This window comes from Streptomyces sp. CNH189 (assembly GCF_000527195.1).
The window spans coordinates 1-57,671 of sequence record NZ_AZUS01000025.1 but is presented as its reverse complement, the minus strand read 5'-3'; the positions used below and the strand labels follow the sequence as shown (position 1 = coordinate 57,671).

The window sequence follows — 57,671 nt, the reverse complement described above, 5'->3', positions numbered from 1 at the left end:
GATGAGCGAGCTCGAGACGCACACGTTCGCACGCACGGGGCAACTCGATCTGACCGGGTTTCAAGGCTCCGGGGCAGACTGGGTGGACCGCTTCAAGCCCTACATTGAAGACGGCAAAACAGTGGTTGCTAGCCCGCACAAGGTATTCGGACCCGAAACCAACGATCTGGTGCTGCAATTGCGCAAGCGGGGGATACAGAGGATCATTCTCGGCGGGATGCTCGCGAACATGTGCGTCGAGTCCCACATGCGGCACCTCATCGAAGAGGGGTTTGAGGTCGCCGTGGTGAGGGATGCCACTGCGGGACCCCGGCATCCGGTGTGGGGTGACGGATATGAGGCCGCGATTATCAACTACCGCTTCTTCGCGCACGAGTTGCTGTCGACCGACGAAGTGCTCGATCGAATGAACTGAGGGACTCTCAGCCGGAAGTGGTCCTCGCGGCCCTCCGCATTCCTGCTTCGCCAGGGTCATTCGACGGTTGGTTCACTGAGCGGGGACGCAGTGGACGGAGACGCGCCTAGTCCGCTGTAGCCGGCGCTCGGGACGATGGCAAGGCGTGAGAGGGGACGCTGTGGAGTTCCAACACACCGTGGAGCTGGTCAGTCGAGCCGTTGACGCTGCGGGCGTGGTCATCATAGTCGTGGGGACGCTGTGGGCGACCGTTCTCGCGGCTGTCCGGCTCAGGCGTCGGCAGGCAGGTGTGTACCGTGGCTATCGCCGTCGCGTCGGGCGGTCGATCCTGCTGGGGCTGGAGTTCCTCGTGGCCGGCGACATCATTCGTACGGTGGCTGTCTCACCGACATTCACGAGTGTCGGAGTGCTGGCCGTGATCGTAGCCATCCGCACCTTCCTCAGCATTTCTCTCGAGCTCGAGATCACCGGGCGGTGGCCGTGGCAGAAGCCAGTCGCCGAGACAGACGACTGAGCCCGCACAACGCCTGCCGGTCCGGCACCCGCGGCCTGCCCGGCCCCGGCTCGGGCAGCAACGGCTCGACGAGCGACCACAGTTCGTCCGAACACGATCCATGGCCCCGACTGACGCTTCCCCCACGCCCCGACCAACGAGCAGACGAGCCGATGGTTACCTGATCAACAACGCCTGGTCGGTTCGGACACCGCTGGCTGCGGTCCCAGCCCGGTCGACCGTGCATGACCGGACAGCAAGCACCACGTCCTCACCGACGGGCAGGGCATCCCGCCCGCCGTGTCGCTGACCGGCGGAAACCGCAACGACGTCACCCAGCTGATCCCGCTGCTGGACAAGGGTCCGCCGGTCGCCGGCAGGCGACGGCGACCGGCGGACATGCTCCTGGGTGGTGAGGGCGAGCATGGCGGCGTGATGTGCCGGCATCAGTCGGCGTAGCGGTCGGCCCTCGCACGCGTCCAGGCGGCGCTGTCATGTGTGGGGCGTCGAGTGCGGTTCCTGCTGAGGGGCCACGTTCCGGCCTGCATTGGCGAGCAGACGGGCGGCTTCGACCAGTCCGGACGCTCCGGCCTCACCACGTTCCAGGACTGCGTCAGGACGTGCGCCACGCTCGCGTACGGCGTGCGCGAAATGCTGCATGTCCTTGCGCATCAACGGGTGGAGGTGTTCAGCGAGGTCCGGGGTGATGACGGTGCCCAGAGCGTGCAGGGCCGCACTGCCGCCGCTGCTGGCACTGATGGCCTCGATCAGTGCGGGCAGGTCGAGACCGACGTGGGCCGCCAGAGCGAGGACGTCCTCGGCGTTCTTCATATTGGTAATGGTCAGTGCGTTGTTGAACAGTTTGGTGAGCTGTCCCTCTCCGACCGGTCCCATGAGCCGCACCGTGTCGCTGAAGGTTTCGAACACGGGACGTGCAGCGCTGAAGGTCTGCGCCGGGCCGCCGACGAATGTGGTGAGGGCGCGGGCGCGGGCACCTGGACCGCCGCCGCTGACCGGTGCGTCCAGAAACACCGCGCCTACGTCGGCGACGTGGGCGCCGATCCGCTCGGCCTCGGTAGGGTCGCCTGTGCCGTGGTTGACAATGATCGTGCCTGGGGCGGTGTTCGCCAAGAGGCCCTGGTCGTCGAGCAGATTCCAGATGTCCGCGTCGTCGCGCAGGCACAGCGCGATTAGCTCCACGGAGGCCGTCAGGTCGGCCACTGTGTCGTGTACGAAGTGGGGCACTGCTGCCACGGCGGTGAGTGAGGCTGGCCGCCGCGCCCAGACATGTAGGTCGAAACCCTGTTCGCCTATCGCTTCGGCCATGGGCCCGCCCTGGTCGCCGAGCCCGATGAAACCGACTTTGCTGATCTTCCTCATGTGTTTGCCTTCTTCAGGTCCCCGCACTTTTCCTGGACCGGGTCAGGACAAGATGCCAGCGCTGAGGTTCCACAGGCGCTCGGCGTTCGCGGCGTCGAGCGCGTAGGCGGCGACTCCCGGCACACCCAGTTCCGTGGGCCGTGCGGTCACCTGGGGGGCCTCGTTGACGTCTTCGAAGTAGCGACCGCCGATGCCCTCTACCAGCGGGGAGGCGGCGAGGAAGACGGAGGTGGCGGCGCCCTGTTCGATGGTCTTGCGGTAGGGCTCGGGCGTCTTCAGCCCGCCGGTGTGCCGCTGGAGATTGGTGGCGATCGCTCCGGGATGCAGCGCGTTTGCCCGGATGCCCTCATCCGACCAGCGTCGGTCTGCTTCGACGGCCAGAAGCACCTCCGCGGTCTTCGACTGGCCGTAGGCGCTGAGCGCGTCGTAGGGGCGGAAGCGGTAGTCGAGGTCGTCGAAGACGACCGGGGAGAAGAGGTGGCCGCTGGAGGACACGGTCACCATGCGTGCGCCCTCTGCCGCGGCCAGTGCCCGGTGCAGGCCCAGTGCCAGGGCGAAGTGACCCAGGTAGTTGGTGGCGAACTGCTGCTCGTGGCCGCCCGTGCCCCGCTCCAACTCGGGCAGCATCATGATCCCGGCATTGTTGACCAGGATGTGCAGGGGGCCGTTCCAGCCGGTGGTGAAGGTGTTCACGGAGTCCAGGTCCGCTACATCAAGGCGGGCGACGTGAACGGCGTCGTTGCCGGACCTGACCCGCAGGTCGGCCGCGACCGCCTCGCCGGCATCGGGCCGCCGGACCGCGAGTGTGACATCGGCGCCTGCGGACGCCAGCGCATGGGCGGTTTCCACACCGATGCCGGAGGTGGCGCCGGTGACCACGGCACGCTTGCCGGACAGATCAACCCCGTCGATCACCTGAGCAGCGGTGGAGTTGCGGTCGAATGGGCTGCGAAAGAGTGCAGACACGGGTGCTCCTCGGTCAGGAAGGGGGCTACAGGAGCACGGCTGAACCTGCCCCGTCGCATCTGGCAGGGACGGTGTTATTGACTGATTCTGCCGGTTTCGGCCGTGCTCTGCCATTGTGAGGAACTCATGGCCTGCCGCCCAGGACCAGCTGAGACTGGGAGTGACAGGGCCACCCGGACCTGACACCACCTGCCTACCCTGGAGCCATGACAGCCACCGGTGACCCGGGCCCTCTGGCCACCTACCTACGCGCCCGTCGGGAACTCGTCCAGCCCGGCGTGGTGGGCATCCCCGATACCGGTAACCGGCGCGTGGCGGGCCTGCGCCGGGAAGAAGTCGCCTTCCTCGCCGGCGTCAGCTCCGACTACTACGTGCGTTTGGAACAAGGCCGCGACCGGCACCCTTCCGAACAGGTCCTGGTCAGCATCGCGGGCGCACTGCAACTGGACGAAGAGGCCACCGCCTACCTCATCCAGCTCGCCGCTTCCCCCCGCATCCGCCGCCGACGCCCCCGCCCTGAGAAGGCCGGCGACGGCATCCGTACTCTCATCAACACCTGGCCGCTGACCCCGGCGTACGTCCACGGCACCTACATGGACGTGCTTGCTGCCAACCCTCTGGCGATCGCACTCTCCCCCTTCAACGCACCCGGCCAGAACAGCATCCTCGCCGCCTTTCTGGAACCTGAACTGCGCGCCCTGCACTCCGACTGGGACGAGATGACCGCCCGCATCGTGCCCTACCTCCGGTCCGTCGCCGGTCCCGACGTAACTGATCCACGCCTCGTCGAGATCGTGGGCGAGCTGTCCGTCCGCAGCGACCGCTTCCGCAGGCTCTGGGCACGCCAGGACGTCAAACACAAGACCACCGGCACCAGTCAGCTGCAACACCCTCAGGTCGGCGCCTTGGAACTGCACTATGAGAAGTTGCTGATCCCCGGCAGCCCAGGGCAGACCCTCGTCACCTACCATGTCCGCCCCGGCAGCGACTCCGAAGACCGTCTACGCCTGCTCGCCTCTCTGAACGACTCCACCCACACGCCCGCAGAAGCCGTACGCATTGCCACGGGCAGCTGAATCATCCAGCGGCAGTCACACCGTCTGACATTGATCAGAGAGCGGGGATGCCGACCTTCGAAGTCCGGCTCGAGGCAGTGGCACAAGCTGACGTGTACGTCGCCCGCGGTGCCGCCGACCGGTGACGCCCGTCCCGTACGCCTCTACGGCGTCAGGTCCGACCTGTCTCTTCCCGCTGTCGCGCTGTTCGGAGCCTGAGAGGCAGAGCCTTTTCCGCGTGAACCACGTGAGGGTGCAGTCCTGACTGAGGCCGCGATGCTCCCCGGTCAGTTGTCCGGACGCAGAATGCCCTCGGGGTCGTAGCGTTTCCGCAATTCGGCAACGCGGGCACCGGTAGTCCCTGGATAGGTCTGGTCAAACGTGGCCTCGTCCGGGTTGCTCTTGAAGTTCACGTACGCCCCCTCCGTATGTTCCGCCACCGGCTCCCACGCCTTGCCCAGGGCTTCGCGGCCGTAAGGAGGAAAGGTGGAGGCGATGACGAGGGACCGCTGATGCCGGTGAGGGAACGCGGTGGCCGCGGGATCGATGTCGGAGACCGCGCCGCCGAGCGACCGCATCTGGACGTGCGCGGGGGCGGGCCCGCTCGCCATGGCGACGATGGCACGGGCAGCGGCCGGCGTGATGTCAGTGATCAGACCGTTCGTCGTGGAGGAGCGCATCTGCCCCACATTGGAGTGCATGTGCTCACGTGGCACCAGGTTCGTGTAGGGGGTGATCACGGCCTGCTGGAGTGCCACCTCACCGATACCGAGAAGGGGTTCGATTGAACGTCGGACGACGTGCTCATCGTCCGTGGCCACGACCGCAGTGATGAAGCCACTTGTCACGGAGCCCTGCGAGGACAGCATGAGGGCGGTCGTGAGCTCTCGCGGGGCGTCCCTCAGAGCAGCGTCCAGGCGCTGGAGCACCTGGCCCGCAGGATCGACACGTGCGACGATCTGCGCGACTCCCACGTTGCGCAGCTCGACGGCCTCGAACTCGAAGGCCAGGGCGATACCCGCGCCTGCTCCCGCGCCGCGCATCATCCACAGGAGGTCAGGCTCGTTGGAGGCGTCGGTGCGCACGGCGGAACCGTCGGCGAGCACCACCTCGACGGCGCGTATGCGGTCCACCGTCAGTCCGAAGCTCCGGACGAGCCACCCGACACCACCGCCCGTGGCCAGCCCGCCGACACCGACATTGCCGTGGTCGCCGGAGCTGATGGCCAGGCCGTGCGGGCTCAGGGCCGCTGCTACCTGCGCCCAGCGGGCCCCGGCCTCGACCCGCACCCGGCGCTTCCTGCGGTCGAGTACCGTGATCTTGTTCATCCGCCGGAGATCAATGACCATGCCCCCGTTGTTGGTGCCGCTGCCGGACAGGCCGTGCCCGCCACTGCGCACCGCGAGAGGAAGCCCGCGCTCCCGGGCCAAGAGCAGGGCGGCGGCGACATCACCGGCCGATTCCGGGACGGCGACGACGGCGGGGCTGCCCACTGTGGTGTACGTGGAGCGGTACTCCCTGTACCTACTGTCGTCAGGGGTGATCAGCTTGCCGGACAGTGCGGCCGACGCAGTGGCGAGTTCCCGATTCATCGTTGCCCCCTGACGGCCGCGACGCGTGCGCGCACGGCGGGTACGACTTGTGAGGTGAAGAGTTCGAGCTGGGCCTCCGCGTCCCCCACGGGCCAGAAGATGAAGGTGTCGAAGCCCAGTCGCAGAGCCCAGTCGCTGAGGGTGTCCGACCACATCTGGACGTCCCCGACGAGTCCCTGGCCGGCGCCGTGCGCCCCGATGGTCCCGATGACGTTGTAGACGCGCCGGATGGACCGCGGATCGCGCCCGGCGGCCGTGGCCGCCTCGTCGATGATCAGCTGGCGCGCGGGTACCTCCTCGGGAGGTACGTAGATGTTCAGTGGGGAGATCCATCCGTCGGCCGCCCGGCCCGTCACGGCGAGCATCTTCGGCTTCTGGGCGCCCAGCCACAGCTGCACCGGCGTGGACGCCACGGGGCCCGCGCGGTATCCCGTCACGGCGTGGTGGGGGGTCTGCATCCGTACCACGCCACCGGCCAGAGCCTGGTGCATAAGGTGGAGGGACTCCTCGGTGAAGGCGACCATCTGTGCGCCGCGCCGGGGCTGGCCGCCCATCGACGCGATCGCGTCGGCGAAGGCGCCGCCGCCGACTCCGAGCTGTACGCGGCCATCCGTGAGGATGCCCAGGGAGGCGGCCGCCTTGGCGAGCATGGTCGGGGGCCGCAACTGGAGGTCGGCCACGTCGGTGACGAACGAGATGCGGTCAGTCACCGCTGACAGGTGACTGATCAGCGTCCAGGTTTCCAGATATCCGGGTTGGTACGGGTGGTCCTGGACGGCAAGGTAGTCCAGGCCGCCGTCGTCGGCCCGGCGCGCGAGTCGGCGGGTCTCTTCGAGATCATCTGCGGCCGGGTTGAGGCTCAAGCCAAACGACAGCTGGTGTCCGTAGTCGGTCATGTCATCACAGTGCGGCAGTCATCCACCTGCGGCAAACAAGCCATAAGGTGCTAATATTTAGTAAGTGACTAAGGAGTGATCACGTGCCTCGACAGCTTGAGCGCAGTTCCATTCATGACGAGACCTGCCCGAGGTTCCAGGAGGCCCTCGAAGTCGTCGGCCGCCGCTGGACGGGCTCGATCCTGGGCGCAGCCGCCCAGGGGGCCAGGCGATTCGGGGAGTACCGGGCGATGATCGACGGCATATCCGACCGCCTGCTCTCCCAGCGGCTCAAGGAACTCGAACGTCAGGAACTCATCAGAAGGACCGTGGTCCCGACCACGCCCGTGCAGATCACCTACAGTCTCACGCCCCTGGGTGACGCTCTGATCGACGCGTTGCAGCCCTTGGTGAAGTGGAACATGCGAAGAGCCGCTGAGGCCACCCATGCCCTGATCCATGCGGGCACGGACGGCAGACCTGCCTGAAGCCTTTCGCTGAGTGCCTCGCGCACGCGGGTGTCCCGGTGGCGTGATGACGCCCGCGCCTGTGTCCGAGGCGGTGTGCTGGGCAAGTGAGGACTTGAGCGGCAATGGCCACCCTTGTACCGCTCCTTCGGCGTGCCGGGGCTCGTGCGAGCCCGGCACGGCTGGTGATGACGGTGAGTGTCCTTGACGGTGGACGTTTCGCCTGCTGTGCGCCAGGAAAGGCATCGGACAGCCCGTGATGTGGGCGTCGGCGGTGAGGTGCGGCACAGGGGCGCCGGAAGACCACGGTAGATCACCGCGCCGTTCGGTCAGGTCTCGCGGATATCCTCTCCGACGGCCCGGGAAGCGGAGACGGGGGAGACGGACGAGTCAATGCGGAATCCGTCTGATCGGCGCCTTGACAGGGGTGCGCCGCCTACCCACCGGGACTGCATGATCACGATGTCGCCGGCCCCTGTCGCTACCTCGGCGTTACCGGCTACCTCCTGCCACCTCGGGACGGAAAGGGGGCCTGCAAGCCCCGCCTGGGTCATGTTGAGGCGATTGCATAGAGACGCGCTCCCGGGTGCGGATCAGGCCTCACCCATCCGAAGCGGGGAAGAAGGATCCGCTCGGAGGGTGATCAGATGTTCGGGCGTGAGCGCCTGCGCCGGACGGCGCGCGCGGGCTTACCGGGACGCGTCGGCTCCACGACACCCTCGCTGGCCTCGGTCTGCTCGTTCGCCGTGACTCCGCGCGCGATCGCGTACATCATCTCCTGGAACGCGGTCTGTGACTCTTCGGGCAGAACGGAGAGAAGCAGCCCGTCGACCTCGTTGACCTTTGCGTGCAGCGCTTCATACAACTTTGTGCCGTTCGGGGTGGCCACGATCCGTCGGCTCCTGCGGTCCGCCGGGTCCGGCTGGCGTTCGACCAGGCCGGCCTCCTCCAGGTCGTCCAGCAGGTAGGTCATCATGGTGCGGTCAACGCCTAGTCGGTCAGCGAGGAACCGTTGGCTGCACGCCTCTCCTCGAACTGCGGCGGCGAGAATGAAGTAACCGCGAGGGCCGCCGGTGAGGTTGGCGACAGTCGTCTCAACGGACCTTGCGTAGGCGCGGAAAACCACGCCGATTGCGAAACCGAAGTCGTCCTCCAGCAGAGGCGTCACCATTGGTGAGTCCGCTCGGTCAGCCTTGCTTCTTGACGTCACTGTGAACCTCCCATCCTCGGTGCGGCATCGGGACACCCATTCCATCCCAGACTAACCTTTTTGGCAGAAGGTATGCAACGCCTACGGTCTGCAAGGGATATCGAAGGCCGCTGGTCACGTTTGCATTCGGCCGAGAACCAGATTGGTCCGGGCGTGGCAGGGGTCTTCGTGCCCTGCCCCGCCGTTCGGCCCGGTTGTTCCTGGGCGGGCGGTGGCACTACCGAGTCCGTCGGGGATAAGCCCCACCGCGACGACCGCGACGAGCGTGCTGATCGGCGCGGATTCGTGTGTGATCACGCGGTGACGGCTCGGGGCTCAAGGCAGGACTCGAGCCCGTACGTGTGATGGTGCCGCCCGATGCAGACGGCTTTATTCGTCTCCGACCGTTGCGCCGCGACCTGTGACGACGTTGACCACACCAGAGGGAAGGACCGCGGCATCGAACGCTTCCATGATGATCTGTGTCTGCATTGCGCTGAGTTCGCTGGGGCTTCACTACGACCGTGCATCCGGCAGCGAGGGCAGTGGCGACCTTCTGCGCCACGAACACAGCGCTGAGGTTCCACGGCGTGATCGCCACCGCGGCGCCGAGCGGGTCCATCGAGACTGTGGTGCTGCCACGGGTTTGCTGGAATGTGCCGACGCCGAACCGCATCCCTACCGCCGTGCCTGAGAAGGACCGCGCTTCCCGCTGCCCCGAGAAGCCGTCAGTGGCCGCTCGGCTCTGGCTTCGGCGCGGGGATGAAGGCAGCGACAAGGAGGGCGGCGACGCCGGCAAGTGCCAGGACCGCAAAGCCGTAGGTGTAGCCGTTCTCGGTCGGCAGGCCGCTGGCGGATGTGTGGGCTCCGAGGATGCCGCTCATAACGGCCACACCGACGGACCCGCCGATGGTGCGAACGTTGGCAGTGACGCCGTTGGCAACCCCGGTCTGGTCAGGGCGGACGGCGGCGACGATGACGTTCGACATGGTTGAGAAGGCGATGCCAAGGGACACCCCCATCAGCGCCAGGGCAGCTGCGATATGCCAGCTGCGGTCATGTTCGACGGCGAGTGCGACCACCGCCACGACGTTGAGCGCCGAAGCCGCCACGAGGACGTGACGCGGCCCGAACGCTCTCACCAGTTGTGCGGAGAGCAGTCCGGCGAAAAACATGGTCACGGTCATCGGCAGGAGCAGCAGTCCGGCCTGGGTGACGCTGGCGCCGAAGCCGTAGCCGGCTCCTGGCGGTGTCTGCACGAAGATGGGCAGGAAGGCCAGTACGGCGAACAAGCTGACGCCGAAAAGCATGGAGACGAGATTTGTCGTCCACACGGCGGTGCTGCGCATCATGCGCATGTCGATCAAGGGGCGGTCCGACCGCTTTTCCGTAATCACCCACCATGACGCGAGTACGACGGAGGCAAGGATGGGCAGAGACACCGCGGGCGACGTCCAGCCCCATTGGGACGCCTGAGCCAACGGCACCAGCAGTGCCACGAGCCAGCCGGCCAGCAGCGTTGTGGCGAGCCAGCTGACGGGAGTGGAGTTCCGGGCGGACGAGGACGGTATGGCAACCCGGGAGGCGGCAGCGGCTATGAGGATCAGGGCTGCCGGGAGCCAGAACAGCGACCGGATACCGAAGGTGTCGGCCAGCGGCCCTGCCACTACGACGCCCACGCCACCGCCTACAGCGGCCAGCGCTGCGGCGATCCCGATCGCACCTGGCCTCTTCTCCCGCGGTAGCTCGTCGCGGATGATGCCGAAGGCCAGCGGAAGTACTCCACCGCCCACCCCTTGCACCACCCGGCCGCAGAGCATGAGGGAGATGTCGGGCGCCGCCGCCGAAATGGCCGAGCCTGCTGCCAGGATGACCAGTGAGACGACGAGGACACGGTCCTTGCCGTAGCGATCGCCGAGACGACCGACTACCGGTGTGCAGACCGAGGCGGAGAGGAGGAAGGCGGTCATGACCCAGGGGATCAGACTCGGCGTTGTGCCGAGGTCCTCCTGGAGCAGGGGCAGCACGGGACTGATCAGTGACTGCAGGAGAGCGAATGCGAAGACAGCGAGGAGAAGAACAAGCAGGGTGACTTGCGGGGGATGGGAACGGGATGCCGAAAGTGAAGGCATGAGTCACCTACGTCTGAGCGAGATGCCACCGGCCGGTATGTACGCCGTGAGGTCTCCGGTCGGCCGGTGAGCGCGTGGTGGTTCCAAGAAGGAGGCACCGACAGGCCTGGCTGCCTGGGGGCACCGCTGCCGTGCGGTGTTGAGCGCCGCGTCACGGTCCTTAACCGACCGGGACGGCGATGCGCAGCACCGGCTTGATGACGTCACCCCGAGCAGCGTCAGCGAACGCCGTGTTGATGTCGTCGAAGTCGTAAAAACGCACAAGACGGTCGATCGGGAAGTCGCCGGACTGGAAGAGCTCGATGAGATAGGGAATGAACTCCTGTGGCTGGGCATCGCCTTGGACGATGCCCGCAACGCTCTTGCCGAGAGCGAGTTCGGCCGCCGGCACTGCAGCCTCGGGTGAGCCGCCCGCCACGAGTCCGACCTGGCCCATCGAGGCCAGAGACGCGACAGCGTGGCCAAGCATCTCCGGACGGCCAGTGGTGTCGAGCACGAAGTCGCTTCCCCTGGGCACAATCTCCTTGATCGCTGCGGCCACGTCCTTGTGACGCGCATCGATGACATGGGTCGCGCCCAACTCTTCCGCCAGACCAAGGCGTTCGGCGTGCACATCCACGGCTATGATCTTGGCCGCGCCGGCCACACGGGCTGCCATCAGGGCACCGAACCCAACGGCTCCGACACCCAGTACGGCGATCGTCGCTCCGGCAGGCAGCGCGAATGAGTTCATCACGGCCCCGGCACCCGTCTGCAGCCCGCACCCGAGCGGAGCCAGCACCTCCAGCGGAGCGTCATGAGTCACCTTGACGGTGTTCGAGACACTCGTCAGGGCATGCGTGGCGAACGACGACTGGCCGAAGAAGTGTCCGTTGACATCTCCGTCCGAGGCCTCGGTGCGGTGCAGGCCTCGAGTGCCGTCGAGCCGTGCGCCGGAGAAGTTTGCGGCGAAGGCCTGATCACAGTAGGCCGGGTGGCCACTGAGACAGGCTTCGCACCGACCGCAGGACTGAAACGACAGAACGACATGATCGCCAGGCTTCAGGCTGTCTACCGACGCCCCCACCTTCTCAACGATGCCGGCCCCCTCGTGTCCGAGCACCAGCGGGAGCCCGACTGCAATGCGCTGGTGCCAGGCGTGGGCGTCTGTCTGGCAGATGCCTGTGGCTACGAGTCTGACCAGTACTTCGCCGTCCCGGGGTTCGTCGAGCTCTAGTTGCTTGATCACCAGCGGCTGACTTTGGCCCTCCGCTACTGCTGCCCGGATGCGCATGGCGTGTCCTCGTTCTCTGGTGAGCGCCGCTACGGACGCCTAATCATTGACCCTGTAAACCATGTTTTAAAGAGACGGTCTTGTCAACAGATAGTGGCCCTCGTCACGCATTAATAGCAACGACGTGTAATATTTTAAATACTTACAGTCATTAGAGCAGGTGGTGACGCCCGGATCAAAGTTGATCAGTGGGTGTGCGATGCGGAAGGATTCATCTTCTTGACAAACGGTCTGCCTAGCAGCACGCTTGCGACATACGTTCCGCGGAGTCCCAGGTGCTCTCGACGCAGCCTCGGCTCAGTGCCGGGAAGACTGTCGTCTCTGCCGAGGTCGACACCGGTAAGTCATCTGCCGCACCCGAGGGCCCCGCCCGGTCACAGACAAGGACGACCATGGCTAGCAAGTACGGCGACTTCTACTCGACCAAGTGGGGCTTCCCGAAGGCTCTGGCTTCCGAGCACGTGCCGTCTCCGAAGCAGTTCATGCCGGAGTACCTCAACGACCCCGCCTTCTACGAGAAGGGCTACCACGTCGAGAACGTGGGCGACGGCGGCAACTTCTACTGGGTCACGAGTCCGTCCGGGTACGACGGAGGCTTCGTCGTCACGGGCAGCGGCGTCATCGTCATCGACGCTCCCCCCGGACTAGGCGAGAACCTCCAGGCAGCGGTGCGCTCCGTCACCCGGGAGCCCGTCACCCACCTGATCTACAGCCACTGGCACTCGGACCACATCGGAGCGGCATCCCAGTTCGGCCCCGAAGTCAAGATCGTCGCGCATGACATCACGCGGGAGCTGCTGACCCGCTTCCCCGACAAGTACCGTCCTCTGCCCACCGAGACGTTCCACACGGACGCGGAGCTCGAGGTCGGGGGAGTCAAGCTGGAGCTGTCGTACAAGGGTGCCGACCACACGCCGGGCAACATCTACATTTACGGCCCGGAACAGAAGGTCCTCACCAAGATCGACATCGTGAGCCCCGGTTCCGTGACCTTCATGCACTGCGACGTCTCGGAAAACATTAGCGGCTTCTACCAGGCCCACGACGACATCCTTTCCTACGACTTCAAGGCGCTCATCGGTGGCCACATCTCCCGCTGGGGCACCCGCGAGGACGTGGAAATCGTGCGCGAGTACTGGCACGACGTTCTGAACTTCTCCCAGGAGGCCCTGCGGGAGATGAGCAACATCGAGGCGCTGCAGGGCTTCATCGAAGGGCTGGGCCGCGAGCACCAGCTCGTTGGCGGTGAGAACTGGATCAACTCGATCGCGAACTACGTCACTGAAAAGACCCTGACCAAGACCACCTCCAACGGTCAGACCTGGCCTGAGCGGCTCGCCGGCGCAACCGTCAACACCAAGTACCACGCCTGGACCGTCGCGGAGACCTCTCGCACGGAGCGGACCCACTTGGGCTACCAGAAGGAGGGGACGGGCGGCCCCTTCTACATCGCCTGATCTGCACAGTGCGCCACGGATTGCGCGACCGCCCCTCGCCGGCGGTCGCGATCCAGCCTCAAGGCTTCCCGGCCTGGGCCAGTTGCCGCGGCAGAACTGGGCACTCCGCCAGGTCGCGACACCGAGCCGCTACTGCATGCGCCGGGACGCCCCACCCGGTCTCGACCACGACGACAGGGACAGAGCGACCTCCTGAGACCACGCCCCGGGGACCTCCGGCCTCTCGGCTAACACCGTTGCCGTAATCGGCACGTTCGCTTTCGACACCGCACCTATTGAGCCCGTGCCGCAGCGTCACAGGGCTCGTGTCAGGCATTGGATGAGACATGGAACTGGGAATCACCTTCGATCCGGCCAAGCTGAGTGCCGCTGACGGCGACTGGATCGAGCTGGCCAGACTGGCCGAGGAACGCGGTCTCACATTGGTCGTCATCGACTCCCACGCCCTGGCCGATCATGCCCCCAACCAGCCAGGCGCGTCAGTCGGCATGGATCCGTGGACTGCTGTCTCCTGGCTGGCAGGAAGTACGCAGCACATCACCCTCGGCGTGGTGCCCCCCAACGCGTCCAGGCTCTCCCAAAAGGATGCATCGGCTCCCTACCGGTCGGTGGTGACGAAGGCCGCGCAGAGTTTGCAGGCCCTGGTTCCGGGCCGACTCGTGACCGACGCCGCAGCGTGGGTGACCGCATCGCGGAGCGCGTCGGCTGATGAGCTGGCGACCGCGGCCGAAGGCGGCCTACCAGTGGTCGTGCCCGTCGAGTCACCCCAGGATGTCGAGCGGCTCGCGGACTTGATGAAAACCGCACCCAAGACCGCCCGTCCAAGTCGCCCTCTGGCTGTACGAGCCCGCCGCCGCCCCGGTATCGACTACGACGCGATACCGGAGACCTTGGCCCGCCACGCCGTCGAGCCCGGAGACCCCACCTATCACGGTGTCGCATCCAACTACTTGCGAGGCGGCAAACCCGGCCTTGTACTGCGCCCCGGAACCCCGGACGAGGTCGCAGATGCTCTGGGCTTCGCACGCGAACACACCCACCTGCCCCTCGGCATACGCAGCGCTGGTCACGGCGTGAGCGGCCGCTCCACCAACGTCGGCGGCCTCGTTGTCGACCTGGGCCGCATGAACAGCGTCGAAGTGCTGAATCACGACCAACGCCTGGTACGCATCGGACCAGGAGCGACGTGGAAGCAAGTCTCCTCCGCCCTGCACCCTCACGGTTGGGCAATCGGCTCCGGCGACTACGGTGGCGTCGGCGTCGGCGGACTGGCCACAGCGGGCGGCATCGGACTACTGGGCCGCGCCCACGGGCTCACCATCGACCACCTGCGCGCCGTCGAGATGACAATCGCCGACGGCAGTCATGTCCGGGCCGGCGCCACAGAACATCCCGAATTGTTCTGGGCGGTGCGCGGGGCTGGCGCGAACTTCGGCGTGGCTACGGCATTCGAATTCCAGGCGGACAGAATCGGGCCAGTGGGCCATGCCCAACTCGGATTGGTCACCACAGATATCACGCAGGCGCTGACCGACTTCGGCAGGATCGCCTCCGAAGCACCCCGAGACACCACGGTATTCTTCATCACCGGGCGCCCCCAGCAGGGCCACTGGAACATCCAACTTCTCGGTCTCGTCGACAACCCGGAACCCGATGTGATCGTGGAGCGGCTGACGCCCTTCGCGCAGATCGGGAGGCTCACCCAGCAGCAGGTCGTCGTCACTCCGTATGCCGGCGTCATGGCATCCGCAGCCGACGTCGGCCCGGACGGTCACCGCGGCTTCGGAGAGCCGGTTTCCCGATCGGGCTTCCTGCCTACGCTCACCTCCCAATTCGCCAGTGACGCTGCCGACCTCCTGCGCTCCGGGCAGGTGCACTTCTTCGAACTCCGTGCCATGGGCGGGGCTATCGCCGACGTCTCCGCCGACGAGATGGCCTTTCCACACCGGGCGTCAGCTTTTCAGGTGACAGCCATGGGAGCCCGCCACGACAGCTTCAACCAGGTCTGGGACCCGCTTCGCCGCCACTTCGACGGCCTCTACCTCAGCTTCGAGACCGATCCCAGACCCGAGCGACTCCACGATGCTTTCCCGCCCGCCGTCCTGCAGCGGCTGCGGGAGGTCAAGCGCCAGTACGATCCGGACAACCTCTTCCGCGACAACTTCAACATCGACCCCTACCCGGGCCTGCGGGCCATCTCGGCCGACGCACGCGAAATGTGAGGAGCTCCCCGTGAGTGACTACGGACACGATCTGCTCTTCGGCTCGTTCATCACCCCAGCCGCCGGCGCAGCCCAGCAAGTCGTTGACCTGGCTGTCACCGCGGACCGGGCAGGCCTGGACCTGGTCACCTTCCAGGACCACCCTTACCAGGCCTCGTTTTTGGACACCTCCACCCTTCTCGCCTACGTGGCAGCCCGCACCCAGAGGGTCCATGTCAGCGCGAACGTGACAAGTCTCCCCCTGCGTCCGCCGGCTGTCCTGGCACGGGCGGCGGCCTCGTTGGACAATCTTTCCGGCGGCCGTTTCGAACTGGGCATCGGCGCCGGCGCCTTCTGGGACGGCATCGAAGCCATGGGCGGGCGCCGCCTGACGGCCGGACAGGGCGTCGAGGCCTTGCGTGAGGGCATTGCCATCATCCGTGACCTATGGGACACCGACACCCGCGGCGGGGTTCACCACCACGGCCAGTACTACGAAGTTGACGGTGCCAAGCGAGGGCCACGGCCAGCACACGACATCGCCGTATGGGTCGGTGCCTACAAGAGCAAAATGCTCGCCCTGACCGGCGAGGTCGGCGATGGCTGGCTGCCGTCCATCGAGTACTTGCCGCGAGGAGTTGACTCGCTACCCGAAATGAACGCCCGCATCGACGAAGCCGCAGAGTCGGCGGCGCGCACTCCGTCATCCGTGCGCCGGCTGATGAACTTCATGCAACCCCAATTCGCACCCACATCACGCGGTCCCCTCAATGCACCTGGCGAGGCGTGGCCGGAGCAGATTGCTGAACTCGCCCTGGACCACGGAATCAGCGCGTTCATCATCGGCGGGGACGACCCAGCGATGATCGAACGCTTCGGCGCCGAGATCGCTCCTGCCGCCCGCGAACTGGTTGCCAGGGAGAGAGACCGTTGAGATTGACAGGCACGCACCCAGACGTCTGCACCTCCAGATCAACGACGCGGCCTGCCGGCGTACCCGCGTAGAACTTCCCTCAAGAACTACTCGCCGCACTTCAAGCGCGACACAAACGTGACCCTCTTGGGCCTGTCACCCAGGTAGACATCCGGCCGGCACTCGGCACCGTTTTGCGCCGGCGGGCGACGTCTTCCAGCTCAGTCCGCCACCGGTGCTGCACGTAGGGGCCGAGGTACTGTTTCGGCCCAGTCGCGGCAGTACCGGGTGAGGATGTCCCGCTCCCCGATCGAGGGCTCGCGACGCATGCCACGATGCCTACCGGACGTAAAGGCCACTGGCACGTGTGGCGTCAGGCATTGAGGCCCGCGCGCTGCCGCCCTGGGCAACGGTTGCCTGACACGACGTCTATGGCCTCTTGCAGAGGGGCTCCCTGCGGGGTGATCGAGAGGCCGGCATCTGACGATGTCGACTGGCCGAAGCGGCGGGGGCATGACCGTCCGAAGCCAAGTAGTGGGGGCCCGGGGCTGAAGCGCTGGCGCTCCGGGCCCCCACACGTGATCACGCCCCTGAGGGGATGGAGAGGTCGCGTGATCACCCGTCCAACGACGTTGCCCCCACTCGGTCACGCGCGTGTTGCATATGCGTCCGTCACGGTCAGGGCCCGCGCATGCCGAGCCTGTCCGGCGCAGCGGGCGCGGACACTCGCAAGGTGCCATGCGCAGTCGTCAGCAGCGCGCCTGTCGGCGGTTCTGGCCGGTGGGCGGGTCGGCATGAGAAAACGCATAGCGCTGCTGCCGATCTGTGCCTCACCCCCGGCCCTTTCTCCTGCGGCTCCCGCGATGCCGGGCAGGCATCACGCAGCGTCAATGCCGAAGAAGCGGCCGGAACGGTTCACCGTAGTGGACCGCCGGGTCGAGGAGGCGCTGCGTGCCGCCGCGCGACCGCAGCCGGGATCGCCCGCCGCCCAAGGGTCCCGCCCGGGTGACAGTGTGTCCGACCTGGTGTGACGCGCGGGTGAAGGCGTCACACCAGGTCGGCTGCCAGGCCCGGTCGGGGTGCGAGGAGTGGCCGGGTAGGCCAGGTGTGCCGGCCGTCCGTCGTGTCGCCGCACGGTGAGCTGCCGGTTCATCGGGGTCGCCAGGGGACAGCGGGCGAAGAGATGTCTCAGGCGAACACGATGCCGTCCAGGAGTTCCTGAAGGCGCAGTCCGTACTGGGCGTCGAGTTCGGCGGACGTCCCTGTGCGCACGGTGGTCGCGAACTCGCGGCGCAGGACGGGCCAGCACTCCTCGTGGTCGATCTCCGCCGTGTCGTAGACCAAGGGCCTGCCGGGCCCGAACAGTTCGACCCGGGTGATCACTCGCTCCACGTTGACGGACCCGGACAACGACGCCTGGCTCACGGCGCCGTTGGCGTGTTCGCAGGTCAGTTCGATCCACTGGCGGGGGTCGCCGGTGGCTCGGATGCCGGTGATGGGGCCGACGGCCGTGTCGAGGAGGTCGATCAGGTGAGGGCCGAGGTCGAGCAGGGCACCGTGTTCGAGACGCCAGCCGGTGGCCATCTCACCGGCGAGGAAGGCTCCGTGGAGGTAGCAGGAGCGGGCGCCGCGGACGTCGAGGGTGCGAGCGGCGTCGACGAACGCGCGGGTCGTGGGGTGGTAGCGCTTGGTGAGGACGAACTGGGAGACCACGCCTGCCTCGGCGACGGCGTCCGCCACCCGCCGGGCGGCGATCAGGTCGGGACCGAGGGGCTTCTCCAGGAGAACGGCCTTGCCCGCCTTCGCCGCCAGCGGGGCCAACTCGGCCTGGACGGCGGGCGGGACCGCGAAGGCGACGGCCTCGCAGTGATCCAGCAGCTCGTCGAAATCGGCGGCGACATGTGCCGCGTGCGGCGCCGCGGCCTCGCGCGCCGCGTCGGTGCGGCGGGCCCAGACGGCGGCCAGTCGCGTCTCGGGCCCGGCGGCGAGGACGCGCGCATGCATGGCACGGGCCCACGGGCCGGCGCCGACGAGCCCGACCTCGACGGGTCGGTGGGGCCAGGGCGGAGAATCGGTCATCACGGCTGCTTCCTTCTTGCTCTCGGTGGCGCGACGGTCACGGGGACAGCCGGCTGAGGCGGTCGTCGGCGTGCTCGGGGGAGTAGAGCAACCTGACGACCATGGCGGCGGCGCCCACGAGGCCCGCACGGTCACCGAGTTGCGAGGAGACGATGTTGAGATTGGCGGTGGTGCGCGGCATGGCCCGCTGGTAGAGGACCTCGCGCACCCCGGTGGTGAACGGAATGCCCGCGAGGTCTCCGGCGATCATGAGGACGCCAGGGTTGAGGAGGGTGACGACGGTCGCCAGCACGGTGCCCACGAGGCGTCCGGCCTGCTGGGCCAGTCGAATCGCCTCGGGGTTGCCGTCGGCCAGCAGGCGCCTCACGTCGGAGCCCGAGGTGGTCGGCAGGCCCTGTTCGGCCAGGGCCCGCGCCAGCGCCCTGCCGCTGGCCACGGCGGCCAGGCAGCCGTACGAGCCGCACATGCACAGGGCGTCGGGATGATCGTGCAGGCGGATGTGCCCGATGTCGCCGGCGCCTCCGTCGATGCCCCGGTAGACGTCGTCGCCGATCACCACGCCCGCGCCGATACCGGTGGAGACCTTGACGAGGACGAAGGAGGCGCAGTCACGGTAGTGGGCCTGCTGCTCGGCCAGCGCCATCAGGTTGGCGTCGTTGTCGACGAAGACCGGGACCGGCCCGGCCTCCCCGCTCTCGCCCACCTGCGCGGCGTAGACCTCCTGGAGCCGCTCACGGATGGGGTACTGGTCCCAGCCGGGCATGATCGGCGGCTGGACGACGCGGGCCACTTCCCAGTGGACGGGTCCGGGCACGGACAGGCCGATGCCGCAGACGGCGGCCGGGGTGATGCCGGCCGCCGCGATCAGGTCGGGCAGCCGGCCGGCCACCCGGTCGAGGACCTGATCGGGTCCTTGGGCGATGTCCAGGTCCCCGGTGTGCTCGGCCAGGACGGTCCCCGCCAGGTCCACAACCGCGGCGCGGGCGTGGCGGGTCTCCAGGTCCACCGCGATGACGGAGGCGTGGCGGGGATCGAACTCGATCTGGTCGCACGGCCGGCCGCCGGTGGAGGTGCCGGTGGTGTGGCGCAGCCAGCCGGCCCTGTTCAGCAGGTCGAGGCGTTGCCCGACGGTGGAGCGGGAGAGTCCGGTCACACGCTGGAGGTCGGCGCGGGTGTTGGCGCGGCCGCCACGGATGAGCTGGAGCAGCTCCCCCGCGCTGACCTGGTTCGATGTCATCGGCTCTTCCTCACGGCTCAGCTCTTGTCGGCGCCGCTGGTCAGACCCTCGGTCAGGAGGCGTTCGGCGGCGAAGAACAGGAGTACCACGGGGATCGTCAGCACCACGGATCCGGCCATGAGGACGGTCTTGGGCACCTCGATGCCGTTGGACAGCTGGGCCAGGCCCAGGGAGACGGTCCACTTGTCCGGATCGGCGGCGAGGAAGAGCAGCGCGAAGAGGAACTCGTTCCAGGCAATCATGAAGACGTACAGGCCGGTCGCCATCAGTGACGGCAGGGCCAGCGGCAGGATCACCTTGCGCATGGTCTGGATCCGGGAGGCTCCGTCGAGTGCCGCGGCCTCCTCGATGGAGGCGGGGATGGTGACGAGGTAGTTCTTCAGCATGTAGATCGTCACGGGCACGGTCTGGGCGACGTAGACGATCGCCAGACCGACGAGGCTGGAGGACAGCCCGACCTTGGCGAAGATGACGAACAGGGGGACGGCCAGCAGGGTCGTCGGGAAGAGGTACACCGCCAGGAAGAGCGCGCTGATCTGACGGTGGCCGAAGAACTTCAGCCGGCTGACGGCGTAGGCGCCGGGCACGGCGGCCACGAGGGTGAGGATCACCGTACCCAGCGACACCAGAGCTGAGTTGAGCAGGAACTTCAGGAAGCCCTGTCCGCCGTCCTCGGTGGAGCGCAGGACGTCCTCGTAGGTGGAGAAGGTGAAGTCCTTCGCCGAGATCCACAGGGAGCCGGGGTCGAGCAGGAGCGCGTCGATGGGCTTCAGCGACAGAAGCACCATGTAGTAGAAGGGGATCACGGTGATCACCACGAGGAACGCGATGACGAACCAGCGCAGGACGCCGAAGAACCGATCCTCGAACTGGGCCCGGGTCAGGGCCGTCTTGCGGGTCACGCTTCCTCCTGGACCTTGTTGCCGAAGAACTTGAAGTAGAGGCCCAGCAGGATCACCAGGCAGGCGGCCAGGACGAGCGCCTGGGCGGCCGCGGCTCCCACGTCGTAGCGGGCGGTGAGGAAGTCGTACACGCGCACGGCGGCGACGTCGGTGCCCGCGCCGCCTCCGGTGAGCAGGTAGACGTCGTCGAACTTGTTGAACGTCAGAATGAACCGCAGCACGCACAGCAGGGCGATCACGGGCATCAGTTGCGGCAGCAGGATGTGCCGGAAGCGCTGGGTGGGGGTGGCCCCGTCGACCAGCGCGGCCTCCTCCAGGCCGTCGGGCACCGCCTGCAGCCGGGCCAGGATGAACAGGAAGGCGAACGGGAAGTAGCGCCAGGTCTCGAAGGCGATGACGGTCAGCAGGGCCAGCGGGATGTCGAAGTGCAGCCCGAGCAGGTGTACTTCGTACTCGCGGGTGGACAGGAAGGCGATCGGGTCGTCCCAGCCGAACAGGCGCCGCCCCCAGTCGTTGACGATGCCGTACTGCGGGCTGAGCGCGACCTCCCAGACGAAGGCGACGGCGACGACGGGCGCGCAGTAGGGCAGCAGCATCGCCGCGCGCAGCAGTCCGCGCCCCCGGAAGGGCTTGCGCAGCGCCAGCGCGGCGATCAGGCCCAGGCCGATGGAGCCGAAGGTGGCGCCGGCCGTGTACACCAAGGTGGTGGAGAGGCTGGACCAGAAGCCGGCCGAGTCGAAGACCTGCGTGAAGTTGTCCAGGGACCAGTTGCCGAACAGGCCCATGCCCTGGATGTCGACGAGCTTGGCCTTCTGGAAGGCGAGCAGCACGGTCCAGGCGATGGGCAGGACGACCACCACGAGGACCACGAGGAAGGTGGGGGAGACGAACGCGAGGCCCGCCCGGTTCTCGCGCCGGCTGGCGGTCATCGGACGCCGGGCCGGGGACGCGGAGCGTGCAGACGACCGGGGGGTGGTGTCCCGGCGCTGCGGCGCGCCGGCTGGGGCTGTAGTCATGAGAGACCTTCGTGAAGTGCAGGTGGGCGGCTACTGCAGAGACTTCTTCAGGGCGGCGACCTCCTCGTCGGCCTCCCGTGCGGCCTCCGTGGGACTGGTCTGGCCGCCGGACATGGCGCCGATGGCCTTGGGCACCGGCAGTTCACCGTTGGTGGCGCCCACCAGTGCGCCCTCGCCCTGGGTGATGCCCCAGCGGCGCATGTTGCTGACGCCGTCGGCGAGCTGGTCGAGCAGGCTGTCGGGGAAGACCTCGTCGAGCGGCTTGCGGGTGTCGACGCCGATGTCGCTGTGGCGCCAGGCCTTCAGGTAGCGCTCGGGGTCGGACGCGGTGCCCTTGCGGACCGGGATCTTGCCTTCGGGCGCGAGGCCGAACCAGGACTCGTAGCCGGTGCCCATCATGTACTCGATGAACTCCTGCGAGGCCGCGGTCTCGGCGGTCTTGGTGGTCACCCAGGAGGTGATCTCGCCGAACTGCGCGGCTTCCTTCGCGTCGGGACCCTTCATCGCGGTGACGATGCCGCTGTGGTCGGAGAGGTACTGGGGGTCCTTCTTGCACTCGGGGCAGCTGGGCAGGGCGTCCTTGCGCAGCCCGGCCAGCTCGTCCAGCAGGAACGAGGACCAGATGATCATGGAGGACCGGCCGGCGAAGTAGGTGGCCCGGGTGGAGTCCACGGTCTGGGTGCCGGGGGCGCCGTAGGCGCGGGTGAGCTGGTCGTAGGTCTTGAAGGCCGTCTCGCACTGCGGGGAGTCGAGGGCCACCTCGTGCCGGTCGTCGACCAGCTGGCAGTCGTTGGCGAGGGCGATGCTCTCGAAGCTCTGCGAGGTGAAGGCGTCGCTGGGGTCGGTGGCGGCCGAGATGCCGTCGCGGCCCTTGATGGTGAGCGCCTTGGCGGCGGCCAGTGTCCTGGCGTAGGTGTCGGGGGCCGCCAGGCCCTTCTTCTCCAGCTGGTCCTTGCGGTAGACCAGCAGCTGGAGCCAGGCGTCGGAGGGCACACCGAGGCTGGTGGCGCCGTCGGAGGTCAGCTCCAGCGCGTTGGCGTTGAAGGTGTCCCGTCCCAGCCCGTCGACGATCCGCTTCGGGATGTCCGTGTTCAGCAACCCGTTGCTGTACATCTGCCAGACCTGTCCCATCGGGGCCGCGCCGATGACGTCGGGCAGCTTCCCGGAGGCCGCCGCGGACATGATCAGCTGCGGCATCTGTGCCTCGTCGACCCCGACGAGGTTCACCTTGATCCCGGTCTTCTTCTCGAACCCGCCGATGACCTTCTGCGTCGCCGCGACGCGGTCAGGGAGGTTCTCCTGGGACCAGACGGTGATCTCACGGTCCGGTGTGCCGGGCCCGGTGCTTCCGGCACAGCCCGAGAGCAGGCCGATTCCCACGGCTGCTGTGATGCCGACCGCGGTCGTCCTCGACCTCAGGGTCCTGATGCGCATCGCGTGTCCTCGCTCCGACTTATGTAAACCTGGAAGGCATCTCAGCATCAGTTTTGCGTGTTGACAAGACATAAGTTCGAGATATTGTCGCCACAACCTGTTTCGCAACCATCCGGAGCCACCCGTGGAACGCGTTGTCCAATTCACAGCCCCCCGTCAGGTGGAGGTGGCCGAGCACGTCAGTGCCGAGCTGCCGCCCGGCCATCTGCGCGTGCGCACCCGCTACTCGGGGATCTCAGCGGGCACCGAGCTGACCGCGTACCGCGGCACCAACCCGTACCTGACCCGGACCTGGGATCCCGAGGCGCGGCTCTTCCGCGACGGCGCGGCCGGCATCGCGTACCCGGTGGCCGGCTGGGGCTACTCCGAGGTCGGCGAAGTTCTGGAGGTGTCTCCCGAGCTGGTGGACACCCCGGGCATGCCCGCCCCCGGCGACCTGGTCTGGGGGATCTGGGGCCACCGCAGCGAGGGCATCGTCCCCGCCGAGCGCATGGTCGGCCACACGCTCCCCGCCGGACTGGAGCCGCTCGCCGGCGCGTTCGCCCGGGTCGGCGCCATCGCGTACAACGCCGTGCTGGCCGGCGACATCCACGTCGGCGAGGACGTAGCCGTGTTCGGACAGGGCGTCATCGGGCTGCTCACCACCCGGCTCGCCCAGCTGAACGGCGCCCGCGTCACCGCCGTCGACGCCCTCGACGGCCGCCTGGAGACCGCCAAGCACTATGGCGCCCACCACACCCTCAACGCCCGCACCGACGCCGTCGCCGAACGCGTCCGCGAGGCCACCGGCGGCCTCGGCGCCGACCTGGCCATCGAGATCAGCGGTGCCTACCCGGCCCTGCACGAGGCGCTGCGCTCGGTGGCCGTCGGCGGACGGGTGGTGGCCTCCGGCTTCTACCAGGGCGACGGTATCGGCCTGCGACTCGGCGACGAGTTCCACCACAACCGGGTCCAGCTGATCTCCTCCCAGATCGGCGGCGTGCCCCCGCAGCTGTCGAACCGCTGGACGGTCGAACGCCTCCAGCAGACCTTCCTGCGCCTGGTCGCCGAGGGACAGGTCGACGTGTCCGCCCTGGTCAGCCATGTCGTCCCGGTCGCCGAGGCCGCCGACGCCTACGTCCTGCTGGACGAGCGTCCTGCCGAGGCCCTGCAGGTCGTCCTGGAGTTCTGAGACCGGATTTCAAAGACCGGACTTTCCGAAAGGCCCCCCATGCTCAAGACCGCCGCCCAGGAACAACTCCTGCCCGGGGACACCCTCCAGGCCAAGTGGGACTTCGCCCAGCAGGCCGGCTACGACGCCATCGAACTGCGCGGCAAGGGCGCCCTGCACTTCGCCTCCCGCCTCGACGAGCTCAAGCAGGCACGCAAGGACGGCGTCGTCATGCCGACCGTCTGCGTCGACATGCTGCACTTCCTCGGCGCCTTCGACGACGACCTGCGCCGCGACGCCGTGGCGCAGATGAAGTCCCAGCTCACCGTCATCGCCGAGATCGGCGGTGTGGGCGCCCAGACCCCCGCCTCCTACGGCATGTTCTCCCGCCGCCTTCCCCCCTTCGAGCCGCCGCGCACCGAGGAGGAGGACCGCGACGTGCTCCTCGCCGGCCTCACCGACCTTGGCGAGCACGCCCGCAAGGAGGGCGTCACGCTCTTCCTGGAGCCGCTCAACCGTTACGAGGATCACATGGTCAACCGCCTGGACCAGGCCGCCGACCTGATCCGCGCCGTCGGTCTGGACTCCGTCCGCATCGGCATCGACAGCTACCACATGAACATCGAGGAGACCGACCCCGCCGCCGCGATCCTCGCCCATGCCGACCTCATCGGCCATGCCCAGGTCTCCGACTCCAACCGCTTCCAGCCCGGCGCCGGACACCTCGACTGGCCTGCCTGGCTCGGCGCCCTGCACACCATCGGCTACGACGGCCACCTGGCCCTCGAGTGCCGCCTGACCGGTGACCCCCTCGAGGCTGTCCGTTCCGTCCCCGGCTTCCTCAAGAGGTCCGGCGCGTGAACTCGCTCGAGGGGATCCTTGACCGGCCCGCGCCCGCCGCGCCCGCAGACCTGACTCTGCGGCGCGGCGCGGCGCAGGTCCTGACAGACAACTGGACCGGTGCCTCCACCGTTCCCTCCCGCACCCTCTACCCCCACCAGTGGAGCTGGGACTCCGCCTTCATCGCCATCGGCCGGCGCCACCTCTCCGCACGCCGCGCCCAGCGGGAACTGGAGTCCCTCCTGGCCGTGCAGTGGGCCGACGGGCGCATCCCGCACATCGTCTTCAACCCCGCAGTGGCCGCCGACGCCTACTTCCCCAGCCCCGACTTCTGGCGGTCCTCCACGGCCGGCCGGGCGGTGGGTGCCCCGCCGGCCCCCGAGACCTCGGGCATCGTCCAGCCGCCGGTGCACGCCCTGGCGGCGTGGCTCGTGCACCTGGCCGACCCGGCCGAGTCCCGCCGCAGGGGTTTCCTCGCCCGCGTCCATCCTCGCCTCGCCGCCTGGCACGACTATGTGCTGACCCGCCGCGACCTCGGTGGCCGGGGACTGGCCGCCATCGTCCACCCGTGGGAACCCGGCATGGACAACAGTCCTTGCTGGGACGAGGCCCTCACACGGGTGGAACCCGCCGCTCCCGACACGTTCCGGCGGGCCGACCTCGACCACGGCCACCCCGCCGACCGGCCCACCGACCTGGACTACGGCCGCTACGTCCGGCTGGCCGCCGACTACCGGGAAGCCGGTTACGACGACCGGGCGGCTCCGCACCGCTTCGCCTTGGAGGACCCCTCCTTCAACGCCCTGCTGATCACGAGCGAACTGGCCCTGGCAGCCATGTCCCGTGAGCTGGGCCTGCCGGACGAGCAGCACACCGAGCGGGCCGACCGGCTCACCCGCACGCTGGTGGAGCGGCTCTGGGACGAGGAAGCCGGCCTGTTCCGGGCGCGCGACCTGCACGGCGACACCCTGGTCGACGAGGACAGCGTCAGCGGGCTGATCCCGTTGCTCGTCCCGCACCTGCCCCAGAACGTGGTCCGGCGTCTGCGTGCCACGCTCCTCGGCCCCCGATTCAGGGCGCCGGCCACGGAACTGGTCCCCAGCTACGACCTGACCGGCCACGCCTTCGACAAGCACCGCTACTGGCGCGGACCAGCCTGGTTCAACACCGCCTGGCTGATCCACCGGGGCCTGCGCACCCACGGCCTCGACCAGGACGCCGAGCGGATCCGCGCGGGCTTCCTCGACCAGGCCAGGCGCTCCGGGTTCGCCGAGTACATCGATCCCGCCACCGGCGAGGGCCGCGGCGCCCGTCTCTTCTCCTGGACCGCCGCCCTCGCACTCGACCTGCTCTGCGCCGACCACGAGGAGCTCCGGCCATGACCGCCGACACCCGCATCCAACTGGTCCGGGACGCCACGTTCGTCCGTCTGACGACCGACGGGGCGATCACCGGCAGCCGCGGCAGCTCCCCTGACGGGCTGTACGTCCAGGACGCCCGGCACCTCAGCCGCTGGCAGCTCACCGTCGACGGCACCGACCCCGTCGCCCTGGTGCCGGCCACGGCCGAGACCGACGACACGGCCGCCTGCGTGCTGACCCCCGAGGGCACCCGGGACCATCCGCCCGCCTACACCGTCTTCCGGCGGCAGAGCGTCGAGGCGGGCACGTTCACCGAGCACCTGCGCCTGGTGAGCAACCGCCCCGACGCGGTGAGCGCCCACGTCGAGCTCACCGTCGACACCGACTTCGCGGACCTCTTCGAACTCCGGGCCGACGACCGCCGCTACGACAAGCCCGGCGCCGAGCACGACATCCGCGCCACCGCCGACGGGCTGCGCTTCTCCTACCGCAGGGCGGACTGGCATGCGGACACCGAGGTCGTCTGCCGTCCCGCCCCCGACGCGGTCGCCCGCGCCCGGTCCGGCACCCGGGTCACCGCCCGCACGCTGAGCTGGCACGTGCCCCTCGACGCCCACGGCTCGGCCGAGCTGCACCTGACCGTCCACGCCCGGCCCCACGGCCGGCCGCAGCGCACCGGCACCGCCGAACAGCCCCCGCGGCGGCGGACGTCCGCGCAGGCGGAGGGAACGGACGACCTGTCCCTCGCCTGCGAGCGCGGCCTGGCCGACATCGACCTGCTGACGATCCCGGCCACCGGTGTGGACGGCGAGGAGGTACGCGTCCCCGCCGCCGGCATCCCGTGGTTCCTCACCCTCTTCGGCCGCGACTCACTGCTGACGTCGTACTTCCTGCTGCCGTACAGGCCCGCGACGGCGGCCGCCGTCCTGAGCGCCCTCGCCGCCACCCAGGGAGAGCGTTACGACGCCTTCAGCGGAGAGCAGCCCGGACGCATCGTCCACGAGACCCGGCACGGTGAACTCGCCCACTTCCGGCAGGTTCCCTACGGCCGGTACTACGGCGCCGTCGACGCCACCCCGCTCTTCCTCGTCCTGCTCCACGCCCACCACGAGACGACCGGCGACGCCGCGCTCGCCAAGCGCCTGGAGACGCACGCACGGCGTGCCGTCGACTGGATCCTCACCGACGGCGGACTGGACGAGCACGGCTACCTCGTCTACAGCCCCGATCCAGGCGGACTGGTCAACCAGAACTGGAAGGACTCCGCCGGCGCCATCTGCTTCAGCGACGGCACCCAGGCCGAGGGCCCCATCGCCGTGTCCGAGGCACAGGGCTACGCCTACGACGCACTCCTGCGCACCGCCGAACTCGCCCAGGACGTCTGGCGGGACGAGCCCTACGCGCGTCAGCTCCGCGAGACCGCGGTCCGGCTGCGGGAGCGTTTCGCGGTCGACTTCTGGATGACGGAGGCCGACTTCCCGGCCCTCGCGCTGGACGGGTCCGGCCGCCAGGTGGACGCGCTGGCCTCCGATGCGGGACACCTGCTCTGGTCGGGCATCCTCGACCCGCAGCGCGCGCAGCGCGTGGGGCGCCGGCTGCTGGAGCCGGACTTCTTCTCCGGCTGGGCCGTCCGTACCCTCGCCGCCGGTCAGCGGCCCTACCACCCGCTGTCCTACCACCGTGGCAGCGCGTGGCCCCACGACAACGCCGTCATCGCCCTCGGCCTCGCCCGGCAAGGTCTCACCGACGAGCTGCGCACCCTCACCGACGGTCTCGTCGCGGCGGCGGCCCGGCACGCCTACCGCCTGCCCGAGGTCCTCGCGGGCTACGACCGCTCGGCCACCGCGGGTCCGGTCCCCTACCCCCACTCCTGCTCACCGCAGGCCTGGGCGGCCGCCACCCCGCTGGCGCTGAGGACCGCGCTCGCCCGGTCCTGAGCCGATCGGCCGGAACCACGAGTCCCGGCCCCCCGATCACCCGGGTCCCTTCCCGCCGAGTACCTGAACGCTCGCAGGGAAGGGACCCGGGCCGTCCGAGGGGCACCGGCCGCGCTCGTCTCGGACTCGCCTGGGCGGTTTCGGATGGTCTGCCGAGACCACCGCCAACATGCTGGCTGGGCACGTTCGCGCTCTTGGAGCACCCCGAGCATGCGGCCGGACTGCGGGCCCACCCCGATCTGTTGCCCGGCGCGGTCGAAGAACTCATACGAGGGACGGCGACACCGGTCGGCTCACGGCATCAGCGGGTCAGGTGACGTTCCAGGCACGCTGCCGCCGGATCAGACCCGCACCCAGCACACCGGACGCCGCGTCCCGCACCAGAGCGACCGCGCCTTCAGGAACAGGTCTCGACGGGGGCCCAAGCCATACCGGGGCGGAAGGCCGGGAGCCTCCTTGCGAGGCCACGAAGAAGGTAACGGGGATCTCCCGGTAGGACGAACCGGACGATCACGCCCTCGGCCGATCCCGCGGCGGACTGACCACGAAGGTCCAGCTCGCCTGCGACGGCAAGGGCCGTCCTCTGGCCCTCCTCGTCACGCCTGGTCAGCGCCATGACAGTGTCTGCGTACGCGTTCTGCTCGAACGTATCCGCGTTCCCCGCAGCGGCCTCGGCCGGCCACGCTGCCGATCCAATCAGGTCATCGCGGACAAGGCACAAGATGACAGCGCCGTTGACCGGCAGCGGCCACGGCTGAGCGTGACGGTGCAGCAGTCCACATCCTTTGGTCAGGAGCTACCGGACGGTCGCTGCAAGAGCGCAAGCGCCGCCGTGGTCATCGCCCGGGTCGCCGAGGGCAGGGCGATCGGCAGGTGCGGTGCGAATTCGGGGGAGTGGTTCGGTGGCAGTGACGCGAGCCTCTCCATGACGTTCGCGCCGCTGGTGGCGGCCCACTGGCGCGGGCCCACCGTGCCGACCATCCAGTAGCCCAGAGCAATCCCGGCGCAGCCGTGGATCTCCTGGCCGGCGTCGCCGTAGAGGCCGAAGTCCTCCGTCGCCATCGACGGCGCCCACGGCACGACCCGCTCGGCGCCCAGTACTTCGCGGTGTGCCTCGCGCGTCGCCGCGGTCACCTGTGCGTCAGGGAGCGTGACGGGGGATGACGAGACCACCGTGACTTCGGCATCTCGTGGGCAGCCGGACGCGGCCGATTCGGCCCGTACCACTCGCTCGACGGCGGTCACCAGACGGTCCAGCGATGCCGGGAACAGCGCGCGGACGGTGATGCCGAGCGAGGCGCTGTCCGGTACGACGCCGCTGTGCGTGCCGGCCTGGATGCGGCCGACGGTGACGGTGGTCTGGTCCGCGGGTGCGCTCTCGCGGGAGACGATGCCCTGGAGCCGCAGTACCACCGCGGCCGCGGCGAGTATCGGATCCACTGTCAGGTGTGGCGCCCCGGCATGCCCGCCCCGGCCGTGCAAGGTGACGTCCAGTTGAACACTGCCGGCGAGCACGGGCTGGCCGTACCCGTGGGCCACCATGCCGCCCAGGAGAGGGGCGGTGTGCTGGGCGAGCACCGCGTCGGGGCGGCCGAAACGGGCGTAGAGGCCGTCCTCCAGCATGGCCCGCGCGCCGGTCAGTGTTTCTTCGGCCGGCTGACCGACGACCACCACCGTGCCCTGCCAGTGGTGCAGCGCACGGGCCAGCAGCGACGCGGCGCCGAGTAGCGCGGCGACATGCAGGTCATGGCCGCAGGCGTGCATGCAGGGGCCCTGGGCGGCGTACGGCAGACCGGTCCGTTCCCGAATCGGCAAGGCGTCCAGTTCGGCCCGCAAGTAGACGCGCGGCCCCTCGCCGTTGGTGAGGACGCCGACCACACCGTGGCCGCCGACGCCCCGCGTCACCGCGTACCCTTCCGCCGCCAGCGCGTCGGCGAGGCGGGCCGCGGTACGGGCTTCCTCATGGGACGGTTCCGGGTTCTGGTGAAGGTCCATCGCGAAGACGGTGAGCGGGCGCAGTACCGCGTTCAACTGTTGGAGGACGGAAACGTACTTGTCCGAAGGGAGCATCGCCGCTGGGTTCACCCGGACATGATCCGGCGCCCGCCCGGCCGGCCACTGTCAGGGCGCTGTCACCGGACGACAGCGCCCTGACAGCGGACGGCACCTGGTTGTGTCAGTGGTGACGGTTCCAATGAAAGGGCCGAACACCCCGGGAACAGCTCGGCGGTGTCCTCACCTCAGGAGTGACCATGGCTGACAGGTCGACCCTCGCCGCCCTCGCCGACGAGATCCTGGAGCTCGAGTCGGAGACCTTCGAGATCTCGGACTACTCGGACGCCAGCGAGGTCGTGCTCGCCGGTTCCACGAGCTGCTCCTCCACGTCCACCTGCTCCTCCACCACGAGCACCACCTCCTGCAGCGCCTGAGCCCAGGTCAGCAGGACGTCGGCGTCTGGCCTCGCCGGACGCCGAGACGGCCGGGACGACGGGCACCCCTCCCTCGGGAGCGGTGCGCGTCGTCCCGGCCGTCGCCGTGTGGCGCGTCAGGGGAATGGGTGCGGGACCCGGCGGATCTCCCACCCCTCCAGATCCGTGTCGCGCAGCCCCCCGCGACGGGCCGCGGTCCGTAGCCGGGGCATGCCGAGCGCGCGCTGCCGCGACCAGCCGAAATCGATCGGCAGCAGTCCGGGAGCCAGCGCACACACCGTCCGCAGCCCCATGCGTCGCTGCTCCGGTGTGGTCTGGTCGACGACGATCACATCGAGCCCCGCCCGCACCAACTCGTCGCGGCACAGCGCCACATCGTCCACCAGGTCGCCGGTACGCGGCCGGCCGGAGGTCTCCCATGACGTATACACCTCCGCCATGGAGCGAACCGTCCTGGGCTCGCGGTACGGCGTCACATGCACCGCCATGCCGGGAAGGCCGTACAACTGGGCGTGGTCCTTCAGATGCCGCACCTGGGTGAAGTCACCCGCCATCGCCTGCAGTTCACCCAGTCGCTCGCGCACCTGGCCCGGGAGGTGCGGGATGTACGTCAGTACCTCCGACAGGGCACCTTCCAGCGCCGACGCCGGGTCCAGCGAGGCGCCGGCACCGAAGGAGTACAGGCCCGGCCCGCCGTCCCGCCGTACCGCCAGCCCGGTCACCACGGGCACGGCGAGGTCGATCCGGTTGTCGAAGGCGTGCACGTCGTAACCCTGCAGCGCCGCACGGTCGATCATGGCGCGGACGGTTCGATTGGCGACCGTGGCCAGGTCGATCTCCGTCAACCGTGTCCCGCCGTACCAGGCGAGCAGGAAAGCGTCCCGCTCGATCAGTTCGAGCAGCGCTCCGAGCACCGCTTCCTCCAGACAGCCGCCGATCGCGCAGCCGTTGGAGCACTCGAAGACGAAGTTGTCTGCCGCCACCCCCGCGCTGTAGTGCACGAGGCGGGCCGGGACCAGCAGGGGGCGTTCGTCGCGCAGGGAGTAGCCCCACACCCACGGGATCGGCCGATCGGGGTCGAACGGGTCGACGAGCGGGTCGTCGCGGTAGGTCTCCGGAGCGTAGAAGCCGCAGTCGGCAGGGTTGAGCGCGGCCTCGCCCAGACTGTTGTACGAGGCGCTGAGCAGCTTCGTCGTGCGCCGCCGGTGGGTGCCGGCGTACCGTTCCAGGCCCTCCAGGAACGCCAGGTCGCGGCTGGCGGCGAACCCGTTGGCCTGGCCGCTCCACGTCACGTCGGTCAGGCCCGCGTAGCCGCGCATGAACACGCTGCCGGCGACCGGAGCGGTGGTCGGCGAGGTGACGTTGAGCCAGGTCCCGGCGCCGAGCAGGCCGGTGACCGGATTCGCGAGGGCCGCCTGTGCCAGCGGGTAGGAGGACGCCGACCGCAACCGGTAGCTGTCCTCGGCCGGCTTCGGCCGGCGCTCAAGGGCGAGTTCGGCCGTCTCACGGCTGGCCGTGCCGCCGGGGCCGCAGTGCGGGCACAACGGGTCGGCGTACAGCGGGAACGTCCGCACGGTCAGGGTTGCCACGTCCAGGCAGGACACCTGCGGCAGCGCGCGGTCGGCGGGCGTCCGCCCGGGCGGCACCGGTTTGGGGGAGCCGAGGACCGCCTCGTACAGGGCGTGCACCGCATCCGCGACGAACGCCGGCTGTTCGGGCCAGTGCGGGGCGAAGGTCCACGGTGTGCCCGTCTCCAGGGCGTCCCGCTCGGTGCGTGACCGCAGCCGTTGCCAGCGCATAGCGAGGCAGGTCCCGCAGGCACGGGCGTCCGCGTCGCCGCCCCACGGCCCCACCAGCACCTCGCGAGAGGTGAGATGCACCAGGGCGGAGGGCCGCACCGAGGCGAGCGGGTCGTCCCGCACGTCACGCGCCCCGAGGAGCGCAACCTCGGGGACCTGGCCCGGGGCGCACCGCTCGGCCAGCGCCGACCGCAGTCGGCGCCCTGCCTCCTGGAGGGGTACACCCTCGGTTGTCGTGGTGGTCGTCATGTGCGGTTGCTCCAGCGGAAGGTCTTCAGGCCGACGGCCGCGAAGACGACGGTGAAGCCGAGGAGCGCGCCGCATCCGACGGTCACGTCGCCCAGGCTCCCGTTGCCGGTCAGGGATGCGGAGACGGCGTCGTTGAAGTAGCGCAGCGGCAGCGCCCGGGAGAGTGTCTGTAGCCAGGACGGCATCATGTCCAGCGGCAGGAAAGAGCCGGACAGGAACGCCATCGGCACCATCAGGAAGTTCGCGATGGCGGCGACCGCCTCGGGCGTGTCGGCGTACGAGCCGATGATGACGCCGAGCGACAGGAACGCCGTGATGCCGAACAGCAGCACGGGCAGCGACAGCGGCCACCGGGAGTCCAGCTCCAGCCCGAACAGCGGCAGCAGCGCCACCGCGACGAACACCACGGCCTGTACGAGACCGATGGCGAGCGCCAGCACGTAACGTGAGGCGAGCACCGTCGGGAGGCTCGTCGGCGTCATACGGATCAGGCGCAGCAGATCGTCGCGGCGCCACTGCATCAGCGTGAACGCGATACCGAACACCGCCGCGTTGCCCACGCCCCACGACATCACGCCGGGTGCGATGTACGAGATGTAGGGCCGGCCGGTCTCCTCGACCTCCTGACCGCTGAAGATCAGCCCGAACACCACCAGGAAGACCAGGGGGAAGGCGAAGGTGAAGAAGAGTGCTGCGGTGTCCCGGACCTGGGACCGGTAGCCGGCCGCCGTCAGTGCTCCGTACGCGCTCATGCCTGGTGCTCCGTGTTCTGGCTCTGCGGGATCTGCTGGGTGTTCCCGTCTCCGGCGGCGGAGGTGAGCCGGAGGTAGACGTCCTCGAGGGTGGCCGTGCGGGTCTGTACGCCGTCCAGGCCGTCGAGCGCGTCGAGCGCCGACATCACCTTTCCGGCCACCCGCGTTTCCAGTACGAGGTTGCCGCCGCTCAGGACGGCGCGGTCCACGCCCTCGATCGCCTCCGCCTGCGCCACGGTCATCCGGTCCGGCGACAGCAGCACCGAGGTCGCCGCGCCCGCGGCGCCGACCAGCCCACGGGGGGAGTCCAGTGCGGCGACCCGGCCGTCCACCAGAATCGCCACCCGGTCGCAGAGGGCTTCCGCCTCGTCCAAGTGGTGCGTGGTGTACACGATGGTCCGGCCGGCCTCCTTCAGCCCGCGAAGGACGTTCCACAGATCGCGTCGGGCCTGCGGGTCGAGCGCGGCGGTGGGCTCGTCCAGGAAGATCAGCTCGGGGTCGTGGACCAGGGCGGAGGCGATGGCCAGCCGCTGACGCTGCCCGCCGGAGAGGTCCTCCACGCGGGTGTCCCGCTGCTCCGTCAGTGCCACGACCTCCAGCGTCCGCTCGACCGCCGCGCGGTCCGCGCCGTAGAGGGCGGCGACGGTCGCCAGGTGCTCATGTGCCTTCAGGCGCACGAAGAAGGCCGAGGACTGGGTCTGGACACCGAGCCGGGGCAGCAGCGCGACATTGCGTGGCCAGGGGGAGCTGCCCAGTATGCTCACGATGCCGGAGTCGGCCTGGCGCAGGCCTTCCATGATCTCCATCAGGGTGGTCTTCCCCGCGCCGTTGGGCCCGAGCAGACCGAAGAACTCGCCCCGGGCGACGCGCAGCGACACGTCGTCCAGCGCCTGGCGGGTCCCGTAGCGCTTGCTCACCCCCTTGGCGTGGATGGCGGCGTCCACCGGGGGGTTGCCGGGGTCCGCCGGCACGGTTTCCGTCTCCGTCATGAACAGCTCCTCGAAACAGGCCCGTCAGGGGGCGAGCAGAACGAACACGGCCGTGACCGACGCGGCCGCGATCAGACAGACCAGAACGGACGAGCCGATCCCGTATGCCATGTACAGAACCCGCGCCCGGTGCGGGTAGCAGGCCGCGGCCTGCCGGTCCCGCAGTCGCAGTCGCAGGTAACGCCCACTCTCCGGAGCGTAGTTGGACACACCGAGCACTTGGGAGAGCATGGTGTATCCGTCCAGCGGGGGCAGCGGCAGCAGGTTGACCAGTGCCTGGACGCTGCCCAGCAGCAGCAGTCCCGACAGCACCCGACGGGTGGGATCGCCCGACTCCAGTGCAGCCCACCAGACGGCGAAGGGCAGCAGGAACAGCAGGTTCGCGAAGGCCCCGGCCGCGCCGATCGCCAGCTGATGGCGGCGACTGCCGAGGAAACGGTAGTCGTCCACCCGGCAGTACATGATCGCCACGGGCAGCCGCCAGCGCAGGCCGATCTCGCTCACCGTGCCGCCGAAGTGCCGGGCCGCGATCCCGTGAGCCAACTCGTGCCCGCCGGTGCTCAGCCACAGCAGGGTGAACACGCCGAGCAGCGCCACCGGCTGCTGGAAGAGCCACCAGGTGTCCCGCACGAGCGTGCCGGGCGTGGCGGCCAGGACTACCTCCATGGCCAGACAGAGCACCAGCAGCGGCAGCAGAACCTGCCGGCGCAACAGGGGGCGCAGCGCACGGTGCATCCGTCCGGTGGTCGTGCCGGCGTCGGCGACCAGGCGCAGGCTGCCCCGGCACAGGTTGCCGGTGAGGGGTGGCGCGGGCGGTGTGGCCGGCACCTCGCGGGGTGGTGCGCCGGCGAGCAGCCGTCTGGCGCCGAGCAGCCCCAGCAACTGCCGCCAGTTGGCCTCGCCCAGCCGTCGCCCGAAGGCGACGGCGTACTCGTCGCCGATCTCCTCCAGGTTCCGCTCCCCGTCCAGCCGCGAGATGAGGAAGTACTCTTTCGGCCCGACCTCGAAGGCGGAACCGTCCACGGGGTCCCTGATCAGGTGCACGGCGGCCGGGCCGCGCAGCAGCGGCGCGCTGAGCAGGACGTCTGGCCGCAGCCGGGGACGGTGGGTGAACACCTCGGTCCGCTTGGGGCTCATGAGGGTGCCTCCGTCGCGCTTCTGGTGCCGGGACGCAGCACCCGTCCGAGAATGTGCGAGAGGTACGCCTCGTCGCGGATCGTCACATGCATCCGGTTGTTGGTCATGTGCATGTACGGCGACAGCAGCAGCGGCAGGGCGACCGCCGGGTCGGTGACCTGCTCGTCACGGGTGCCGTCCCAGGAGCGGAAGACCAGTTCGCCCGCCTCGGCCAGGGCGACCGCCTTCTCCCGCAGCTCCAGGCAGTGCGCCGCCCAGCCGCGCAGGAATGCCGGCAGCCCGTCGAGCCGGTCGGCGGCGATCGCCCGGCGGATCTCCTCGAAGCGACGGCCCAGGCGCGGCGCCGTCTCGGCGTAGTTGCGGTCGTACTCCGACGAGCCGATGAAGCCGGTGCCGGGGAAGGCGCGGTGCCAGAACTCGTAGTACCGCGCCAGGTAGTCGGCGAGGTCGTCGTCGCCGGGCAGGAAGCAGCCCGCCATGACCATCATGAGCTGCGCCGAGGTGCCCAGCAGCACGGTCCGCACGTGCAGGTTCATGGTGCCCAGGGCCTCGATGACCAGGTCGCTGGAGCGCGCGAAGTGCCACTCCGCAAGGGCGACGCCCGCCGGACCGCCGTACTTGCCGTACTCGGGCTCGTACGGCTCGTAGGAGCGGGAGTTGTTCGGACGCAGCCGCATCCGGCCGTCCTCCGCCATGAAGTCGCCGCGGTCGCCCTCCGGGAACTCGATCTCGAAGAGCGTGTTGTAGAACTCGTTGAGGAAACCGGAGTCGACCTCGTAGAGCGCCGGACGGCTCCGCAGGAAGGCGTCCACGGCCTCCTCGGCCCGGCGGCGCACCTCGGACGTCGCCTCCTCGGTGGCGGGCTTCAGGCGGAGCCGCACATGGGGGCCCTCCAGCCAGTAGTTGATGAAGAAGTGGCCGGCGAGCAGCCCGTCGTCCTTGAGTCCCGTGATCAGCGGTCCGACGCAGTTCACCAGCAAAGGCTGAGGGTTGGCGGCGTAGAAGATGTGCATGGCCTGCCACGCGCCGGGGGAGGGGTTCAGCTCGGACAAGGGGCGTTCTCCTCGGTGCGTCGGATGGCGGTGAAGGTCTCGACGGAGAGCTCGGCGACATGGCTGCCCCGCTCGGACACGACGTGCAGACCGTTCTCGGCGGGCAGCATCTCGCGCAGCTCGACCCGGTCGTCCGGCGACTTGACCAGCGCCTCGAAAGCGGTGAGCGACAGGAGACTGTCGAAGTCGACGTACTGCGGCTTGGCACCCGCCCCACCCCTGGGGCCGCTGGAGACGGTGGCGAAGACCCGGGCGGGCAGGCCGTGTTCGCGGCGCCAACGTCGCCACGCCAGGAACACCTCGCCCTCCGCCGTGCCGGCGGGACGCATCGGGAGGGACGCGGCGGTCGTGGACCAACCGCGTCGGGCCAGGACGAGGTTGCCGTGCCGGACACGCGGGCGGCGGGTGACGCCCTGGTGCGCCGGGCCGTGCGGAACCCCGGCCCAGACGTCCAGCGGTGCCATCGACGTCGGGGACAGCAGCAGCAGAGTGCGCGCCGTCTCCGGCAGGGCGAGCGGCACGAGGTAGCCCAGGTATACGGGGATGACCTCGCAGTCGAGACGCGCGGAGCGCAGCACCAGACGGTCCTCCGCCTCGTCGTGCCTCAAGTGCAGGTCGTCCAGGTGCAAGCGGCGGTCCTCGGGGACACTGCTCGCCTCGCCGGGACAGACGATCTGGTAGTCGGTGAGGCGTCCGTGAAGGTTGAGGTTGCTGGTCACGGGGCCGCCGGTGAGTTCCGCGAGGACCGCTCCGGGCGGGGTGAGACGTACGGCCCGGTCCCGCAGCAGGTCCGAGACCGCGGGTCCGGGGCCGTCGTCCCAGACGTGCGTGAAGCGGCTGAACGGGAACGACAGTCCGCCATAGGAGCGGTTGAGGACCAGCAGCGGCTCACCGTCCTCGGAGGTCACCTGCAGATGGTGGCTCTGCGGAGTGAACGGGGCGTCCAGTCCCGCGAGTTCGGACGCGACCTCGGCGAGGTGCCCGTCTTCCAGGACGACATCGGCCTCACCGGTGTGCTCCGCCCACAGCGCGCGCATCCGGCCGATGAACGCCTGCCGTCCCCGGTCCAGGGCCTTGATCCCGGGGAGCCCCAGCCAGTTCTCCTCCGGCACGTAGTCGCCCTTCGCGTCGAAGGGTGCTCGCTTGGAGCTGAAGGAGAGGTACTGGTCGAAGAAGTCCTCGTGGAAGTCGTGCACGAGACCGAGCAGGTCGTCGCACCGGCCGCCTTTGCCGTAACGGGCGAGGAAGAACCCCTTGAACGTCACCCGCTGCGGCAGCGTCAGGTCGAACGCGGGCAGTATTCGCTCCACGGAGCGCAGCGCCCCGCCGTCGGCGCCGGTCCAGGCACCCAGCCCGCACGAGACGTCGTCGCCCGCGTCGGCGTCCTCGTAGAGCAGGGTCTGCGGCAGGGCCGCCTCGTGGGCGCCCAGCAGCCGCTGCGCGTCGCCCAGGGCGACCCGCAGCCGGCGGAGCAGTCGTGCGCGTCCCGCCGAGTCCGCCTGCGGATACGCGTCGATCAACGAGGTCGCGGTGTCGAGTGCCGCGGCGAGTTCCGCCGCCCACGGCCGTTCCAGCGCCCGCAGGGCGTCCTGGAAGGCGCGCAGCGGGTCGGTGGTGTGCACGTCGGTGTCCAGGCACGGCACGCGGATCATGCCGAGTTGCAGGAGCGCCGACACGTACGACTGACCGAGCTGGGCGTCCGCGTCGTACTCGGCACACAGCCAGTCCACCAACTCCCCATGGCGCAGGTCACGTTCACTCAACAGGTCGATGAGCCGGTCCAGCGTCCCACTGCGCCGCAGGAAGAACAGCCGGTCCTTGACCGCGTCGAAGGTGACCGCCGCGTCGTCGTCACCCGTGGTCACCCAGCGGCGTACGTAGCGGACCCGGTGATCGTCACTGCCCCAGCCCGACGCGAGCCGGACGGGGAGGTCGGCGCACAGCGCGGGGGAGGCGAGGATCTGCTCCGCGAAACGGGCCAGCACCACGACGTTCAGCCGCACCCGGCCCCGCCATCGGGCGCGAAGGCGCACCGAGGGGTCGTCGCCGTCGTCGAAGGTGCCGAGGGCGACGCCCGTGAACGTGCTGAACGGGCTGGTCTTGCAGGCCGTCCTGTACAGGTACGACAGCACCGAACGCTCGATCTTCCGCAGCCGTTTGTCGGGGCGCACACCCGCGCCGAGGCGCACGTACGAGTCCAGACGGGCTTCGAGCGTCGGTGAGGCCAGGAGGAGTCCGTCGCGCAACCGGTCCTCGTCGAGCAGCGCCCGCAACACATCACGAGTCCGAGCGAGTTCACTGTCAATCAGCGCGGCTCCCCGGCGGTGCAGCTCGTCCAGCGCGCGCCGGCCGTCGAGCCACCCCCGGGCCCGCTCGGCCACGGCCGGGTCCAGCGCCCCGATCAGGTCGAGCGCGGAGGTGTCTCCCTTCGGCATGCGGTTGTTGAAGATGTCCCTGCGCAGGGCGAGCAGGTGACGGCGCCGCCCGCCCCCGTCGTCGGGGAAGGCCCGCTCGGCGGCCGGAACGAGCGCATGGAGTACGTCGCTCAGTTCCCGGCCCCGTTCCAGCAGGCACTGCTCGGCGGACAGGACGTCGTCGGCCCAGCGGACGCTGTCGGGGCAGCGCAGGTTGCGGACGGTCTCGACGGGCAGGCCGGCCACCCGCAGGAGGAAGCGTCGGCCGGGCTGCCAACTCGTTGTCGGTGTCATGGCAGCTCCAGGTCAGGCGATGTCGGAGCGGAAGTCGGCGGGGTTCGGCCGCTCGTTGCCGAGCAGCATGATGAGCAGGGGGGCCTCCCCGGTGTCCTGCAGACCGAGCTCCTCGATGTAGGAGATGTTGTCGAAGCCGAGGGCGACACCCGCGCCGAGCCCGAGTGCGGCCGAGGCGGTGTAGAAAGTCTGCGCGATCGCCCCGACGGTGGCGTTCACCAGGCGGTAGCCCCGATCGCCGACGGCGTCGAGGACCGCCGTCGTGCGCAGCGTGGGCACGATGACGGCGCCGGTCTGTTCGAGGTTGTAGTTGGACAGGAAGTAGTTGTTCTGCAGGAACGAGCCCGGCGCGCCCGATGCCACCAACCGCAGCGTGTGCGTGTCGGGTTCATAGGCGTACGCGCCGGGTTCGACGCCCTCGACGTGGTTGACGAAGGTGTACAGCCGTGCCCGCCGCGGTGTGCCGTCGGGCTCCGCGTCGCCGTCGAGCCGTGTCCCGGCACAGGCGGCGAGCGTGGTGGCGAGCTGCGCCGCGGTCAACGGGACGGTCGCGTCGAAGCGGCCGAAGCTGCTGCGGCGCGTGCGCAGTGCCGTACGCACGTCGACCCCAGGGAATGCGGCGGGCGGCAGCGCGACCGGCTCGGCGGCCTCGGTCGGAGCGGCCGGCGCGCAGTCGTCGAGCACGCCCGGCGCCGGACGGTCGGCCGCGTGCTCCGCCGTCGCGCGGTGGATGCGCCGCAGCGTGTCGAAGCCGAGGACGGTCCGGGACCGTTCACGATCCTGGCGGCGGACGGCCGCGCCGTTGGTTTTCCGGATGCCCGTCGCGGGCCGCGGGTTGTCCCAGACCAGCGGTACGACGGCGAACAGCCCTTCCTCGTCCTCGCCCAGGCCCAGCAGACCGGCCAGCCGTGCCTCGTCGAACCAGAGGGCGGGCGCCAGCCGCAGGCCACGGGCGCGCGCCCAGATGTGCCAGGTCTGCAGCAGCGCTCCCACGTCCATGCTCACGGCGTGGAACGAGAAGCTGTTGTACTTGAAAGAGTTCTGCCAGTACTTGACGCCCAGCACCAGGTACTGGTCCGTCGCCTCGCCGTGCGCTCCGAGCGCGGCGCGCACCTCGCCGCTCACGTCGCCCGCGAGCAGCCGCTGCATGGAGTGGTGCGGCGGGGAGTAGTAGTGCACTCCAGGGGTGAGCGGTCCGCAGGGACCCGAGACCCAGTAGACGCTCACGGGGTACAGGCCGCCGCCGGAGGCGGTGCCCCGGGACCAGTTGGCCTGCGTGTAGTGGGGCAGAGCCCCGAGGTCGGTGTTGGCCTGGACGGCCAGGCGCCTGCCCACCAGCCCGTAGGAGTCCAGCAGCATGCCGGACAGCAGGGGCAGCGTGAACGGCTCCGCCGTGCCCGGATGGCCGTCGGGCAGGCAACCGGCCGTCACCGTGGCGTGCGCGGGGTACGGCACGTCGGGTAGCGGGAACGACTCGGCACCCGGGTAGTACTTCGCCTTGCGTGGCCGGTCCGCCCAGTTGGGCACGAAGTCGGCCGGCTCCATCGGGATGCGGCCGCGGTGCATGATGGCCTTCGCGTATTCATGGGCGTAGCCCACGGAAGTCTCCTCATGTGTGGCGTGGGGGCGTGGAACGGAGAGGTGGGTGCGGTCACGGGAACGGGTGTGGGGCCGGGTTGAGGTCGGCCTCCTCCAGGTCCCGCTCGCGCAGCCCCGCCTCGCGCAGGGCGGTGCGCAGCCGGGGCATGCCCAGGGCGCGCTGCCGCGACCAGCCGAAATCGATCGGCAGCAGGCCGGGGACGAGCACGCTGAACGTGTGCAGCCCCAGCAGCCGCTGCTCGGGCAGCGTCTGGTCGACGACCACGACGTCGAACCCGGCGGCGACGACCGCGGCGACACAGCGCTCCAGGTCGTCCCGCAGATCGGACGAGGCAGGCGCACCGGAGGCGTCCGGCCACCCGAGGTCGGAGACCGAGAGCGGTGGCCCGGTGACCGGAGCACGCAGCAGGAAGTCGGCGTGGACACCCATCTCGGGAATGCCGTAGACCAGCGGGTGGTCGTGCAACGCGGTCACCCGTGAGAAGTCCCCCGCCATGGCGCGCAGCCTGTCCTCGTCGCGCTCGGACCTGCCCCGCAGGTTGACCGCGTCGGTGGCGATCTCGCACAGCGCCGCGTCCAGCGCGGACTCCGGGTCGAGCCCGGCGCCCGCACCGAAGCACATCCGGCCCAGGCCGCCGTCCACACGCTCCGCCACGCCGGTGACGACGGGGATCGGGAACGTGATGCGGGTGTCGAAGAACCGGGCCCGGTAGCCGTACATCGCCAGCCGGTCCACCATGTGCCGGGTGGCGGGGCGGGCGCTGGTGGCGGGGTCGATCTCCGGCAGCCGCTGCCGCCCGTACCAGGCGAGCAGGAAGGCATCCCGTTCGACGACCTCCATCAGGCCGAAGTAGACGGCCTCCTCGACACAACCACCTGACGCACAGCCGTTGGAACTCTCCTGGACGAACCGGTTCTCCAGGCCGGGCGCGTGATAGTACGTCAGGATCTCCGGTACCAGCCGGGGTTCCCGGTCGCGCAGGGAGTAGCCCCACACCCACGGGATTTCGCGGTCCGGGGCGAACGGCACGACGTGCGGGTTCTCCTGGTGGAAGGTGTCCGAGTAGAGCCCCACCCGCCTCGGGTCGACCGCGTCGGCGCCGAACCCGTCGAGCGTTCCCGTCACCGTGGTCCGCTTCCCGCGCGCCCGCATGCCCGCGTACCGCTCCAGCCCTTCGAGGACCCCGATGCGCGCCGAGGTGCCGAACGATCCTGAGTGTCCGCCCCAGAACGTCTCACGCAGGTACTCCCCGGAGCGCATCGAGAAGCAGCCGATGGTCGCCGACGTCGACGTGGACGAGACGTCATGGACGACGGACGGTCCAAGGGCACCGCACACCGGGTTCGCGAAGGCCGCCACGTCGATGTCGTACGCCTCGATGCTCCGCAGCCGGAAGGTCCCCGGCGCGTGCTTCGGCGCGGGGGCCAGGGTGACGACGGCACCCTCGGGCGTGTCGGGGACGGGCCGGGAGCAGGCTTGGCACTGGGGGTCGGGGACGAGGGGGCAGCGGCGGACCGACAACGTTTCCAGGTCCAGTACGTGGACGTCCGGGAACGGCACGCTCGCCGGGGTCGCCCGCGCCACCAGCGAGGCGAGTGCCTCGGCGGCGAACGGGACGGCGTACGGCCAAGGCCCCGTTTCGTGCGTGACGCCGCCCAGTTCGAGGGCGTCGCGCAGCGCCACGGACCGGACCGCCTGCCAGCGCCTGGTCAGACACTGCGGGCACGGCGACCCGCCGTCGACGGAAAGAGGGCCGACGACGGCCTGCCGTGTGTACAGGTGCACGGGGACGGTGCCCGGCGCGCAAGGGCTGAGCGCCTCCGTGAACGCGTCGCCGAAGCCCAGCGCGCGCACCGTCACGGCCACGTCACCGTGGCCCTGCCCGTCCAGGGCCGTCCGCAGCAGGCCGGCCATGAGCCGTACCGGCCCCGTCCCGGGGGCCTTCGGCGCGGTGGCCGGCCTGTCCGTGGTGCTAACCGACACGGCGGGCCTCCGACGTCAGCAGTACGCGCACCACGTGGACGCCGGCCCGCTCCAGGTCCGCGGAGCCCGTCGGCACCACCAGGGCGTCACGGCGCTGTTCGCCGAGCCGGCGCAGCACGTCCGTCCACGACGGCGCACCGGTCGCCTCGGCGGCCACGGTCCCGGTGACGGCCAGCGCTCGCGGATCGAAGTCGCCGAGCAGCGGATCTCCGTACGAGGTCCCCTCCGCGAGGCCCTGCTGCTCCAGCTGAACCTCCCCCACCAGGTCACGCAGGGCCGCCGAAGCCGCGGCCCGGAACGAAAGCTCGGCGGCCACCGCCCATCGGCTCCCGGACCGGGCCAGCACCACGGCCACCCCGGAACGCTCCCGCTCCCCGAGGTCCAGCAGCTCTGCCTCGACGCCGAGATTGGCTGCGGAGCGCAGGAGGAAGGTGAGTTCGGGATCGGCGTCGGCGTCGGCGGAAACGGCGACACCCGGCGCCCCGAAACCGCGCATCGCCCGCTGGAGCGCGTCGTACGCGAGGGCCGACAGCACGCCCTGCGCGGCGGCGTCGGTCGCACTCGCCCCCGCCCTCATACCGGCACTGGTGGCTTCGAAGAGCCGGTCGCGGTTGCCGGCCCCGAACGGACGGACGGCTTCCCCCGGCACCAGGAGCCGCTCCTTGGTGAGCAGGGAAGTGGCGGCGACCCAGCCGCGGACGTCGGCCCGCGCACCCCCGATGCCGGTCCAGGTGCCGAACCCGGCCGGGGCGAGGCGGACGGAGGGGTCCGGTGCACCGGTGCGCCTGTGCGGGACGACGTGTTCTGCGTAGGTTTCGGCGGCGCGGTGCAGGGCGCGCAGCCGGGCGCCCGCCACGTGATGGACGTCGGCGGCGCCGATGCGGGGGATGCGGCCGTGGCCGAGGCCGACCTCCACGACGCTGAGCTTGAGCGGTGTCTGTGTGATGTCCTCGTCGTCGTAGCCGGTGAACACACCTGCGTGCGGCCGCAGCAGCACCGAGCGGCGGTTGAGCTCCTCCACCAGGGCGTCCGCCTCGCGGGCGGTGTCGACGGTGGGCAGCGCGAGTGCGCCGCCCTCTGCGTCCAGGCTCGCCAGATCGATCTGGGCGGAGTCCGCCTCCGTGTCGTCCGCGCACCAGGGGCACCGGGGGTGGGGCAGGAGCGGCTCCGAGGCGGCGTCGAGGGACTCCATGTCCTGGATGATCAGCTGCCCCGCGGTCTCGGCGGGCAGCGCCCCCGTCGCCGTCTTGAACACCTCGTAGCCCAGCAGGTTGCCGAGCATCGCGGCCAGGGGCCGGCCTGGGTGGACTCCGGGGACCTGCGTCGCAGCCGGCAGGTCCAGGGCGAGGGAACTCCACACGTCGGCGGCTTGCGCGGCGCCGTCGCCCGCTCCCAGGCGCAGCACGGCGCACGCCCAGCACCCCGTGGTCTGCGCCGACATCGACGGACCGACGATCGCGTGGCGGCCGAACGACCAGGCCGGTATGAGGGTGCGGCCCGCGGGCACTCCGGCGCGCAGCAGCGGGAACACGACGCGGGGAGCCTCGGGCCCGCCCGTGACGACGACGACGTCGTATCCCTCGAGGGCGGCCCAGGTGAGCGGCGCGGAGGCGGCGATTTCGTGGATGCCGACGGGACAGCCGTCGGCGTCGGCGGACGTCGCCTCGTCGGTGATCCCGTCCAGGTCGAGCCGCGGCAGTACGCCGATGGTGGCGCTGCCGTTGCGGAGCAGGCTCAGAACGCACCAACGTGCCACGAGGTCACTGCCGACGACGGCCACTCGGGTGTCGCGGAAGCGCTGGAAGCGCCGCGCGGCGTCGTCGGCGTAGTGGTCGGCGTAGGCGATCTGGGCCGCGTAGCGACGTGCCACGTCGTCGGACGGTTCGGGCCCGACGAACGCCTCCGGCGAGGGTCTGGGCGGGACGGAGCGGGCGAATCCCCGTTCGTAAAGGGTGCCGACGAGTTCGCCGACCATCGCACGCTGCCGGTCGCCGAATCCCCTGCAGATCTCGGCGACGGTGTGTTCGCCGTTGAGGTGCGGCACGAGCAGGGTGGCGAAGCGGTATGCGGACTTGGCCGTCAGGCGGAATCCGCCGTCGGCGTTGTGGAAGAGGACGCCGTCGGGAGTCTCGGTGAAAAGGACATCGCGCCGGATGCGGGGGCGGGACGCTGCGACGGCTTCGTACCGTGCGGAAGGCATGCTGATGTCACCTCTGGATGGGAGCCGGGTGGGGGTGGTGGCCGGGCGGTCGTCTGGAAGGGGACCGGGCGGGAGAGTCGGCCGGTGGGTGGTCGCCTGCGGTCAGCCAGGGGCCGCCGTGGTGCCGATGCGCAACCGTGGCGAGGCCGCCCCATGCCGACGCGCGTAGATTTTGAGCAGTTCGTGGATGCGGTACGGCTTGGGCGGGCCTTCCTCGACGAATCCGGCGTCCGCCAGGTGTTCGAGGACCTCGTCCGACACGTCCGGCGGCGCCGGACGGGCGGTTCGGATGTCGTCGCGCTCCTTGGCCAGCAGCAGGAACGCCTCCCTCAGTTCAGGGCTGAGCCGGCGCAGCGCCGCCTCGAACACGTGGGGTACGGACATGAGTGGCTCGTCCGTCAGCGAGAGCCTGGCCGGCAGATCCACGGCCAGCCACGCGGCGCAGTCGTCGATGCCGAGGCCGGGCCGCGTCAGCAGACGTACTGCGGCGATCCGCAGGCTCAGCGGGAAATGACCGCAGACGCGCGCCAGTTCACGGGCCGCCTCGGGTTCCCGGGCGACCCGCTCGGCGCCCAGAGTGCTGATCAGCAGTTGATGCGACTCCTCCGGGGCGAGCGTGTCGAGGCGGTGCACGACCCCGCCGTGGGTGGCGATCAGGCCGGCCAGTCCGCGTCGGCTGGTCACCACGGCGACGCCCTCGCCGGGGAAGGGGAGCAGGGGTCGTATCTGCTCCGAGCTCACCGCGTCGTCGAGGACGAGCAGGCGGCGTCCGGTTCCGTTCACCGGCGGGAGCTGAGCCCGGGCCTCGTCGGCGTCGAGCGGACTGCCGTCCGCATGGGTCATCGCGAGCGTGAAGCAACCGCCAGGAAAGGCGTCCTGAGTCAGGTGGGCGGCCTGCAGGGCGAGAGCGGTCTTGCCGATCCCGGGAGCTCCGGAGATCACCACCAGCCGGGTTCCTGGGTCGTCGAAAGTCAACGCGCGTTGAACGGCGGCGAGTTGGTCCGTGCGCCCGGCGAAGCAGGGGACGGGGGCCACTGTGGAGACGGTGACCGCCGCCATGCGCACCGTCGGTACCGGGGGCGAGGCGGGAGTCTGCGCCGGGGGAGTGGGGGACTGCGCCGCCGCGGCGGCCGGTACGGGGAGCAGCGCATCCCGCGACGTCGACCTCTGCGCACGCACCTCGCCCGAGGGGAGGACCGCCTTCGAGCGGGCTCCCGCCTCGATCGCGGGGATGGCGTGGGCCGGCGGGGTGCCGAGATCCTCACCGCGAAGGATCGCCAGTTCCAGGCGTTGCATGGGGGCACCCGGGTCGATCCCGAACTCCTCTTTGAGCCGCTCCTTGACGGCTCTGATCTCCGCAAGGGCCTCGGTCTGGCGGCCGGTTCGATAGAGAGCCTCGATCAACTGTTCGGAGAACCGCTCCCTCTCCGGGTGGCTCTTCGCCGCATCCCAGACCTCTGACAACACCTCGCGACATCGCCCGCGTGCCAGTTCGATGTCGCAGAGGCGTTCCAGTGCCCTCAGGCGCTCCTCGGTCAGCCGGGGTGCTTCGTCGCGGTGGAGCATGTGCGACGACACGTTCGCCAGCACCGGCCCGTGCCACAGTGCGAGCGCCTCTCTGAGCACGTACGACTCGGCCTCGGTGTCGCCGACGGAATCCGCCGAGCGGACCAGTTCGCGGAAGCGGACGAGGTCGAGGGTCTCGCGGTCCATTCGCATCCGGTATCCGCCGGGGACCGCCTCGATCGCGTCGTTCGCGATCCCGTACTTCGCGAAGATCCGCCGGAGCCGCAGAACGCAGCTCTGCAGGGCGGCTCGCGCCGTGGCGGGGGGTTGGGTGTCCCAGACGGCACGCACCAGGTAGTCGGTCGACACGGCCGCGCCGGGGTGGATGAGCAGGGCCGCCAGCAGGCTCGTCGGCTTGGACGGCTGTAAGACGGCGGCATGCTCGCCATCGGCGATGCTGAGCAGCCCTAGCAGCTGGAACCGCATCCTGTTTATCGCTCCGTTTTGTTTGCTGACGGTACAGGCGGGCGGCTGATCCAGCTCGCTGCCGGGACCGACAGGAATACGAGTGCAAATGTCCGGGGTGCTGACGGCCTTGCGACGCTCGATGATCAGAGAGGAGGCGTGGAACGGGACATGACTCTGAGGAACCGTCATCAGGCCCCCTTTTGGGGTGCCTATGCAGGTGCCAGTGGATACCTTAGTGAGGACTCGGAGCCACGTCGATCCCTGCGTTCGGGAAAATCAGGCGGACGCCGGATTTACGACTCATTCCTTGAATGCTGCACTTGATCCGTTTGTCCATCCTGTCTCGGTGGTCGTGAAGTACCCACACTGCGCCAGCAGTTCGGGGTGCGCTCCGCCCTCGGCATTGCCGCCGCTCGCTGCCGGCTCGGGGGCAGAGCCTCGGCGGGAAGATGAATATGTCCCTGCTTTTATTGCGGTTGCGATTGCGCGTCGCCATTACGCCTAGTGAGATTGCCGTGGGCTATATGGAGTAGCAAATCGGGGCTGCACAGCTGAGGGGTGCCGGAGGTAATGCCGCAAAGTTGGGCCACCAAGAAGCAACAGGTTGCTTCGAGGTCGCTCTGTCGTCCGGGTCCGAAGATTCCGCCGTTGTCGTTGACCGATGTCCAGCGTGCCGCGCTGGAGGGCTGGGTGCGTCGTCGCACGACGGCCCAGGGCCAGGCTCTGGCCTTGCGGTCGCGGGTCGTGCTGGAGTGCGCCGAAGGCCACTCGATCACGGAGGTGTCCCGTCGGCTGCGGGTCACTCCGGACGGGGTCCGCACCTGGCGGCGCCGCTTCCTCGAACGCGGCCTGGACGTTCTGTCCGACGAGCCGCGGCCCGGCGTTCTCCGGGAGATCACCGATGCGGACGTGGAGCGGGTCATCGTCAGGACACTCCAGGAGAAGCCGAAGAACGCCACTCACGGGTCAACGAGGTCGATGGCTGCGGCCACCGGCATGTCCCAGTCGGCGATCTCCCGGATCTGGCGGGCGTTCGCCCTTGCGCCGCACCGCTCACAGACGCTCATGCTGTCCACTGACTCTTTGTTCATCGACAGGGTCCGTGACGTCGTCGGCCTCTATCTGGACCCGCCGGAGGAGGCCCTTGTTCTCTGCGTGGACGAGGAGTCGCGGATCCAGGCCCTGGACCGGTCCCAGCCCGGTTGCCGATGGTGCCGGTTTTCCCGAGCGTCGCAGTCACGACTACGTCCGGGCCGGCACCACCACCCTGTTCGCGGCACTGGAGGTCGCCACCGGCGAAGTGATCGGCTCTCTGCACGGCGGGCATCGGGCCGTTGAGTTCAGGAAGTTCCTGGCCAAGCTGGACAAGGAGGTGCCCGCCGACCTCGACGTGCACCTGATCCACGACAACCACGTCACCCACAAGACGCCCGCCGTCAAGCAGTGGCTGCTGGCGCATCCCCGCTTCCACCTGCACTTCACGCCCACGAGTTCGTCCTGGCTGAACCTGGTGGAGCGGTGGTTCGCCGAGCTCACGCAGAAGAAGCTCAAACGCGGTGTCCACCGCTCCGTCCAGGCCCTCGAACGCGACATCCGAGCATGGCTCGCCGACTGGAACGACAACCCACGGCCGTTCGTCTGGACGAGGACCGCCGACGAGTTCCTCGACAAAGTCGCCGCCTACTGCCGATGAATCTCTGACTCAGGTCACTAGCCGAGCACACGGTGGCCGAGGATGCACGGGCCTCCGTCGAGGCGTTCCTTGTTGACGGCACCGACGCCGTCCTGATGGGGTTCCTCTCGGGGACCATGTGCGCGACGGGGAAGTCCTTCGAGGGCCCCTTCGCGCTGCGCCTCACCGTCGAGGAGGGCCGGATCACCCGGCATCACCTCTACGAGAACAGCGTATCGATCGCCGAGGTGTGCACCCCTTCGCGGGTCCCGCGCCCCCCCGAGTTGCGACCCGCTGGTGCCTGGACAGGCCCTCGCGGAGATGGTCCGCCCGCCGAGCGGGTGGCGTAGCGCGGTCTTCGGAACGACCCACACCCGAGCCCCCTTCGCCTGGTCCGCCACCGCACCAGTGTGCTGTCGCGATGCTCCGCGACAGCAGCGTCTAGGAACCCAAAACGCCGCGCGCCGCTTGAGGATGGACATGGAGGTACCCCCCGGGGATTGTGGTCGGGTACTGGGAGATCTGGGCGGTGGCGCGCATCGGCAGCTTCTGGGAGACGGTGTTGTCCGCACTCTCCACGACGCACACGTCTACAGCCTCCTCGGCCGGCCCGTGCGCCCCGGAGCCTCGCGTGTGACCTGATCGAGGTGGATCGAGGCGTCATCGCGTACCGCCTCGCCGTCGTACCGGGCCGTGATCCACGGGTGGAGGGCGCTGTCACAGCCGTCCTTTACTGAGCAGGCGGGTCCAGGACGGTCCGCTTCCACTGTTCTGGATTCTTGTGGATGTCCAGCAGTAGGCGTGCGAAGGTGTCGCCGTCGTACAACAGGCCGTTGTACTCGAGCGGGATCCGCTTGCCGTTGATCACGGCAGTGGGCGTTCCAGGTCCCTCAGGTTCGGACTTTCCGCCCGCGCTCTCGTACGCCTTCTGGGAGGCGGTCACGAAGGAGCGGTACTTCATCGTCTTGACAGCCGAGTCGAACGCAGGGCCGCGGAGGCCTTCCACCTTGTCGGCCAGGTCCAGCAGGCCGGCGTCCGTGAAACCGTCGACGCTCTCCTCCGGCTGGTTGGCGTACAGCACCTCGTGGTACTCGACGAACTTGCCCTGCTCCAGCGCGGCGCGCAGCGCGTTGACCGCCTTCTTCGATCCAGTGCCGCCGACCCGGTCGTCCAAGAAGGAGGCCAGGGTGTACTCGGTCCTGGCCTGACGCGCGAGCATCGCCTCCTGCAACCCCGGAGCACCGCCGGTGGTCTCGAACTCCGCGCAGTACGGGCAGCGCGGATCCTCGTACAGCCGCACCCTCGTTGTTGCGTCCGGATCGCCGACCAGGATGGTGACACCGTCCTCGGCGAGCCCTTCCGGCAGTTCCTGGGCACCCGCGAAGTCAGGCCGTGCCCCTACCCCGTCCCGACCACACCCTGCCAGCGTCAACACCGCGGCCGCGCACAGCACGACCCACCACCCCCCACGCGCCACGCGTCATCCCCTCCCCAGAGAACAGACAGACAATAGATCATCTGTGAGGCGGACGCACCGTCGCTGCTTCGCCGCGACGTCACGCCCGGATGAGGCGTTTTGGGTATGCCGTCATCCGCGTACTTCATGACGTATGCCGGTGGTTTTTCTGCAGTCTCCTTCGCTGGTGCGTGTGGGCGGGAGCTTTCGGTGGATGTTTTGGGTGGTGGGGATATCGTTTCGGGTCGTCGTGGTGATGGATGTCTTGGGGTCGATGTTCAGGTCGTAGGTGTCGGTGGGTGTGTGGTGTGTGGGTGGGGTGTTGGGGGGTGGGGGCGGGTTGTGCTCGGTTTGTTGTTTGGGTTGGTTGGGTGTGGTGGGGGTGCTGGTTGTCATCTGTGGGGTGGCTTTGTTGTTGTGTTTGGGTTGGGTTGTCAGTTTCTGGTGTCGGTTTTGATGTTGCCTTTGACGTGTCGGTTTACGAACTCGTGTGCCAGGTCGCCGAACTGTTCACCGTAGATGAGGGACTGTTGGACGGTTTTGCGGAAGTGGACGCCGCCCCATACCCGGCTTTCGGCGCAGGCCTTGTTGAACTCGGCCCACGTGTGGAAGTGCAGTTGGAGGTTTTTGGCGGGGGTTGTTTCTGGTTCCACGGCCGAGGTGCCGGCGTTGAACTCGAGTGTCCAGTCGAGTTCTTCGGAGTTGAAGTAGCGTCGTGCTGTCTGTGCTCCTGCGGCGCACAGGCTTGTGGAGCCCGATGGGTATTCGGGGTGGTCGCCCGTGGGCAGGTAGGGCATCCATTCGGTGGCCCGGATGTCGTTGACCGTGCCCATGCCGGCGCCGCCCCAGGCGGTCACCTTGCTGTGGCCGTACACGTGGCGGACTGCGCTGACGGGCCGCACGGTGTCGTACTTGCGCTTGTTGCGCCAGACGGCGATCAGCGCGTCGAAGGTCGCGAGGAAGTGCTGGAGCGACCACGCGGCCCAGCCGAACACGCCCATCTCGTTGTTTTCGTCGTACTTTCGGCCGATGACGGTGGATGTGTAGCCGATGCCCCAGAGTTTGTTGTCCATGACCTCGGCGAGCGCCTTGCGCTCGTCGTTGAGCGACGCCGATGCCTCCAGGATTTCGTCCACCGAGCGTTTGTAGTCCCGGGGCCGGGTGTGGTCGCTGTGTTTGGGTGCGGCGAGGGGGAACTGGGCCGGGTCGGTGAAGATGTGCGGTTTGGTCAGCGCGATCTGGGGGGTCACGAAGTGCTGGGAGACGTAGATGCCTAGGTCACCCGGGCCGCCACCGGGGCGACGGCCGTTGTGGGCGTGCAGTTGCGGCTGCCAGCGGGAGGGGTTGTTGAGCCTGAAGGGAGTGTTCACGGGCTCGTAGCCTGTGTAGTCCGCCCAGGGAAGGGGGTTGTACTTGCGGCCGCCCTCGTAGCCCAGGACATTCATGCCGTCGTTCTTCAGAGCGTTCCAGACCGACTTGAACGCCACGTTGCCGATGCCGACCGGGGTGGTCAGGTCCTCCGACTTGTTGTCAGGGTCCAGGCCGAGCCCGACCATCATGGCGCGCAGGCTTCCCGCGGGGCCCCGCAGGCCTAGTGGCAGCAAGCGTTCGAAGGTGTGGAGCTGCGTGTAGAGGATGGCGATGTTCATGTTCCGGTTGGTGGCGGACTCGCTGGAAGGGCGGCGGGGAATGCGGGAGTACACACCGACCGCGGTCTCGTGGTACGGCGCCACCGCGTCGAACACCGCAAGGTTCCCCACGCGGCTCATCCACAGGATGACGGTCACGTCCATCGAGCCGACGGACTCCCAGAGCGGCGACTGACTGGCCTGCTCGTCGGTGGCGGGCTTGACCCACTTGATGTAGTTGTCGGTGTCGAGGTCGAAGTCGAACGTTGGTGGCTCCTCGCTCGTGCCGGCATTGGCCGGATGGGGCAGGGCCAGCATGAGGGCGGCCGAGGAGCCACCGAGCAGCAACGATCGGCGGCCCAGCGAGAGGTCTGAGGCAGAGGTGTGTCCGGACGTCTTCATGATCGTCTTCCTGTTGCTTGACGGGGTGGGCCTCTGGAAGGGCCCTTGGCGGGGGAGGGGATGTCGATGGCTGCGTGTGGCCTTACGGCCTCGCCGACAGTCGAAGGGGAGGGTGGGCAGAGGGGTCCTCCGTCGCGGCGGAGGGGGCAGTCCTTGCCGTAGCGCTGGGAGATCTCGTGGACCGGGTCGCCGAGCTGGGCATCGGATGCGGGGGACGCCTTCACGGTTTTCTTGACGTGCCTAGCGGCCCGCGCCCGGCTCTCGGCGCGGTCCTTGTCGGAGTTGGTCGGGGTGGCTCGATCAGCTCGGGGCAACTCGCCTGTGGGCAGGGCCGGTCAGGTGTCAGCACCGCTTCCGCAGGCGGATCCGGTCGGCGGCGCGTGCGGGGTGGAACCCCAAGCCGTGGGCGCCTCGCGGTCCGGGCACGGGGCTTTGGGGGAAACTGTGTCAGGCCAGATGTGTGAAGGGCGCATCGATCGGCAGGGGCGACGTCTCGATGGCCGAATTGATCTTTTCGTCCCCGTGCTTTCGGGCATCACTGGCTCCAAGCGGTCGGTGTCCCTGGGTGGCTACGCTTCCGGTCGCCGCCATAGGGCCACTCGAAAAGCGCTACTGCGTGTGCCGGTGTGATGTCGTGAGGGTGGGTCCGGTCGCGGCGAGGCATCCGTCGGTGGTGTCGCTGCGGTACTGGAGTTCGTGGAGGGTGCGGCGCCAGACGTGCATCACTGAGGTTGAACGTGTGGAGTCGTTGGGGCTGACGGGCCGTGGTCGGCTGCGGTGTCAGCGGGGCATGCGGTGTTCACAGGGTGGCGGGCGGGCCGTCGAACGGCCAGGGGTTTGCGAGGGGTTGCGGCGTGAGGCGGCCGAGCGGTCCGCCCGGGGCGAGGCGGGCTCGGTGATCGCTGAAGACCTGCGGGTGAGTGTCCGATCGGTGCAGCGGTGGCGGCAGGCGTGGGAGGAGGGCGGTCCGCGTGTTCTGCGGTCGCGGGGCTGGCGTCGCTGCCGAGGCTGAGCGGGAGGCAGTCCGCCCGGCTGGAGGCGGAGCTGGTTGGGGGACCGGCCGCGCGCGGCTGCCGAGGACCAGCGGTGGACGCTGGCACGGATCAAGACGGTGATCGGCCGGCGTTTCCGCCTGGCCTTCACGATCCGGGGTGTGCGGAAGCTGCTGGTGCGCAGCGGCTGGTCCTGCCAGGTCCCGGCCCGTGGTGTGATGGGGCGGGACGACGACGCCGTCACGAGGTGGGTCCAGGTCGCAGCGGCCTGGGACGGTTCCTTCTCGGAAGTGCCCTCGCGATCGTGCCTGCCGGAAGTCTGAAGAACGTCCGTCATCACAGGTCACAGGGCACTTCCTCGATTTCGGGCCGGGTGCCGCCGTTCCTCGGCCGGCGGTCCGGGTGCGCGGACACGCTCGCAACCCGCATCGCCCGTACGTCACGGGGCGGGTATCGCGTCCGGATCTCCTTCAGCAGCTCACCGGCTTCCGTTGCTGTGTGTCGCGCTGCGGTCCGGCCGACGCGGCGGGCGTCAAGAGGCGACGGTCTCGGCGGTGGTGGTTTCGTCGTCCTTCACCGTCGCGGGGACCTCGTTCTTCGGGCCACGGGCGAGGACGTAGACAAACGTGACGCCCGTGACGGCGGCAGCCACCCACATGGCCTGCTGCCAGCCGTCGACGAAGGACTGCTGGGCGACGTCCAGGAGCGTGTCCTTGTGGGGGCCCGTAGTGCCTGCGGCCTCGACAGCGTTGGCGATGCCTTCGCGCGCGGTGTCCGCGGCGTTGTCGGGGATGCCGTCCAGTCTGTCGTCGATCGCGTTCTGGTAGCCGGCCGACAGCAGAGCGCCGATCATGGCCACCCCCAGCGCGGTGCCGAACTCGCGGGTGACGTCGTTGAGCGCGGAGGCGACGCCCTGACGCTCACTCGGCAGAGAGGCGGTAATGCCTTCGGTGGAGGGCGTCATCGCCAGACCCATGCCGAAACCCATGGCGAGCATGCCGGGCAGGATGGACAGGTAGCCGGCGTCGACAGAGACGAAGAGGGCCATGAGGACGAGGCCGGCACCGCCCAGTCCGATTCCCGTGACCATGGTCGAGCGGGCGCCGGTGCGCGCAGCCAGCTTGGGGGCGAGGACGGATGCCATCATCATCAGGACTGCCATGGGCATGAGCGCGAGCGTGGACAGCAGGCCGGACCAGCCGAGCACGGCCTGGAGGAAGGGGAAGAGGACCACGGCGATGCCCGCCTGGACACCGAAGACAACCAGCAGCGTGATGGAGCCGCTGAGCAGGCGGCGCTCGCGAAAGAGCCGCACGTCCAGCAGAGTGGCGTCCCGGCGGCGAAGTTCCCAGGCCACGAAGAAGACGGCAGCGGCGAGGCCGACGGCCAGGGAGATCAGGGTGGCAGGGGCGCTCCAGCCCTGTTCCGGGCCTTCCTGAAGCGTGAAGATGAGGCCGGCCACGGCGACGACCGAGGCCAGCGCGCCGACGGTGTCGAAGGGATGTCCTGCGTGCTCACGGGAGTTGGGCACCGAGCGCATGGTCAGGGCGAGCGCCACGACGGTGAGCACGATGGGCAGCACGAACAGCCACCGCCAATTGGCGACGTCCACGAGCAGGGCGGAGAGGAACATGCCCAGGATGCCGCCGGCACCGGCAACGCCGGTCCACACGCCGATCGCCTTTCCGCGCTCCTCTTCGGGGAAGGTGGAGGTGATCACTGCGAGGGTGATGGGCATGGTCATCGCCGCGCCGATACCGCTGAGCGTGCGGGCGGCGATCATGATTTCGGCCGACGGGGCCAGAGCCGCCAGTACGCTGGCGGCGCCGAAGACGATGAGACCGGTGATCAGCGTGGGCTTGCGGCCGATCCGGTCGCCGATGGCGCCGAGAGGGAGCAGCAGCGCGGCCAGAGTCAGGGTGTAGATGTTGATGATCCAGAGGATGGTGCTCTGGGAAGCGCCGAAATCGACGGCCAGGTGGGTCTGAGCCACGTTCAACCCGGACACCGACGCGATGACCGCCATCAACGCGACGGAGACGGCGATCAGGATCATGCGCAGCTGACGCGCGTCCGGCGCGCCTGCGCCCTCGGCGGCTGCCCCCGGTGCGGGCTGATTGGTACTCATGGATTCCTCTCAGGTGAAAGAGCAAGAAGAACTCACACCGTGCATGCGGTTGCCGGGACGGGAGGAGGGCTCCGCGTGTGCCGTGCGAGTGTTAAGCGGTGGTGACGCCGCGCCGGGTGGCGGTCAGGTCCACATAGGTGTCGTTCGTGGTCAGCGAGGCGTTGATGGGGGTGGCGGCCGGCGCACCGGCCGCGCAGCAGGCGCCGGCCTGGTCGTTGGGACCGGTGGCTTCGACGGCCGGCCCAGACCTTCGCGGCCCTCGCGGCGCGCCTGCATCCGGGCGTCGGCCGCCTGAACGCAGCGGGCCATGAGCCAGCCGTCGGCCGGGCGCACGCGGACGATGCCGCCGCCGGTCTTCCCGACTGCCTCGACCGGGGTGTCGGTGATGTGGATGCCGGGATGTCCGGCTGGTGCTGCGGGCGGAGTACCGCCTTGGACCGATGCCTGCCCCCGGACCCGGCCCGGCCGCGGGGGCTGTTTCCATGATCATCTCCTTGTTCAGGTTCCATCGAGCGGCTGAGACCTCACCCCTATGACGGTCCCGGCGGTCCGTCTGTGACATGCCCCGCCCGCGCGCCTGCCCGGCCGGACAGGCGCGCGGGGGCACGCGGTCGCGGTCGGACGCCGTGGCCGCCTGGATGCACGCGGGCCGTCGACTCATGCCGGAGCAAGCTGGGTACGGATCTTGCGCCGCTCGCGATCAGCTGAACGAACCAGCTTGTCGAGCGACACAGCTGCGGTCAGGCGAGAAGGACTCGTTTCCGCAACCGGCCGAAGCCGGCCCGGGCCCTACCTCTGACGCTTGAGCACTTTGATGCGGTTGACGAGGCCTTCGACGACGCCGGAGCTCCAGGGCGATGTAAGGCCCGCGGTGACGGCAGCAAGGTGCCGTTCGAGGGGCCGTTGACGCATGTGCGGAGGGTGGGAAGGCCGTCCGAGCGCGCCCTGACCCGCTGCGGCAGATGCTCACCCCGGAGCTGGGTGAGCATCTTCCCGAACGTGCGGACGTGCCCGGTGAGAGCATCCAGTTCGGGGCAGCCGGCGAGGACGGATCTGAGCGTCAGGCGTTCGCTCTCCGGCAGGGTGTGGGATGAGTCAGGACCCAGCCGGTCACCGTCGCGTGGGGACGGCGCACGGGCCGTCGGCGCGGTCGGGAATGTGCGAAACGGCTGGAGGCAGGGCGCGGACGGCTCTGGAGCCGCCCGTGCAGCCGTGAGTTGTGATCTCTTCCCACAGAGCCCATGCGTCGTGTGCAGCGCTCGGCCTGTCGCTCGTGCACAGGTACGGCGTGAAGTCGTCGAGCTTGGTCGTGCGGTTCTGCCCCTGTCCCTGGAACAGGTCTTCCGGCTCCGCGGCGTCCCGTAACCGCTGGACGATGCGGTAGGTCATGCCGAGCTGTCGCTGGATCGAGCGTCGGCCATGGCCGCGGCCAACAGTGTGAACGGTGGCGCGCCTGGTGCGAGTACGGTCGGCGAACCTGTGCCCGGTGTCTCCATGGCGAATCACCGTCGGCCGGTTCTGGTGCCAGCGCCTTGTCCGTGGCCGGCTCGGCGGTGGTCGCACGTAGGCAGGACCGGTGAGGGCAGACGCACCGCTCAGCCGCCTCGCTGAGGTTGCGCCACAGGTGGAACCTGTCGGCGACCTGAACGGCACAGGGCGCCCCCATGCCGGCGCCGGCTGCGGAAAGAACGGGGAGCGGTCGCGACAGACGACCTCGATCCCCGAGTGCGGGGTCAGCCAGGCCGCGAGCGTGCCCGCCGCGCGATCCGGCAGCAGGTCCACCGGACCGTCTGCCCACCCGCCGCGGCAGGCCCGCCTACCACCGCGGCGGCCGCATGGCCGGCTGCGCCCTGCTGCGGCCCGCGGCCGAACCGTCCCGCTCCTCGGGCACCTTCGGCGCCGGGTGTTGTGGCTGCTGGCGCACGACCGCGACACCGGACCCGACGGTCTCTGCGCGGCCGGCGCGCCGGCCGGGGCGGTGGCCCCCCGCACCCCGCCCCCCTTGCAGCAAAGGACGCACAGCCCAACGCCCCGAGGGCGCGCTGGTACAGGAGGCCGGGCCCGCGCCGGCGGCTGGGGGAGGTGTTCAGAGGTGGGAGCCACCGCTGGCGTCGAGACACTGGCCGGTGATCCAGCGGGACGCGTCCGACGCGCCGG

39 protein-coding genes and 10 pseudogenes (1 of these 49 running past the window's edge) are annotated in these 57,671 nt (G+C 69.2%); 18 read left to right on the top strand and 31 right to left on the bottom strand.

Annotated elements, in window-relative coordinates; genetic code table 11:
• A protein-coding gene (locus tag B100_RS0128745; RefSeq protein ID WP_024887856.1) for a cysteine hydrolase family protein crosses the window boundary here: on the top strand, positions 1-415 show its 3' portion. 233 nt of this gene lie to the left of the window's left edge; only the last 415 of its 648 coding nucleotides appear in the window; the start codon falls outside the window, past its left edge; its stop codon occupies positions 413-415.
• Between the two features lie 145 nt (positions 416-560).
• The gene (locus tag B100_RS0128740; protein WP_486585722.1) at positions 561-929 is read left to right on the top strand and encodes a DUF1622 domain-containing protein; all 369 of its coding nucleotides are present in this window, start codon (positions 561-563) and stop codon (positions 927-929) included.
• On the opposite strand, the pseudogene B100_RS37340 reads toward B100_RS0128740, so the two are convergent.
• A pseudogene (locus B100_RS37340) lies at positions 928-1,027 on the bottom strand (IS5/IS1182 family transposase); the annotation flags it as partial. The gene B100_RS0128740 and the pseudogene B100_RS37340 overlap by 2 nt on opposite strands.
• Positions 1,028-1,130: 103 nt before the next feature.
• On the opposite strand from B100_RS37340, the pseudogene B100_RS37335 reads away from it, so the two are divergent.
• A pseudogene (locus B100_RS37335) lies at positions 1,131-1,301 on the top strand (IS5/IS1182 family transposase); the annotation flags it as partial.
• Positions 1,302-1,400: 99 nt separating this feature from the next.
• Here B100_RS37335 and B100_RS0128730 read toward each other — a convergent pair.
• A complete protein-coding gene (locus B100_RS0128730; protein ID WP_051490087.1) occupies positions 1,401-2,288 on the bottom strand; it encodes an NAD(P)-dependent oxidoreductase in 888 nt (295 codons plus the stop codon).
• A 42-nt stretch (positions 2,289-2,330) separates the two neighbouring features.
• Positions 2,331-3,254: an SDR family NAD(P)-dependent oxidoreductase gene (locus tag B100_RS0128725; RefSeq protein ID WP_024887852.1), complete on the bottom strand. Its 924-nt coding sequence runs from the start codon at positions 3,252-3,254 to the stop codon at positions 2,331-2,333.
• Between the two features lie 206 nt (positions 3,255-3,460).
• On the opposite strand from B100_RS0128725, the gene B100_RS0128720 reads away from it, so the two are divergent.
• Positions 3,461-4,330 carry an MmyB family transcriptional regulator gene (locus B100_RS0128720; RefSeq protein WP_024887851.1) on the top strand — a complete coding sequence of 290 codons (870 nt, stop codon included), beginning with the start codon at positions 3,461-3,463 and terminating at the stop codon, positions 4,328-4,330.
• Between the two features lie 266 nt (positions 4,331-4,596).
• Here B100_RS0128720 and B100_RS0128715 read toward each other — a convergent pair whose 3' ends face one another.
• Entirely contained in the window at positions 4,597-5,901 is a 1,305-nt protein-coding gene (locus B100_RS0128715; protein WP_024887850.1) for an FAD-dependent oxidoreductase, read from the bottom strand.
• Entirely contained in the window at positions 5,898-6,797 is a 900-nt protein-coding gene (locus tag B100_RS0128710; RefSeq protein WP_024887849.1) for an LLM class flavin-dependent oxidoreductase, read from the bottom strand. Before B100_RS0128710 ends, B100_RS0128715 begins: the two co-directional genes overlap by 4 nt.
• Before the next feature lie 83 nt (positions 6,798-6,880).
• On the opposite strand from B100_RS0128710, the gene B100_RS0128705 reads away from it, so the two are divergent.
• On the top strand, positions 6,881-7,264 hold the full coding sequence (locus B100_RS0128705) for a winged helix-turn-helix transcriptional regulator (RefSeq protein ID WP_024887848.1): 384 nt from the start codon (positions 6,881-6,883) through the stop codon (positions 7,262-7,264).
• A 622-nt stretch (positions 7,265-7,886) separates the two neighbouring features.
• Here the strand turns inward: B100_RS0128705 and B100_RS34390 are convergent.
• From B100_RS34390 to B100_RS0128690, 5 genes and pseudogenes are all read right to left on the bottom strand, one after another.
• Complete coding sequence (locus B100_RS34390; protein WP_024887847.1) at positions 7,887-8,414, bottom strand: MarR family transcriptional regulator; 528 nt, start codon at positions 8,412-8,414, stop codon at positions 7,887-7,889.
• Positions 8,415-8,822: 408 nt separating this feature from the next.
• Positions 8,823-8,930 (bottom strand): annotated as a pseudogene (locus tag B100_RS37785) (aldehyde dehydrogenase family protein); the annotation flags it as partial.
• A 25-nt stretch (positions 8,931-8,955) separates the two neighbouring features.
• Positions 8,956-9,108, bottom strand: a pseudogene (locus B100_RS37780) (aldehyde dehydrogenase family protein); the annotation flags it as partial.
• Positions 9,109-9,160: 52 nt separating this feature from the next.
• The gene (locus B100_RS0128695) at positions 9,161-10,564 is read right to left on the bottom strand and encodes an MFS transporter (protein ID WP_024887846.1); all 1,404 of its coding nucleotides are present in this window, start codon (positions 10,562-10,564) and stop codon (positions 9,161-9,163) included.
• Positions 10,565-10,724: 160 nt separating this feature from the next.
• Positions 10,725-11,837 carry an NAD(P)-dependent alcohol dehydrogenase gene (locus B100_RS0128690; protein WP_024887845.1) on the bottom strand — a complete coding sequence of 371 codons (1,113 nt, stop codon included), beginning with the start codon at positions 11,835-11,837 and terminating at the stop codon, positions 10,725-10,727.
• A gap of 392 nt (positions 11,838-12,229) precedes the next feature.
• Between B100_RS0128690 and B100_RS0128685 the strand changes: the two genes are divergently transcribed.
• From B100_RS0128685 to B100_RS0128675, 3 genes are all read left to right on the top strand, one after another.
• Positions 12,230-13,294: an MBL fold metallo-hydrolase gene (locus B100_RS0128685; RefSeq protein WP_024887844.1), complete on the top strand. Its 1,065-nt coding sequence runs from the start codon at positions 12,230-12,232 to the stop codon at positions 13,292-13,294.
• A gap of 326 nt (positions 13,295-13,620) precedes the next feature.
• Positions 13,621-15,516, top strand: a complete 1,896-nt coding sequence (locus tag B100_RS0128680; RefSeq protein WP_024887843.1) for an FAD-binding protein — start codon at positions 13,621-13,623, stop codon at positions 15,514-15,516.
• Positions 15,517-15,526: 10 nt separating this feature from the next.
• Positions 15,527-16,429: an LLM class flavin-dependent oxidoreductase gene (locus B100_RS0128675; RefSeq protein ID WP_024887842.1), complete on the top strand. Its 903-nt coding sequence runs from the start codon at positions 15,527-15,529 to the stop codon at positions 16,427-16,429.
• A gap of 1,167 nt (positions 16,430-17,596) precedes the next feature.
• On the opposite strand, the gene B100_RS0128670 is transcribed toward B100_RS0128675, so the two are convergent.
• From B100_RS0128670 to B100_RS0128650, 5 genes are read right to left on the bottom strand one after another with little or no spacing between them, the layout of a single operon-like run.
• Complete coding sequence (locus B100_RS0128670; RefSeq protein WP_024887841.1) at positions 17,597-18,487, bottom strand: Gfo/Idh/MocA family oxidoreductase; 891 nt, start codon at positions 18,485-18,487, stop codon at positions 17,597-17,599.
• A gap of 37 nt (positions 18,488-18,524) precedes the next feature.
• The gene (locus B100_RS0128665; RefSeq protein ID WP_024887840.1) at positions 18,525-19,724 is read right to left on the bottom strand and encodes an ROK family protein; all 1,200 of its coding nucleotides are present in this window, start codon (positions 19,722-19,724) and stop codon (positions 18,525-18,527) included.
• 17 nt (positions 19,725-19,741) lie between these two features.
• A complete protein-coding gene (locus tag B100_RS0128660; RefSeq protein ID WP_024887839.1) occupies positions 19,742-20,626 on the bottom strand; it encodes a carbohydrate ABC transporter permease in 885 nt (294 codons plus the stop codon).
• The gene (locus B100_RS0128655) at positions 20,623-21,642 is read right to left on the bottom strand and encodes a carbohydrate ABC transporter permease (RefSeq protein WP_024887838.1); all 1,020 of its coding nucleotides are present in this window, start codon (positions 21,640-21,642) and stop codon (positions 20,623-20,625) included. Before B100_RS0128655 ends, B100_RS0128660 begins: the two co-directional genes overlap by 4 nt.
• Positions 21,643-21,672: 30 nt before the next feature.
• Positions 21,673-23,076, bottom strand: coding sequence for an extracellular solute-binding protein (locus B100_RS0128650; RefSeq protein WP_024887837.1), 1,404 nt, complete (start codon positions 23,074-23,076; stop codon positions 21,673-21,675).
• 124 nt (positions 23,077-23,200) lie between these two features.
• Between B100_RS0128650 and B100_RS0128645 the strand changes: the two genes are divergently transcribed.
• The 5 genes and pseudogenes from B100_RS0128645 to B100_RS36665 all read left to right on the top strand — a co-directional run.
• Positions 23,201-24,247, top strand: coding sequence for a zinc-dependent alcohol dehydrogenase (locus B100_RS0128645; RefSeq protein ID WP_024887836.1), 1,047 nt, complete (start codon positions 23,201-23,203; stop codon positions 24,245-24,247).
• A 39-nt stretch (positions 24,248-24,286) separates the two neighbouring features.
• The gene (locus B100_RS0128640; protein ID WP_024887835.1) at positions 24,287-25,087 is read left to right on the top strand and encodes a sugar phosphate isomerase/epimerase family protein; all 801 of its coding nucleotides are present in this window, start codon (positions 24,287-24,289) and stop codon (positions 25,085-25,087) included.
• Positions 25,084-26,448: an MGH1-like glycoside hydrolase domain-containing protein gene (locus B100_RS0128635; protein ID WP_024887834.1), complete on the top strand. Its 1,365-nt coding sequence runs from the start codon at positions 25,084-25,086 to the stop codon at positions 26,446-26,448. Before B100_RS0128640 ends, B100_RS0128635 begins: the two co-directional genes overlap by 4 nt.
• Positions 26,445-28,364, top strand: coding sequence for a glycogen debranching N-terminal domain-containing protein (locus B100_RS0128630; protein WP_024887833.1), 1,920 nt, complete (start codon positions 26,445-26,447; stop codon positions 28,362-28,364). Before B100_RS0128635 ends, B100_RS0128630 begins: the two co-directional genes overlap by 4 nt.
• 535 nt (positions 28,365-28,899) lie before the next feature.
• A pseudogene (locus tag B100_RS36665) lies at positions 28,900-29,067 on the top strand (transposase); the annotation flags it as partial.
• A gap of 86 nt (positions 29,068-29,153) precedes the next feature.
• Here B100_RS36665 and B100_RS0128620 read toward each other — a convergent pair.
• Positions 29,154-30,449, bottom strand: a complete 1,296-nt coding sequence (locus tag B100_RS0128620; RefSeq protein WP_486585721.1) for an amidohydrolase — start codon at positions 30,447-30,449, stop codon at positions 29,154-29,156.
• Between the two features lie 167 nt (positions 30,450-30,616).
• Here B100_RS0128620 and B100_RS0128615 point away from each other — a divergent pair, with 167 nt between their 5' ends.
• Positions 30,617-30,793, top strand: coding sequence for a thiazolylpeptide-type bacteriocin (locus B100_RS0128615; protein ID WP_024887830.1), 177 nt, complete (start codon positions 30,617-30,619; stop codon positions 30,791-30,793).
• Positions 30,794-30,909: 116 nt separating this feature from the next.
• Here B100_RS0128615 and B100_RS0128610 read toward each other — a convergent pair whose 3' ends face one another.
• From B100_RS0128610 to B100_RS0128565, 10 genes are all read right to left on the bottom strand, one after another.
• On the bottom strand, positions 30,910-32,841 hold the full coding sequence (locus tag B100_RS0128610) for a TOMM precursor leader peptide-binding protein (RefSeq protein ID WP_024887829.1): 1,932 nt from the start codon (positions 32,839-32,841) through the stop codon (positions 30,910-30,912).
• Positions 32,838-33,593 carry an ABC transporter permease gene (locus B100_RS0128605; RefSeq protein WP_024887828.1) on the bottom strand — a complete coding sequence of 252 codons (756 nt, stop codon included), beginning with the start codon at positions 33,591-33,593 and terminating at the stop codon, positions 32,838-32,840. The genes B100_RS0128610 and B100_RS0128605 overlap by 4 nt, the downstream gene beginning before the upstream one ends.
• Positions 33,590-34,582, bottom strand: coding sequence for an ABC transporter ATP-binding protein (locus B100_RS0128600; RefSeq protein ID WP_024887827.1), 993 nt, complete (start codon positions 34,580-34,582; stop codon positions 33,590-33,592). The genes B100_RS0128605 and B100_RS0128600 overlap by 4 nt, the downstream gene beginning before the upstream one ends.
• Positions 34,583-34,606: 24 nt before the next feature.
• On the bottom strand, positions 34,607-35,719 hold the full coding sequence (locus B100_RS0128595) for a M50 family metallopeptidase (protein WP_024887826.1): 1,113 nt from the start codon (positions 35,717-35,719) through the stop codon (positions 34,607-34,609).
• A complete protein-coding gene (locus B100_RS0128590) occupies positions 35,716-36,732 on the bottom strand; it encodes a lantibiotic dehydratase C-terminal domain-containing protein (RefSeq protein ID WP_051490095.1) in 1,017 nt (338 codons plus the stop codon). The genes B100_RS0128595 and B100_RS0128590 overlap by 4 nt, the downstream gene beginning before the upstream one ends.
• Positions 36,733-36,758: 26 nt before the next feature.
• Entirely contained in the window at positions 36,759-39,479 is a 2,721-nt protein-coding gene (locus B100_RS0128585) for a lantibiotic dehydratase (protein ID WP_024887824.1), read from the bottom strand.
• Between the two features lie 12 nt (positions 39,480-39,491).
• Positions 39,492-41,078 (bottom strand): SagB family peptide dehydrogenase, encoded by a 1,587-nt coding sequence (locus B100_RS0128580; protein ID WP_024887823.1) that lies wholly within the window; start codon positions 41,076-41,078, stop codon positions 39,492-39,494.
• A gap of 52 nt (positions 41,079-41,130) precedes the next feature.
• The gene (locus B100_RS0128575) at positions 41,131-43,062 is read right to left on the bottom strand and encodes a TOMM precursor leader peptide-binding protein (protein WP_486585720.1); all 1,932 of its coding nucleotides are present in this window, start codon (positions 43,060-43,062) and stop codon (positions 41,131-41,133) included.
• Positions 43,052-45,262: a TOMM precursor leader peptide-binding protein gene (locus B100_RS0128570; protein WP_024887821.1), complete on the bottom strand. Its 2,211-nt coding sequence runs from the start codon at positions 45,260-45,262 to the stop codon at positions 43,052-43,054. Before B100_RS0128570 ends, B100_RS0128575 begins: the two co-directional genes overlap by 11 nt.
• A gap of 102 nt (positions 45,263-45,364) precedes the next feature.
• A complete protein-coding gene (locus B100_RS0128565) occupies positions 45,365-47,425 on the bottom strand; it encodes an AfsR/SARP family transcriptional regulator (RefSeq protein ID WP_486585719.1) in 2,061 nt (686 codons plus the stop codon).
• 381 nt (positions 47,426-47,806) lie between these two features.
• Here B100_RS0128565 and B100_RS34385 point away from each other — a divergent pair.
• Positions 47,807-48,929, top strand: a pseudogene (locus tag B100_RS34385) (IS630 family transposase).
• Between the two features lie 17 nt (positions 48,930-48,946).
• Positions 48,947-49,168, top strand: a pseudogene (locus tag B100_RS34380) (nuclear transport factor 2 family protein); the annotation flags it as partial.
• 470 nt (positions 49,169-49,638) lie between these two features.
• Here the strand turns inward: B100_RS34380 and B100_RS0128545 are convergent.
• From B100_RS0128545 to B100_RS37775, 3 genes and pseudogenes are all read right to left on the bottom strand, one after another.
• Complete coding sequence (locus tag B100_RS0128545; RefSeq protein ID WP_106967117.1) at positions 49,639-50,385, bottom strand: thioredoxin domain-containing protein; 747 nt, start codon at positions 50,383-50,385, stop codon at positions 49,639-49,641.
• Between the two features lie 413 nt (positions 50,386-50,798).
• Positions 50,799-52,394 carry a DUF6851 domain-containing protein gene (locus tag B100_RS0128535; RefSeq protein WP_024887817.1) on the bottom strand — a complete coding sequence of 532 codons (1,596 nt, stop codon included), beginning with the start codon at positions 52,392-52,394 and terminating at the stop codon, positions 50,799-50,801.
• A gap of 609 nt (positions 52,395-53,003) precedes the next feature.
• Positions 53,004-53,120 (bottom strand): annotated as a pseudogene (locus tag B100_RS37775) (IS630 family transposase); the annotation flags it as partial.
• Positions 53,121-53,184: 64 nt separating this feature from the next.
• Between B100_RS37775 and B100_RS37330 the strand changes: the two are divergent.
• A pseudogene (locus tag B100_RS37330) lies at positions 53,185-53,709 on the top strand (winged helix-turn-helix domain-containing protein).
• A gap of 209 nt (positions 53,710-53,918) precedes the next feature.
• On the opposite strand, the gene B100_RS0128520 reads toward B100_RS37330, so the two are convergent.
• Together B100_RS0128520 and B100_RS35940 are read right to left on the bottom strand one after the other, a co-directional pair.
• Complete coding sequence (locus B100_RS0128520) at positions 53,919-55,514, bottom strand: MFS transporter (RefSeq protein ID WP_024887816.1); 1,596 nt, start codon at positions 55,512-55,514, stop codon at positions 53,919-53,921.
• A gap of 1,110 nt (positions 55,515-56,624) precedes the next feature.
• Positions 56,625-56,903 (bottom strand): hypothetical protein, encoded by a 279-nt coding sequence (locus B100_RS35940; RefSeq protein ID WP_024887815.1) that lies wholly within the window; start codon positions 56,901-56,903, stop codon positions 56,625-56,627.
• Positions 56,904-57,178: 275 nt separating this feature from the next.
• Between B100_RS35940 and B100_RS37770 the strand changes: the two are divergent.
• Positions 57,179-57,671: pseudogene (locus tag B100_RS37770) on the top strand (DUF6009 family protein); the annotation flags it as partial.

Coding starts and splice junctions, on each gene's coding strand:
- B100_RS0128730 (WP_051490087.1), bottom strand. CDS start 2,288: ATGAGGAAGATCAGCAAAGTCGGTTTCATCGGGCTCGGCGACCAGGGC.
- B100_RS0128720 (WP_024887851.1), top strand. CDS start 3,461: ATGACAGCCACCGGTGACCCGGGCCCTCTGGCCACCTACCTACGCGCC.
- B100_RS0128715 (WP_024887850.1), bottom strand. CDS start 5,901: ATGAATCGGGAACTCGCCACTGCGTCGGCCGCACTGTCCGGCAAGCTG.
- B100_RS0128710 (WP_024887849.1), bottom strand. CDS start 6,797: ATGACCGACTACGGACACCAGCTGTCGTTTGGCTTGAGCCTCAACCCG.
- B100_RS34390 (WP_024887847.1), bottom strand. CDS start 8,414: ATGGTGACGCCTCTGCTGGAGGACGACTTCGGTTTCGCAATCGGCGTG.
- B100_RS0128695 (WP_024887846.1), bottom strand. CDS start 10,564: ATGCCTTCACTTTCGGCATCCCGTTCCCATCCCCCGCAAGTCACCCTG.
- B100_RS0128690 (WP_024887845.1), bottom strand. CDS start 11,837: ATGCGCATCCGGGCAGCAGTAGCGGAGGGCCAAAGTCAGCCGCTGGTG.
- B100_RS0128685 (WP_024887844.1), top strand. CDS start 12,230: ATGGCTAGCAAGTACGGCGACTTCTACTCGACCAAGTGGGGCTTCCCG.
- B100_RS0128680 (WP_024887843.1), top strand. CDS start 13,621: ATGGAACTGGGAATCACCTTCGATCCGGCCAAGCTGAGTGCCGCTGAC.
- B100_RS0128670 (WP_024887841.1), bottom strand. CDS start 18,487: ATGACCGATTCTCCGCCCTGGCCCCACCGACCCGTCGAGGTCGGGCTC.
- B100_RS0128665 (WP_024887840.1), bottom strand. CDS start 19,724: ATGACATCGAACCAGGTCAGCGCGGGGGAGCTGCTCCAGCTCATCCGT.
- B100_RS0128655 (WP_024887838.1), bottom strand. CDS start 21,642: ATGACTACAGCCCCAGCCGGCGCGCCGCAGCGCCGGGACACCACCCCC.
- B100_RS0128650 (WP_024887837.1), bottom strand. CDS start 23,076: ATGCGCATCAGGACCCTGAGGTCGAGGACGACCGCGGTCGGCATCACA.
- B100_RS0128640 (WP_024887835.1), top strand. CDS start 24,287: ATGCTCAAGACCGCCGCCCAGGAACAACTCCTGCCCGGGGACACCCTC.
- B100_RS0128630 (WP_024887833.1), top strand. CDS start 26,445: ATGACCGCCGACACCCGCATCCAACTGGTCCGGGACGCCACGTTCGTC.
- B100_RS0128615 (WP_024887830.1), top strand. CDS start 30,617: ATGGCTGACAGGTCGACCCTCGCCGCCCTCGCCGACGAGATCCTGGAG.
- B100_RS0128610 (WP_024887829.1), bottom strand. CDS start 32,841: ATGACGACCACCACGACAACCGAGGGTGTACCCCTCCAGGAGGCAGGG.
- B100_RS0128605 (WP_024887828.1), bottom strand. CDS start 33,593: ATGAGCGCGTACGGAGCACTGACGGCGGCCGGCTACCGGTCCCAGGTC.
- B100_RS0128600 (WP_024887827.1), bottom strand. CDS start 34,582: ATGACGGAGACGGAAACCGTGCCGGCGGACCCCGGCAACCCCCCGGTG.
- B100_RS0128595 (WP_024887826.1), bottom strand. CDS start 35,719: ATGAGCCCCAAGCGGACCGAGGTGTTCACCCACCGTCCCCGGCTGCGG.
- B100_RS0128590 (WP_051490095.1), bottom strand. CDS start 36,732: ATGCACATCTTCTACGCCGCCAACCCTCAGCCTTTGCTGGTGAACTGC.
- B100_RS0128585 (WP_024887824.1), bottom strand. CDS start 39,479: ATGACACCGACAACGAGTTGGCAGCCCGGCCGACGCTTCCTCCTGCGG.
- B100_RS0128570 (WP_024887821.1), bottom strand. CDS start 45,262: ATGCCTTCCGCACGGTACGAAGCCGTCGCAGCGTCCCGCCCCCGCATC.
- B100_RS0128565 (WP_486585719.1), bottom strand. CDS start 47,425: ATGACGGTTCCTCAGAGTCATGTCCCGTTCCACGCCTCCTCTCTGATC.
- B100_RS0128535 (WP_024887817.1), bottom strand. CDS start 52,394: ATGAAGACGTCCGGACACACCTCTGCCTCAGACCTCTCGCTGGGCCGC.
- B100_RS0128520 (WP_024887816.1), bottom strand. CDS start 55,514: ATGAGTACCAATCAGCCCGCACCGGGGGCAGCCGCCGAGGGCGCAGGC.
- B100_RS35940 (WP_024887815.1), bottom strand. CDS start 56,903: ATGACCTACCGCATCGTCCAGCGGTTACGGGACGCCGCGGAGCCGGAA.